Annotated in this window: 51 protein-coding genes and 2 pseudogenes (1 of these 53 only partly in view); 18 read left to right on the top strand and 35 right to left on the bottom strand. The window is 58.9% G+C overall.

What is annotated here, in order from left to right; translation table 11 throughout:
* The 3 genes in view from ACN0X0_RS15300 to ACN0X0_RS15290 are tightly spaced (at most 18 nt apart) and all read right to left on the bottom strand, a layout consistent with a single transcriptional unit that may run on beyond the window.
* Positions 1-571, bottom strand: partial view of a F0F1 ATP synthase subunit gamma gene (locus tag ACN0X0_RS15300; protein WP_417279854.1) — the 5' portion only. Its footprint begins 302 nt before the window's first position; the window shows 571 of its 873 coding nt (coding positions 1-571); the start codon lies at positions 569-571; its stop codon lies off the left edge, out of view.
* 18 nt (positions 572-589) lie between these two features.
* Positions 590-2,128: a F0F1 ATP synthase subunit alpha gene (gene atpA, locus ACN0X0_RS15295; RefSeq protein WP_417279853.1), complete on the bottom strand. Its 1,539-nt coding sequence runs from the start codon at positions 2,126-2,128 to the stop codon at positions 590-592.
* Positions 2,128-2,688 carry a F0F1 ATP synthase subunit delta gene (locus ACN0X0_RS15290; protein WP_417279852.1) on the bottom strand — a complete coding sequence of 187 codons (561 nt, stop codon included), beginning with the start codon at positions 2,686-2,688 and terminating at the stop codon, positions 2,128-2,130. Before ACN0X0_RS15290 ends, atpA begins: the two co-directional genes overlap by 1 nt.
* Before the next feature lie 646 nt (positions 2,689-3,334).
* Between ACN0X0_RS15290 and ACN0X0_RS15285 the strand changes: the two genes are divergently transcribed.
* The gene (locus tag ACN0X0_RS15285) at positions 3,335-4,570 is read left to right on the top strand and encodes a hypothetical protein (RefSeq protein WP_417279851.1); all 1,236 of its coding nucleotides are present in this window, start codon (positions 3,335-3,337) and stop codon (positions 4,568-4,570) included.
* Between the two features lie 14 nt (positions 4,571-4,584).
* Here ACN0X0_RS15285 and ACN0X0_RS15280 read toward each other — a convergent pair whose 3' ends face one another.
* Positions 4,585-5,340: a methyltransferase domain-containing protein gene (locus ACN0X0_RS15280; RefSeq protein ID WP_417279850.1), complete on the bottom strand. Its 756-nt coding sequence runs from the start codon at positions 5,338-5,340 to the stop codon at positions 4,585-4,587.
* An 84-nt stretch (positions 5,341-5,424) separates the two neighbouring features.
* Between ACN0X0_RS15280 and gloB the strand changes: the two genes are divergently transcribed.
* From gloB to ACN0X0_RS15265, 3 genes are all read left to right on the top strand, one after another.
* Positions 5,425-6,192 carry a hydroxyacylglutathione hydrolase gene (gene gloB / locus ACN0X0_RS15275; protein ID WP_417279932.1) on the top strand — a complete coding sequence of 256 codons (768 nt, stop codon included), beginning with the start codon at positions 5,425-5,427 and terminating at the stop codon, positions 6,190-6,192.
* A gap of 254 nt (positions 6,193-6,446) precedes the next feature.
* Positions 6,447-8,780: an ATP-dependent Clp protease ATP-binding subunit ClpA gene (gene clpA, locus ACN0X0_RS15270; RefSeq protein WP_226554085.1), complete on the top strand. Its 2,334-nt coding sequence runs from the start codon at positions 6,447-6,449 to the stop codon at positions 8,778-8,780.
* Positions 8,781-8,849: 69 nt separating this feature from the next.
* Complete coding sequence (locus ACN0X0_RS15265) at positions 8,850-9,830, top strand: peptidoglycan DD-metalloendopeptidase family protein (RefSeq protein ID WP_417279849.1); 981 nt, start codon at positions 8,850-8,852, stop codon at positions 9,828-9,830.
* Positions 9,831-9,882: 52 nt separating this feature from the next.
* On the opposite strand, the gene ACN0X0_RS15260 is transcribed toward ACN0X0_RS15265, so the two are convergent.
* The 3 genes from ACN0X0_RS15260 to ACN0X0_RS15250 form a co-directional block, all read right to left on the bottom strand.
* Positions 9,883-11,505 (bottom strand): peptidoglycan -binding protein, encoded by a 1,623-nt coding sequence (locus ACN0X0_RS15260; RefSeq protein WP_417279848.1) that lies wholly within the window; start codon positions 11,503-11,505, stop codon positions 9,883-9,885.
* A gap of 1 nt (position 11,506) precedes the next feature.
* Positions 11,507-12,706: a biopolymer transporter ExbB gene (locus ACN0X0_RS15255; protein ID WP_417279847.1), complete on the bottom strand. Its 1,200-nt coding sequence runs from the start codon at positions 12,704-12,706 to the stop codon at positions 11,507-11,509.
* 190 nt (positions 12,707-12,896) lie between these two features.
* On the bottom strand, positions 12,897-13,457 hold the full coding sequence (locus tag ACN0X0_RS15250) for a gamma-glutamylcyclotransferase (RefSeq protein WP_417279846.1): 561 nt from the start codon (positions 13,455-13,457) through the stop codon (positions 12,897-12,899).
* Positions 13,458-13,548: 91 nt separating this feature from the next.
* On the opposite strand from ACN0X0_RS15250, the gene ACN0X0_RS15245 reads away from it, so the two are divergent.
* Positions 13,549-14,550, top strand: coding sequence for a DUF2125 domain-containing protein (locus tag ACN0X0_RS15245; protein WP_417279845.1), 1,002 nt, complete (start codon positions 13,549-13,551; stop codon positions 14,548-14,550).
* 167 nt (positions 14,551-14,717) lie between these two features.
* Here ACN0X0_RS15245 and ACN0X0_RS15240 read toward each other — a convergent pair whose 3' ends face one another.
* The 7 genes from ACN0X0_RS15240 to ACN0X0_RS15210 all read right to left on the bottom strand — a co-directional run bounded on the left by ACN0X0_RS15240 (position 14,718) and on the right by ACN0X0_RS15210 (position 21,286).
* Positions 14,718-15,470, bottom strand: coding sequence for an extensin family protein (locus ACN0X0_RS15240; RefSeq protein ID WP_417279844.1), 753 nt, complete (start codon positions 15,468-15,470; stop codon positions 14,718-14,720).
* Entirely contained in the window at positions 15,467-16,402 is a 936-nt protein-coding gene (locus tag ACN0X0_RS15235) for a prephenate/arogenate dehydrogenase family protein (protein WP_417279843.1), read from the bottom strand. Before ACN0X0_RS15235 ends, ACN0X0_RS15240 begins: the two co-directional genes overlap by 4 nt.
* Entirely contained in the window at positions 16,395-17,489 is a 1,095-nt protein-coding gene (gene hisC, locus ACN0X0_RS15230) for a histidinol-phosphate transaminase (protein ID WP_417279842.1), read from the bottom strand. Before hisC ends, ACN0X0_RS15235 begins: the two co-directional genes overlap by 8 nt.
* A 145-nt stretch (positions 17,490-17,634) precedes the next feature.
* On the bottom strand, positions 17,635-18,666 hold the full coding sequence (locus ACN0X0_RS15225) for an endonuclease/exonuclease/phosphatase family protein (RefSeq protein ID WP_417279841.1): 1,032 nt from the start codon (positions 18,664-18,666) through the stop codon (positions 17,635-17,637).
* Positions 18,667-18,800: 134 nt separating this feature from the next.
* The gene (gene rpsD, locus ACN0X0_RS15220; RefSeq protein ID WP_417279840.1) at positions 18,801-19,421 is read right to left on the bottom strand and encodes a 30S ribosomal protein S4; all 621 of its coding nucleotides are present in this window, start codon (positions 19,419-19,421) and stop codon (positions 18,801-18,803) included.
* 183 nt (positions 19,422-19,604) lie between these two features.
* Positions 19,605-20,666: a Hint domain-containing protein gene (locus tag ACN0X0_RS15215; protein ID WP_417279839.1), complete on the bottom strand. Its 1,062-nt coding sequence runs from the start codon at positions 20,664-20,666 to the stop codon at positions 19,605-19,607.
* A gap of 140 nt (positions 20,667-20,806) precedes the next feature.
* On the bottom strand, positions 20,807-21,286 hold the full coding sequence (locus ACN0X0_RS15210) for an aminoacyl-tRNA deacylase (RefSeq protein WP_417279838.1): 480 nt from the start codon (positions 21,284-21,286) through the stop codon (positions 20,807-20,809).
* Positions 21,287-21,661: 375 nt separating this feature from the next.
* Between ACN0X0_RS15210 and ACN0X0_RS15205 the strand changes: the two genes are divergently transcribed.
* From ACN0X0_RS15205 to ACN0X0_RS15190, 4 genes are read left to right on the top strand one after another with little or no spacing between them, the layout of a single operon-like run.
* On the top strand, positions 21,662-22,705 hold the full coding sequence (locus tag ACN0X0_RS15205; RefSeq protein ID WP_417279837.1) for a hemin-degrading factor: 1,044 nt from the start codon (positions 21,662-21,664) through the stop codon (positions 22,703-22,705).
* Positions 22,706-23,593 carry a heme/hemin ABC transporter substrate-binding protein gene (locus tag ACN0X0_RS15200; RefSeq protein WP_417279836.1) on the top strand — a complete coding sequence of 296 codons (888 nt, stop codon included), beginning with the start codon at positions 22,706-22,708 and terminating at the stop codon, positions 23,591-23,593.
* A gap of 3 nt (positions 23,594-23,596) precedes the next feature.
* Positions 23,597-24,688 (top strand): FecCD family ABC transporter permease, encoded by a 1,092-nt coding sequence (locus tag ACN0X0_RS15195; protein WP_417279835.1) that lies wholly within the window; start codon positions 23,597-23,599, stop codon positions 24,686-24,688.
* Position 24,689: 1 nt separating this feature from the next.
* Positions 24,690-25,502 (top strand): heme ABC transporter ATP-binding protein, encoded by an 813-nt coding sequence (locus tag ACN0X0_RS15190; protein ID WP_417279834.1) that lies wholly within the window; start codon positions 24,690-24,692, stop codon positions 25,500-25,502.
* A 9-nt stretch (positions 25,503-25,511) separates the two neighbouring features.
* Here the strand turns inward: ACN0X0_RS15190 and ACN0X0_RS15185 are convergent, their stop codons facing one another.
* From ACN0X0_RS15185 to ACN0X0_RS15175, 3 genes are read right to left on the bottom strand one after another with little or no spacing between them, the layout of a single operon-like run.
* Entirely contained in the window at positions 25,512-26,810 is a 1,299-nt protein-coding gene (locus tag ACN0X0_RS15185) for a TRAP transporter large permease (protein ID WP_417279833.1), read from the bottom strand.
* A gap of 16 nt (positions 26,811-26,826) precedes the next feature.
* Positions 26,827-27,384 carry a TRAP transporter small permease gene (locus ACN0X0_RS15180; RefSeq protein WP_417279832.1) on the bottom strand — a complete coding sequence of 186 codons (558 nt, stop codon included), beginning with the start codon at positions 27,382-27,384 and terminating at the stop codon, positions 26,827-26,829.
* The gene (locus ACN0X0_RS15175) at positions 27,368-28,396 is read right to left on the bottom strand and encodes a TRAP transporter substrate-binding protein (RefSeq protein WP_417279831.1); all 1,029 of its coding nucleotides are present in this window, start codon (positions 28,394-28,396) and stop codon (positions 27,368-27,370) included. The genes ACN0X0_RS15180 and ACN0X0_RS15175 overlap by 17 nt, the downstream gene beginning before the upstream one ends.
* A 208-nt stretch (positions 28,397-28,604) precedes the next feature.
* Between ACN0X0_RS15175 and ACN0X0_RS15170 the strand changes: the two genes are divergently transcribed.
* On the top strand, positions 28,605-29,318 hold the full coding sequence (locus ACN0X0_RS15170; RefSeq protein ID WP_417279830.1) for a GntR family transcriptional regulator: 714 nt from the start codon (positions 28,605-28,607) through the stop codon (positions 29,316-29,318).
* Positions 29,319-29,417: 99 nt separating this feature from the next.
* Here ACN0X0_RS15170 and ACN0X0_RS15165 read toward each other — a convergent pair whose 3' ends face one another.
* The 8 genes and pseudogenes from ACN0X0_RS15165 to ACN0X0_RS15130 all read right to left on the bottom strand — a co-directional run.
* The gene (locus ACN0X0_RS15165; protein ID WP_417261921.1) at positions 29,418-29,609 is read right to left on the bottom strand and encodes a 2-hydroxymuconate tautomerase; all 192 of its coding nucleotides are present in this window, start codon (positions 29,607-29,609) and stop codon (positions 29,418-29,420) included.
* Positions 29,610-29,612: 3 nt separating this feature from the next.
* Positions 29,613-30,380, bottom strand: a complete 768-nt coding sequence (locus tag ACN0X0_RS15160) for a 2-keto-4-pentenoate hydratase (protein ID WP_417279829.1) — start codon at positions 30,378-30,380, stop codon at positions 29,613-29,615.
* The gene (gene dmpG / locus ACN0X0_RS15155; RefSeq protein WP_417279828.1) at positions 30,377-31,396 is read right to left on the bottom strand and encodes a 4-hydroxy-2-oxovalerate aldolase; all 1,020 of its coding nucleotides are present in this window, start codon (positions 31,394-31,396) and stop codon (positions 30,377-30,379) included. The genes ACN0X0_RS15160 and dmpG overlap by 4 nt, the downstream gene beginning before the upstream one ends.
* A gap of 1 nt (position 31,397) precedes the next feature.
* Positions 31,398-32,342, bottom strand: a complete 945-nt coding sequence (locus tag ACN0X0_RS15150; protein ID WP_417279827.1) for an acetaldehyde dehydrogenase (acetylating) — start codon at positions 32,340-32,342, stop codon at positions 31,398-31,400.
* Positions 32,343-32,346: 4 nt separating this feature from the next.
* Positions 32,347-33,141, bottom strand: coding sequence for a 2-keto-4-pentenoate hydratase (locus ACN0X0_RS15145; protein ID WP_417279826.1), 795 nt, complete (start codon positions 33,139-33,141; stop codon positions 32,347-32,349).
* An 11-nt stretch (positions 33,142-33,152) separates the two neighbouring features.
* A complete protein-coding gene (locus ACN0X0_RS15140; RefSeq protein WP_417279825.1) occupies positions 33,153-34,622 on the bottom strand; it encodes a 2-hydroxymuconic semialdehyde dehydrogenase in 1,470 nt (489 codons plus the stop codon).
* A gap of 245 nt (positions 34,623-34,867) precedes the next feature.
* Positions 34,868-36,313 (bottom strand): aldehyde dehydrogenase, encoded by a 1,446-nt coding sequence (locus tag ACN0X0_RS15135; protein WP_417279824.1) that lies wholly within the window; start codon positions 36,311-36,313, stop codon positions 34,868-34,870.
* 85 nt (positions 36,314-36,398) lie between these two features.
* Positions 36,399-36,550, bottom strand: a pseudogene (locus ACN0X0_RS15130) (integrase core domain-containing protein); the annotation flags it as partial.
* 40 nt (positions 36,551-36,590) lie between these two features.
* On the opposite strand from ACN0X0_RS15130, the pseudogene ACN0X0_RS15125 reads away from it, so the two are divergent.
* Both ACN0X0_RS15125 and ACN0X0_RS15120 read left to right on the top strand, forming a co-directional pair.
* A pseudogene (locus ACN0X0_RS15125) lies at positions 36,591-37,413 on the top strand (transposase).
* A gap of 167 nt (positions 37,414-37,580) precedes the next feature.
* Positions 37,581-38,054, top strand: a complete 474-nt coding sequence (locus ACN0X0_RS15120) for a hypothetical protein (RefSeq protein ID WP_417279823.1) — start codon at positions 37,581-37,583, stop codon at positions 38,052-38,054.
* Between the two features lie 34 nt (positions 38,055-38,088).
* On the opposite strand, the gene ACN0X0_RS15115 is transcribed toward ACN0X0_RS15120, so the two are convergent.
* On the bottom strand, positions 38,089-38,811 hold the full coding sequence (locus ACN0X0_RS15115) for a hypothetical protein (protein WP_417279822.1): 723 nt from the start codon (positions 38,809-38,811) through the stop codon (positions 38,089-38,091).
* A 403-nt stretch (positions 38,812-39,214) separates the two neighbouring features.
* Between ACN0X0_RS15115 and ACN0X0_RS15110 the strand changes: the two genes are divergently transcribed.
* From ACN0X0_RS15110 to ACN0X0_RS15090, 5 genes are all read left to right on the top strand, one after another.
* Entirely contained in the window at positions 39,215-39,553 is a 339-nt protein-coding gene (locus ACN0X0_RS15110; RefSeq protein ID WP_417279821.1) for a hypothetical protein, read from the top strand.
* A 132-nt stretch (positions 39,554-39,685) separates the two neighbouring features.
* Positions 39,686-40,018, top strand: a complete 333-nt coding sequence (locus ACN0X0_RS15105; protein WP_417279820.1) for a hypothetical protein — start codon at positions 39,686-39,688, stop codon at positions 40,016-40,018.
* A gap of 251 nt (positions 40,019-40,269) precedes the next feature.
* Entirely contained in the window at positions 40,270-41,625 is a 1,356-nt protein-coding gene (locus ACN0X0_RS15100; RefSeq protein ID WP_417279819.1) for an SIR2 family protein, read from the top strand.
* Complete coding sequence (locus tag ACN0X0_RS15095; protein WP_417279818.1) at positions 41,622-43,427, top strand: ATP-binding protein; 1,806 nt, start codon at positions 41,622-41,624, stop codon at positions 43,425-43,427. Before ACN0X0_RS15100 ends, ACN0X0_RS15095 begins: the two co-directional genes overlap by 4 nt.
* Positions 43,420-44,790: an MBL fold metallo-hydrolase gene (locus tag ACN0X0_RS15090; RefSeq protein WP_417279817.1), complete on the top strand. Its 1,371-nt coding sequence runs from the start codon at positions 43,420-43,422 to the stop codon at positions 44,788-44,790. Before ACN0X0_RS15095 ends, ACN0X0_RS15090 begins: the two co-directional genes overlap by 8 nt.
* Positions 44,791-45,166: 376 nt before the next feature.
* Here ACN0X0_RS15090 and ACN0X0_RS15085 read toward each other — a convergent pair whose 3' ends face one another.
* The 9 genes from ACN0X0_RS15085 to ACN0X0_RS15045 form a co-directional block, all read right to left on the bottom strand.
* The gene (locus ACN0X0_RS15085; RefSeq protein ID WP_417279816.1) at positions 45,167-45,418 is read right to left on the bottom strand and encodes a hypothetical protein; all 252 of its coding nucleotides are present in this window, start codon (positions 45,416-45,418) and stop codon (positions 45,167-45,169) included.
* Between the two features lies 1 nt (position 45,419).
* Positions 45,420-45,872 (bottom strand): DUF6634 family protein, encoded by a 453-nt coding sequence (locus ACN0X0_RS15080; RefSeq protein WP_417279815.1) that lies wholly within the window; start codon positions 45,870-45,872, stop codon positions 45,420-45,422.
* 81 nt (positions 45,873-45,953) lie between these two features.
* Positions 45,954-47,003 (bottom strand): AAA family ATPase, encoded by a 1,050-nt coding sequence (locus ACN0X0_RS15075; RefSeq protein WP_417279814.1) that lies wholly within the window; start codon positions 47,001-47,003, stop codon positions 45,954-45,956.
* Positions 47,004-47,509: 506 nt separating this feature from the next.
* Positions 47,510-49,060, bottom strand: a complete 1,551-nt coding sequence (locus ACN0X0_RS15070) for a TniQ family protein (RefSeq protein WP_417279813.1) — start codon at positions 49,058-49,060, stop codon at positions 47,510-47,512.
* A 5-nt stretch (positions 49,061-49,065) separates the two neighbouring features.
* Positions 49,066-50,028, bottom strand: coding sequence for a TniB family NTP-binding protein (locus ACN0X0_RS15065; RefSeq protein WP_417279812.1), 963 nt, complete (start codon positions 50,026-50,028; stop codon positions 49,066-49,068).
* Between the two features lie 2 nt (positions 50,029-50,030).
* Complete coding sequence (locus ACN0X0_RS15060; RefSeq protein ID WP_417279811.1) at positions 50,031-52,289, bottom strand: Mu transposase C-terminal domain-containing protein; 2,259 nt, start codon at positions 52,287-52,289, stop codon at positions 50,031-50,033.
* Between the two features lie 96 nt (positions 52,290-52,385).
* Positions 52,386-52,646, bottom strand: a complete 261-nt coding sequence (locus ACN0X0_RS15055) for a hypothetical protein (RefSeq protein WP_417279810.1) — start codon at positions 52,644-52,646, stop codon at positions 52,386-52,388.
* A gap of 2 nt (positions 52,647-52,648) precedes the next feature.
* Positions 52,649-53,326 (bottom strand): Tn7 transposase TnsA N-terminal domain-containing protein, encoded by a 678-nt coding sequence (locus ACN0X0_RS15050; RefSeq protein ID WP_417279809.1) that lies wholly within the window; start codon positions 53,324-53,326, stop codon positions 52,649-52,651.
* Positions 53,327-53,720: 394 nt separating this feature from the next.
* Positions 53,721-54,044 (bottom strand): hypothetical protein, encoded by a 324-nt coding sequence (locus ACN0X0_RS15045; RefSeq protein WP_417279808.1) that lies wholly within the window; start codon positions 54,042-54,044, stop codon positions 53,721-53,723.
* Positions 54,045-55,297: 1,253 nt separating this feature from the next.
* Here ACN0X0_RS15045 and ACN0X0_RS15040 point away from each other — a divergent pair.
* Positions 55,298-57,273: beta strand repeat-containing protein (locus tag ACN0X0_RS15040; protein WP_417279807.1), on the top strand; the 1,976-nt coding region annotated here is incomplete at its 3' end.

The raw sequence follows: 57,273 nt of genomic DNA, 5'->3' as shown, positions 1-57,273 counted from the left end.
GCGCAGTCGGGACTTGGGTCACGACGTTCAGGAATTTGGCATAGAAGATCGTCGCCACGTCAAACTCGTCGGCATCGAAACGGGCCAAAAGGTCCTTCGCGATGTCCTGCGCGTTGGCGTAACCGATTTTCTTCACCTCGGTCAGGTCCACGTGAGCGACGAAGAGATCCGCATAATCACGCTTGAGCTGTTCACGGCCTTTCTTGCCGACGGTGATGATTTTCACCGTCTTGCCTTGGCCTTTCAGCTCAGTGATCCGGGTTTTCGCCAATTTCACGATGTTGGTGTTAAAGCCACCACACAGACCCTTTTCAGAGGTCATGACAACGAGCAGATGCACATCGTCTTTTCCGGTCCCGGCAAGAAGCCGGGGCGCGGTATCGGAGCCACCAACCGAAGCCGACAGCGACCCGAGCACAGCGTTGAAACGCTCTGCATAGGGACGCGAGGCCTCAGCCGCATCCTGTGCCCGCCGCAGTTTCGCGGCGGCCACCATCTGCATGGCCTTGGTGATCTTGCGCGTGGATTTCACGCTCGCGATCCGGTTTTTGAGATCCTTGAGGTTGGGCATTAAAGCTGTCCTTCAGGATTAAGCGTAGGTTTTGGCGAATTCGTCCAGAACCGCTTTGAGCTTGTCAGCGGGCTCACCTTTGATCTTCGGATCCTCATTGGTGATCCACTGAAGAACGTCAGCTTTCTGGTTGCGCAGGAAGTCGAGCAGTTTCGCTTCGTATTCGCCCACTTTGGAGACCGGGATGCTGTCCAGGTAGCCGTTGGTGCCGGCGAAGATGACGCAGACGATCTCGGCGTTGGTCAGCGGCGCGTATTGCGGCTGTTTCATCAGCTCGGTCAGACGCGCACCACGGTTCAGAAGTTTCTGCGTTGCGGCGTCGAGGTCAGAACCAAACTGAGCGAACGCAGCCATCTCACGGTACTGAGCGAGCGACAGTTTCACCGGGCCAGCCACGGAGGACATGGCTTTGGTCTGAGCCGAGGAGCCCACGCGGGACACGGACAGACCGGTGTTCACAGCCGGACGGATACCTTGGTAGAACAGTTCGGTCTCCAAGAAGATCTGACCATCGGTGATGGAAATCACGTTGGTCGGAATAAACGCAGACACGTCACCGCCCTGGGTTTCGATGATCGGCAGAGCCGTCAAGGAGCCAGCGCCGAAATCTTCGTTCAGCTTCGCGGAACGTTCCAGCAGACGCGAGTGGAGGTAGAACACGTCACCCGGGTAAGCTTCGCGGCCCGGCGGACGACGCAGAAGCAGGGACATCTGACGATAGGACACAGCTTGTTTGGAGAGGTCATCGTAGATGATCAGGGCGTGTTTGCCGTTGTCGCGGTAGAACTCGGCCATCGCGGTTGCGGTGTACGGAGCAAGGTACTGCATCGGCGCCGGGTCAGACGCGGTTGCGGCGACAACGGTGGTGTATTCGATCGCACCGGTTTCCTCGAGCTTTTTGACGAGCTGAGCAACGGTGGAGCGTTTTTGACCGATGGCCACGTAGATACAGTAGAGTTTCTTGTTCTCGTCACCACCAGCAGCGTCGTTGTAGGACTTCTGGTTCAGGATGGCGTCGAGAGCAACAGCGGTTTTACCCGTTTGACGGTCGCCGATGATCAGCTCACGCTGGCCACGACCGATCGGGATCATCGCGTCAACGGACTTGAGGCCGGTGGCCATCGGTTCGTGCACGGATTTACGCGGGATGATGCCCGGGGCTTTGCTGTCGGCGATGCGACGCTCGGTGGCGGCGATGGCGCCTTTGCCGTCGATCGGGTTGCCCAGACCATCGACCACGCGGCCGAGAAGCGCGTCGCCAGCCGGCACGTCCACGATGGACTTGGTGCGTTTGACGGTGTCGCCCTCTTTAATGTCACGGTCGGAGCCGAAGATCACGACGCCGACGTTGTCGGATTCGAGGTTGAGGGCCATCCCGCGGATACCACCGGGGAATTCGACCATCTCACCGGCCTGAACGTTATCGAGGCCATACACACGCGCAATACCGTCACCGACGGAGAGCACGCGGCCCACTTCAGCAACTTCGGCGTCTTGACCGAAGTTTTTAATCTGCTCCTTTAGGATCGCAGAAATTTCAGCTGCCTGGATTCCCATTATCCGACCTCTTTCATTGCATTCTGGAGGGAGTTGAGCTTGGAGGCGATCGAGGTATCGATCATCTTCGAGCCCACCTTGACGACAAGACCGCCGATGAGGGAGTCATCCACGGTCGCATTGATGTTCACGTCTTTGCCAAATTTCTCGGAGAGGGACTTGGCAAGTTTGGTGGTCTGGGTCTTGGTCAGCGCTTTTGCGGACACGACCTCGGCGGTCACTTCGCCACGCTCTTCGGCAAGAAGGGCGCTCAGTGCAGCGACGAGCTGCGGCAAGGCAAAGAGACGGCGGTTTTGCGCCATCAGAGCCAGCGTGCTGGACACGAAGTCCGTCAGACCGGCCTTTTTGGCAATTGCGGTGATCGCGGTTTCCATCTCTTCACGCGAATACACGGGCGAAGTGATGAGAGCCTTGAGATCGTCACTCTCGGAGAGCGCTGTCGACAGCGTCGCCACGTCCCCTTCAAGTGCCGCGATGGCATTGCTTTCTTTGGCCAGTTCGAAAACGGCCTTTGCGTAGCGTGCGGCGATGCCGCTGGAGATCGAAGCTGGTTCGGACACGTCCACCCTTCCGATGTCTTAGGGCCCTCCCCCTTCTGCCCCGTTTTCGAGGTCATACATGGAGGTAGAGCAGCTTGATTGACCCGCACGCGAACCGCGCAGGCAACAAAATCAGCGTGGATGTAGCAGAGCCTCAACATTGCCGCAACCTTGTTGCGCCAGTTTAGCGCCAACAGATTGAAACTCTGCGGCCTGAGTTTTCAGGGCTTTAGGGGATTTCCGCTCTCCACCTCTGTGGCGGGGCGCAAAAAAGATGCTGTCGGGTTGCAGATTCGCCTCACGAAACCGTGTGATTCCTTTCGAATACCCTGAGAGGCAGCTCAACCGCATGCTCACGCTACAGACGTGACGGTAAGGTGAGTGGCGCTCTGAGCCAAAACCGCCGATCAGTCCCGCGCCCTTCGGAATTGCACCCGGAGATGGCAACAATCTCGGGGCCGCCACAAGCATTGATGCGCAAGACAAAACAATCTCGAAACCATCCCGAACCGTGACATCCCGCCCCATTGAAAACCCTTGAAATTTCGCGGTATCGTCACAAAGTCGTCCCGTTTTTTTAACCATGATCGTGACCGTTTACAGGGCCCGTTAGGGAGTTTTTTTTGAAATGATTTGGATGCTTTTAATGGGTTTGGCCGGACCTGCGATGGCCTGGGGACTGTACGAAGCTTTTACCGACGATGACGACGATCATGAGGATGATCACGACACCGACGACGAAACGCCGCCCCCAAGTGACAATGATGGCGACGATGACACTGATGAGGACGCAGATGACGACCTCGACGAGGACGATGGCGAGGAGCCGATCTGGGATTGGTCCGAAACCCATGTGATCACCGAAGACACCACGATCACCCTCTCGCAAGCTGACATTGATGCCATCGCGGAGTATCGCGCCTATCTCGACAGCCTGCCGGACACGCCGGACAACCCGGACCCCGGCCCTATTTTCGAGATTGTCGGAGATGCCCAGCTCACGATCAATTTTGCCGATGATCTTGAAGGCACGCTTTCGAACACGACGGAGTCAAGCAGCACGTCGGAGGGGGGCGAAGGTTGGGGAATCGAAACTGCCACCCTCTCCTCCAATATCTACTACACGTCGGATGATGCCGAGGAGGGAGATGAGCCACTCTTTGTGTTCGAGGCGACCAAGATCAGCCTTTCGACGCAAGAAAACGGATCGTGGGAAGATTCCTACCAAGTGGACGTCGATTTCGATCAGGTGATCCTCGACCCATCCGACTTCGAGAGCTTTGAAGCGCAGCCGACCTTGCCCGAGGGCATCGAAATGGGGGCTGATCACTATCTCATTTTGGACAAAGAAACGCTCGACGACACGCAGACGGATTATCTGCATGACGCGGAAGACCTCGAAGACGTGCTCAACACTCCGGAGGGCTACCACTGGACGTCGCCCGACGATCTCGTCGCGCCGGAGGGGCAAAATCTGTTCAGCACCTGGAATTTCGCGGACTCGACGCTGTCCAATGGTGAGGTCGTTACCTTCACACAAGACGACATCGATGCGCTGATCGAAGACCGGACGACCGCCGAGCTCTATTCCCTCGCGAATGGCGAGAATGTCACCTTGGACTTCCCGGACGATCTGGACGGCAATATCGTCGCGCTCGACTTCTCTATTGGCACAGAAGGGTACGATTATGCGGAATTCACCCTCTACGTGCTGACGGATCAAACCGACCTGAGCCCCGACGATGTCCTCTGTCTCATGACCAATGATTCCCTCGTTCATCTCGAGATTGCGGATGAGAGTATCACCCCCCTCGTCGTGGTCGGCACGCATAGTGAAATCTACGACACCGCTCTGAATGACTACGACTTCAACGACAACTACGGCACAGTGACGGTCACCTGAGGCACTCGCAAGGATTAGACCGGCTTCGCCTCTGGAACGGGGCGAAGCCCTTCCAGCACGCCCCCCTTGCGCCGCACCGCTTCGGGCGTGCCGGAGCCGGTTTTGGCATAGACCTGTTTCGACGCCTCAACCACCAGAACGCCTCCCGCAAGCGCCGTCGGCATCTGGCGCCCGATCCGCTCCCACACCGGCCCCCAGCGTTTCCAAAAGCGTTTATGGGACGGCGGTTGGAACAGCACGGCGGCGTGGCGTTCCGGCAGAAACCGCGAGCGTCGCAGTTGCAGTTGCAGTTCAAGCTGGCTGAGACTGTAGGGCCGCCCATAGCCAAACGGCGTGCTGTCGGAACGCGACCACAACCCGCCCCGGTTCGGCACCACGAAAAGCGCTTTCCCCCCCGGCCCCAGCACCCGCCAGCATTCCTCCAACAAGGCATCCGGCGCGTCCGAGGTCTCAAGCCCGTGCATCACCACCAGCTTATCAACGAATCCGGTCTGAAGCGGCCAGCGCGTCTCGGGGCAAAGCGCCGAGACATTCGGCATCCCCGCCGGCCAATGCATCACACCTTGTTGCTCGGGCATCAAACCGATCACCCGGCGCGCATCCGAGAGATAGGGCCTGAGCAAAGGCACGGCAAAGCCAAAGCCCGCCACGGTCTGACGTTCCGCATCGGGCCAAAAGGCCACGACCTGATCCCGGATCGCGCGCTGCGCGGCGCGGCCCAATCCGGTCCGGTAGTAGAAATTTCTCAGCTCAACGACGTCGAGATGCATTGCAATCCGCCGGCCTTCCCCAAATGTTAGGACCACCATAGACGCAAGATGCGGGAGAATGCCATGCCAGAGATCAAGCCAGAGATGAGTCCAGAGATCGTCACCCTTGCCGCCCTGTCTGACAATTACGATTTTCTCGTCCATGATCCGGTCAGCGGCCGCACCGCTCTGGTCGATGCCGCCGATCCGGCGCCGGTGCTCGATGCGTTGTCCGCGCGTGGCTGGACCCTCGATGAGATCTGGCTCACCCATCACCATTGGGATCATGTCGATGGCACGGCCGGGCTGGTCGAGGCGACCGGGGCCACGGTGACCGGCGCCAAAGCCGATCAACACCGCCTGCCGCCGCTCACCCGCGTTGTGGAACCTGGGCAAAGCTTTGATTTTGCGGGCCACGAGGTACAGGTTCTCGCCGCCGATGGTCACACCCTCGGCCACATCGCCTATCACATCCCCTCCGCCAAAGCGCTGTTCTCCGCCGACAGCCTCATGGCGCTGGGTTGCGGACGCCTGTTCGAGGGCACTCCTGCGCAGATGTGGGAGACGCTCTCGCGCTTCGCCGCCCTGCCCGAAGACACCATGGTCTATTCCGGCCACGAATACACCGCCTCGAATGCCCGTTTCGCGCTCACTATCGAGCCCGAGAACACGGCGCTCATCAAGCGTGCCAAAGCCATCGAAGCGGCGCGCGAAAAAGGCGAGGCCACAGTGCCCTCGCCGCTGTCTCTGGAACTTGCGACCAACCCCTTCCTGCGCGCTGGCCTCACCACCGTGAAGCAGGTTTTGGGCATGAAAGACGCCACAGATGCCGAGGTGTTCGCCGAAATTCGCGCCCGCAAGGACTCGTTTTAATGCAAGCACAGAGGTCCGTTTACCCCCTTGCTTTCCTGTCAAGTAAACTTACATAGTTTCATGGAAAACAGGGGTTCCCCCCAAATAAAGCGCTCAAAACTTGACGCCTCACAAAAATTTACCCCCGTTAACCATTTTTTTGCTTGAAGCGCGCGCGTTTCAATCGAACTTTAAGAGTATCAGGCCAAAACTTAGGGGGCGGGCCGCAAAACATGCCCCCTTAGAGACCCCGAATGCGAAGGAGCACCCCCAACGTGCCGTCATTTTCGAACACCCTTGAGCAAGCCATCCATGCAGCCCTGGCGCTGGCCAATGCCCGCCGCCACGAACTTGCAACCCTGGAACACCTGTTGCTGGCCCTGATCGACGAGCCCGACGCGGCCCGCGTGATGCAGGCCTGCAATGTCGAGCTTGAGGAGCTGCGAAAAACCCTTCTGGATTATATCGAGGACGATCTTTCGACGCTCGTCACCGATGTCGAAGGCTCCGAGGCCGTGCCCACCGCCTCGTTCCAGCGCGTGATCCAGCGCGCCGCGATCCATGTCCAATCCTCGGGCCGCACCGAGGTGACCGGAGCCAACGTGTTGGTCGCGATCTTTGCCGAACGCGAATCCAACGCCGCCTATTTCCTGCAGGAACAGGATATGACGCGCTATGATGCGGTGAATTTCATCGCGCATGGTGTGGCGAAAGACCCGGCCTTTGGCGAACAACGCCCGATCACCGGTTCCGACGAACATCAGGAAGAGACCCAAAGCGCGCAACCGCAATCCTCTGGCGAAGACAAAGAGTCGGCACTCGCGAAATACTGTGTCGATCTCAACAAAAAGGCCGCCGAGGGCGATGTCGATCCTCTGATCGGCCGCGCCCATGAGGTCGAGCGCTGCATCCAAGTGCTCTGCCGCCGCCGCAAGAACAACCCGCTTTTGGTGGGCGATCCGGGCGTGGGCAAAACCGCCATCGCCGAAGGTCTCGCCAAAAAAATCGTCGACGGCGAAACGCCGGAGGTTCTGTCCAAATCCACCATCTTCTCGCTCGACATGGGCGCCCTTTTGGCGGGCACCCGCTATCGTGGCGACTTTGAGGAACGCCTGAAAGCGGTCGTCAAAGAGCTCGAAGATCACCCTGACGCCGTCCTGTTCATCGACGAGATTCACACTGTGATCGGCGCAGGCGCCACCTCCGGCGGCGCGATGGATGCCTCCAACCTTCTGAAGCCTGCGCTTCAGGGCGGCAAACTGCGCTGCATGGGCTCCACGACCTATAAGGAATTCCGCCAGCATTTCGAAAAAGACCGCGCGCTGTCGCGTCGTTTCCAGAAAATCGACGTCAACGAACCGTCGGTCGATGATGCGGTGAAAATCCTTCAGGGTCTCAAACCCTATTTCGAAGAGCACCACGACATCCGCTACACGGCCGATGCGATCAAAACCGCTGTGGAACTTTCCGCGCGCTATATCCACGACCGCAAACTGCCCGACAAGGCGATCGACGTGATCGACGAAGCGGGCGCCGCGCAACATCTCGTGGCTGAAAGCAAACGCCGCAAAACGATCTCCCCGAAAGAGATCGAAGCGGTGGTGGCCAAAATCGCACGCATTCCGCCGAAGAACGTCTCCAAAGACGATGCCGAGGTGCTGAAAGATCTCGAAAACACGCTGAAACGCGTTGTTTTCGGTCAAGACAAGGCCATCGAGACGCTCAGTTCCGCGATCAAGCTGTCCCGTGCAGGCCTGCGCGAGCCGGAGAAACCCATCGGCAACTACCTCTTCGCCGGTCCGACCGGTGTGGGGAAAACCGAGGTCGCGAAACAGCTTGCAGATAGCCTTGGCGTGGAACTGCTGCGCTTCGACATGTCGGAATACATGGAGAAACACGCGGTGTCCCGTCTGATCGGCGCGCCTCCGGGCTATGTCGGTTTCGATCAGGGCGGTCTTTTGACCGATGGCGTGGACCAGCATCCGCATTGCGTGCTTTTGCTCGACGAGATCGAAAAGGCGCACCCGGATGTCTACAACATCCTTTTGCAGGTGATGGACAACGGCAAGCTGACCGATCACAACGGCCGCACCGTCGATTTCCGCAATGTGATCCTGATCATGACCTCCAACGCCGGTGCGTCTGAGCAGGCGAAAGAGGCCATCGGCTTTGGTCGCGACCGTCGCGAAGGCGAAGACACCGCCGCGATCGAACGCACCTTTACGCCGGAATTCCGCAACCGTCTGGATGCGGTGGTCTCCTTCGGCCCGCTGCCGAAAGAGGTCATCTTGCAGGTCGTCGAGAAATTCGTGCTGCAACTTGAGGCCCAACTTATGGACCGCAACGTGCACATCGAATTGACCCGCCCGGCCGCCGAATGGCTCGCCGACAAGGGCTACGACGACAAGATGGGCGCGCGTCCGCTGGGCCGCGTCATTCAGGAGCACATCAAGAAACCACTCGCCGAAGAGCTTTTGTTCGGCAAGCTGTCGAAAGGCGGCGTGGTCAAGGTGGGCGTCAAGGATGGCGACATCGAGCTGCGCATCGAAGAACCCGGTGCCCCGCGCATCGGACGGTCGAAAAAGCCGCCACTTCTGACCGCAGAGTGATTTGAAAACAAAAAAGCCCCGTCTTGAGATGTCTTGACGGGGCTTTTTATTGCCGTCAGCTTGGCCCTCATGACGAAACCGCTTTTCCTTCTTGGCCTTATCGCCCCCCTGTTCGCCGCGCCCGCGCTCGCGCGCGATCCGGTCCTGTCACCGCCCATCGACTGCACGCTGGGCGACACATGCTACATTCAAAGCTATGTCGACACCGACCCCGGTCCAGGGGCCGCTGATTTCACCTGTGGCACGCTCTCCTATGACGGTCACAAAGGTACGGATTTCGCCCTGCCCGCCGTGGTGGACCTCTGGAATGGCGTCAACGTTCTGGCCTCCGCCCCCGGCACCGTCACCGGCACCCGCGATGGCATGGAGGATTTCCCGCAAGGCCTTGAAGGCGCGCCAGACATCACCGGCAAGGAATGTGGCAACGGCGTTGTGGTAGACCATGGCGACGGCTGGGTCACGCAATATTGCCACATGATGAACGGGAGCATCGCGGTCAAGGAGGGCGACCGGGTGTCCTCCGCCACGGTCCTCGGCCAGGTTGGCCTGTCGGGCCTGACGCAATTCCCGCATGTGCATCTTTCCGTGCGCCACAACGGCGAAATCGTCGACCCGTTCAATCCCACAGGCACCGTCGCCTGCGGGCCGGACGCGATCATGAGCGGCACACTTTGGGACCGCGATATGGTCTATCAGGCAGGCGGCCTTCTGGACGTCGGCATCGACACGAAAGTCCCCGAATATGAGGCGATCAAAGCGGGCACGGCGGGCGCCACCGCGCTCACCGCCCAAAGCCCCGCGCTTGTCGTCTATGGCTTTGCCTACGGCAGCCGCGCGGGCGATGTGCTGCGCCTGTCGATCTTTGGCCCCGAGGGCGAGGTGATCAGCCAGGACGCCGCATTGGACAAATCTCAGGCCCAGTTGTTCCGCGCCGTCGGCAAACGCAATCCCGGCAGCTGGCCCGTGGGCGGCTATAGCGCGACGGTGCAGATGCTCCGCGACGGCACCGTCATCGACCAGCGCGAAACCCGGTTTCAGATCGCGCCTTAAAGCGTTTCGACTTTATGTGATAGATCAAGTTAAAGTCGAAACGCTTTAGGGCTTATTTCTCCGTGAGCTTCAACTCGATACGCCGGTTCTGCGCCAGAGCCTCCGGACTGTCGCCCTCCGCCACCGGTTGATATTCGCCAAAGCCCGCCGCGACCAGACGCGAGGGATCAAAGCCCAAATCCTCGGACATATAGCGCACCACGGAAAGTGCGCGCGCCTGCGACAGCTCCCAGTTATCGCGGTATTCGCCGGTGCCGGACAAGGCCGTCTTGTCGGTGTGCCCATCGACGCGAATGACCCAATCAATTTCCGGCGGAATCTCCGCTGCCACCTCCGACAGAATCCGTGCCACACGCGCGATCTGCGTCTTGCCCAAAGGTCCGAGTTCCGCAGAAGCCGGTTGGAACAACACCTCAGAAGAAAACACGAACCGGTCGCCGACGATGCGCACGCCCTCACGGTCACCCAGAATTTCGCGCATCCGACCGAAGAATTCGGAACGGTAATTCTGCAGCGACCGGGCCTCTTCCTCCAAACGCTTGCGCTCCGCCTCTTCCAAGGCCGCCCGCGCCCGTTCTTCGGCGGCGACCTGCGCCAGAGCTGCGTTCAACCGCTGCGTCAGACTGTCGATTTGAACCTCGTTCTCCGCATCCGTCGCCGTGCGGACATCGAGCGTCGATTGCAGCGCCGCCAATTGTTCCCGCATCTGCGCCACCTGCGCATTCAAAAGCGCCAGTTTGCGCTCCGCTTCGGCTGATTTCGCCTCTTCCTCCGAGAGCGCCGCCTGCGCCGTTGCCAACAAAGCAGCCTGTTTTTCGCGCTCAGAAATGTCCTGATCGAGCTGCGCCTGCATGTCGTCGCGCGCGGTGCGGCTGGCCGCCAAAAGCGTCAGGGTCTCCTCGGCCTCCTTGCGCGCCTCTTCCAGGGCGAGGCTCATCGCCGTCAGCTCCTCATCCGCACCGGAAAACCGGTCCCTGAGCGCCTGCATCGCCGCAGCATCGGCCAGACGGTCTTGTTCCGCCTGCGTCACCTCGGTCTGCGCGGCCTCCAAAGCGGCCTGACGATCCGCCGCCTGCGCCCGCAAATCTGCAACCAAAGCGTCCAGCGCTTCACGCCGCGCCGCCGCAAGTCGGGCCTCCTCGGTTGCCGCGTCGATTTCATCGCGGGCTTTCGCAAGCGCCAACTGCGCCGCTTCTTGCTCCGTGATCAACTGCGCCTTTGCGGCTTCCAGATCGTCGATTTGCGCGGCCAGTTGCGCACCCTCGGTCAGCGCCGCGTCGCGCTCCGCGATCAGGCTGGCGACCTGATCTTCGAAGGACGCGATCCGCCCGGTCAGCGTTGCATTTTCGGCCTGAAGCCCCGCGATGGTCTCCGCCTGTGCCTCCGCCCGACCGCGCAAGTCGGACAGTGTCGCGCTCAGCGTGCCGATCTGGGTCTCGAGGCCAAGGTTTTTCTGTTGCTCCATGCCGAGCGCATCGGCCAGTGCGTTCAGCTCCGCGCTCAAGGCGTCGAGTTCATGTTCCTGACCGGAAATCTGGTCGCGCAGCATCGATTGCACGACCATAAAAATCGTCAGAACGAACATCAGAACCAGCAAAAGCGCCGTCATCGCGTCGACAAACCCTGGCCAGATCGAGCCAGACATACGATGAGAGGAGCGGCGCAAAACGGCCATGTCAGGCGCCTCGGTCGTCTTGGCCCAGCTCGCGGAGCGTCCGCGTCAGACCGGCAATCTCGGCACGCAACTCGGCGAGGCTTTCCTGGCGCCCGGCGGAAAGTTCCTCGAGAATGCGCAACAATTGCACGTCGATGGAGCGCAACCGCATCCGGGATTCGGCGTCGAGCCCGTCCTGATCCGGATCGCGTTTGCTCAGAGCCTCGACCAACCGCTCCTGCCCATCGGCGACACGCGCCAGAACATCGACGGTGTCGTCTTCCCGACTTTGCCGCAGGTTCATCTGATCGATGGACTCGGTGAGCCGCGAAAGACGCCCGTCGGTCTCCATCCGTCCCGCTTCCGCACGCGCAAAGAGCGTCTGCAACTCATCCATTTGACGCCCCATATGATCGAGCACCGCGACCGCCCCCGACAGATCATCCCCGCCGTCGCTATCCCCCGCCACGCCAAGGCGCGTGATGGTCGAGAGCCATTCTTCAAGCTCGCGGAAAAATCGGTTTTGACCATGTGAAGCAAAGAGTTCGAGCATCCCCACGACCAGCGAGCCCGCAAGCCCCAAAAGCGAGGAGGCAAAGGCCGTGCCCATGCCGCCCAACTGGCTCTCAAGCCCGCTCATGAGCTGGGTCAACACGTCACCCGCACCTTCGCCTTCGGACGGCGAGAGCGAGCGAATGGTGTCCACAAGCGCGGGAACCGTGGTGGCGAGGCCGTAGAAGGTCCCCAGAAGTCCGAGGAAAATCAAAAGGTTGGAGATGTATCGCGTGATGTCGCGGGCTTCATCGATCCGAGTGGCTACAGAGTCTAAAATGGAACGCGCCGAGGTCGAGGAAATCTGTGTCCGAGAATTTCGGTCCCGCAGCAAAGCGGCCAAAGGCGCCAAAAGACGCGGCGCGGTTTTGCCGGGCACCTTTGGACGTTGACCTGTGAAGCGTTCGATCCAGTTCACGGAGGCGACCAGTTGCACCACCTGCAAGAAGCAGGCGAGGATACCGATGATAAAGACGACGGCGATGAACCCGTTGAGATAGGGGTTGGCCAAAAACACCGGCCCGACCCGCGGCAAGGCCATGACCAGACCGGCCACGACCAGCCCAAGCACGATGATCATCAAGGTGATCTGGCGCACGGGTTGGGAAAAGAATTTTAGCTCGGCCTCACGCTCGGATCGGGGCACGGGTTGGGGCGCTGGGTGATGCATGGACCCTGACCTTTTTGTCCTGTTACGGCCACGATAGGGGCAAGCCCCCGCTCTGCCAACACGCGATTTCGTGTGGTTAAAGCGTTTTGCGAAAAACACGGGAGACATGTTTGTCGCGAAACGCCGTGTTACGCCGATTTGCCGTTAATCTTTCGCGTCCGATGTCTGTCTCAGGTCAGTTCCAGAAGGTTTACGGATTTAGGCGATGACGGACCATCTCTGACAGCTCAGTCAGTTCTATATCTTCCATGCCAAGCTCCGCGAGATGCAAGGCGGTCGAAAAAAGATACTCGCTGTTGGGGCCCCGCCCGCCGACCGCCGTCGCAATCACATCGGCCTGACGCTCAAGGCTAAGCGCGCCGGTATATTGGGCGTGAGCGGCATCGACAACATAGGCCAGTGCCGGTTCTTCGCGACCGTCCTCCAGCCGCAAAGTCACCTCGCGTTCAAGGTAGGCCGACGACACCAATTCCCGCTCCCGCAGATAAGCCAGCGTTTCCACCGCCGCATCAGGGGCAACGCGGAACGCCAACCCGCGGCACTGCGCAGAGGGGTCTTCATCCAGCGCCAAAACCAGACCCGGGTCTTCGGGCGTGCCCCGATGGTGGATCGACCACATGCAAAACGTGCGCGCATAGCCCGACAGCGTCGCGGGGTGGCGCTCAATAAAGGCAAAGCCCGGATTCCACATCAAAGACCCATAGCCAAAGACCCAAAATCCGTCTCGCACCAACGCGTGATCGCCTGTCATCACCTTTTCCTCATTGCCGCCTTTTCACCCGCCCGCCCCGCAGGTAAACACGGGGGACGGACTGACCCGATCCTTTTCACAAGAGGTGATGATGCGCAAACTGTTCTGGCTCGTTTTGGCCGCCGTCGTGATTTACACGGGCTATTGGATGATCGGCGCGAAGGGCACGGAAAGCGCCATCGCGGCTTGGGTCAACGCGCGCGGCGCCGAAGGCTGGCAGGCCGAGGTGTCCGACATCAAGACCAGCGGCTTTCCGACCCGGTTCGACACGGAAATTCGCGATCCACATCTCGCCGATCCGCGCAGTGGCGTGGCGCTGTCCTCGCCCAAGATCGAGATTTTGAGCCAAAGCCACCGCCCCACACGATTTACCCTGCGTATGGCGCCGGAGGTCACGCTGGCTTCGCCCTATCAGCGCCTCGACATCACGCAGGAGCTGGCCGAAGCACAATTGTTCGTCGATGCAGGGCCGAATTTGACACTCGATCATGCGGCTTTGACGCTCAAGGACCTGCGCATGGCCTCGACGGCCACTTGGGGCCTGTCTTTGGACACGGGCGAGATCACGACGCAGCGTCAAGATAACGATCCGCTTACCCATGACATCAAGATGCATGTCGCAGGCTTTGCACCCACAGGTGGATTGATCGAAGAGATTGATCCCAAAGGACTTTTGTCCGATGAATTCGAGACGCTCGACCTCGATATGAGTGCCACCTTTGACGGGCCGTGGAACATCCACGCCCTCGAAGGCCCGCGCCCGCAACCGACAAAGATAGAATTGACCACGCTTGCGGCGCATTGGGGCGAACTTGATCTGAAACTTGCAGGCAGCTTTGACATTGACGCACGTGGTTATCCGGTGGGCACGTTGGCCGTGAAAGCAGAGAACTGGCGCGAGATGATCGAGCTCGCGATTTCCATCGGCGCGATCCCGGAGAATATGAGCAAGCTGTCGCTGCGTGCAGGCGAAATGTTGGCGGGACTGTCGGGGCGCAAGGATACGATTGATGCGGAATTGACGCTGAAAGACGGCATGATTTCTTTGGGTTTTATCCCCTTGGGACCCGCGCCGCGCATTGTCATTCGCTAAGAGAGTCAGATCTCTGACATTCGTCAGCTTTAACTTCAGATTAATCTGACTTTAGTCAGGCAAATTACACCTCTGCCTCATGCGTTAACCTTAATCTGATTAACCTTAACGCATGAAAATAGGGGATCGGAGGACCCAACCCCCATCGAGGAACACACTGTAAAGCCTTAACGACAATAGCTGCCAGAGCGATAGCGCGCCGTGTCGAAATGGAAGTGATCGCGATGGTAGACATCGCTTTCCGGCCCCAAGACCGTTCCAAACGGCCCACAGCCCGCACGATGCAATTTGCGCATGAGCGGCCCATGCAGAGGGTCATTCCAGCCATTCAGAACAGAGATATGCGTCCCGTTTTTCAACCGCACGGCCGAAATATCAATGGCGCGCCCCCGGCCATGTTCTGAGATTTTCCCACCGGCCTGATTGTTGCGCGGACGACAGGCGTAGCTCGCGGCCACGTCCAGTTGCACAAGCCCACCGCCCAGTCGCCCAACACTTGGTTTGACGCCTTTTTCGATCCAGGAGTGCAAGGCTTTTGCGGTCGTGCAATCCACCACCGCAGGCGTCGACAGGGTGACACCCGCAACCTCGGTGATTTGCACAGGTTCCTTGAGGCCACAGCCGGAAATGCGTCCGGGAATGGGCTTCAGGCTTTGCCCCCGGATCGCATTGACACCACAGACCGACCCTTTGCGCGGGTAGCGGACCTGCGTCACAGCGGGGGCTTTGGGGCGCGGTTTCGGGACAGGAGAGGCCAAGGCTGTCGCAACAGACGACGTTTCAGTGGTCACCACGGACACAGGTGCAACCGTGCCCGGACGCGGCAGAGGGATCGGGGAGCTGTCGAGCGCAAGAGACGGCGCGGCGGACAGGCTGAGGGCACTCAGAGCAAGGGCGCATATGACCGCCCGCCGTCTCATCCGCCCTTTTTCACACGGCCGAAATCCGGCGCATCCGTGTCCTGACCCGCCTCGATGATGCCGCGACGAATGGCGCGGGTTCGGGTGAAATAATCGTGCAACGTGTCGCCATCGCCGGTGCGGATCGCGCGTTGCAGGGCGAACAACTCTTCGGTGAAACGTCCGAGAATTTCCAGCGCCGCGTCTTTATTTGTCAAAAACACATCACGCCACATGGTCGGATCAGAAGCCGCGATCCGGGTGAAATCCCGAAAGCCCGCGGCAGAGAATTTGATCACCTCTTGATCGGTCACCCGGCGCAGATCGTCGGCGACGCCCACCATCGTGTAGGCGATCAGGTGCGGCACGTGGGAGACCACGGCGCAGACCGTGTCGTGATGCTCGGGGTCCATGCGTTCGGTGGTGGCGCCAAGCTCGGCCCAGAAATCTTCAAGCTTTTTCACCTCGCCCTCATCCGCCCCCTCGGGCGGCACGATCAGGCACCAGCGGTTGTCGAACAGTTCGGCAAAACCCGAGCGCGGCCCGGAATGTTCGGTCCCCGCCATCGGGTGGGTGCCGATAAACTGCGCCCCCTCGGGGATATGCGGCATCACGGCGTCGAGCACGGATTTCTTGACCGAGCCCACATCGGTGACCACCGCGCCGGGTTTCAGCACGCTCTCGATCTCTTCCATCACCGGTCCCATCGCGCCAACCGGCACGGCCAGCACAATGAGATCGGCATCCGCCACCGCCTCAGCGGCTGTGTCACAGACCCGATCCACAAGGCCGATTTCGCGCGCGGTCTCACGCGTTGCCTGAGAGCGGGCATAGCCGGTGATTTCCCCCGCAACGCCGGCCCGGCGCATGGCCAAAGACATCGATCCCGCGATCAGGCCCAGCCCGATCAGAGCGACGCGATTGTAGATCACCTTTGATCCCGTCTCAGACACCGGCCTGTTCCCCGCGGAATTGGCCGATCACATGGGCGACCCGGCGGCAGGACGCCTCATCCCCCACGGTGATCCGCAGACAATTCGGAAGGCCATAGCCCGCCACACGGCGCACGATGATGCCATTTTGCTTGAGGAACTCGTCGCAGGCCTCGGCCTCGTCCTGATCCTGGAACCGGGCGAGGATGAAGTTGGCGCAGGAGGTGTCAGACGGCACCCCCAGCTCCATCAGCGCCTCAGCCAACCAAGCGCGCAGACGGGTGTTGTCCTCGCGGCACTTCTCGACCCAATCACGGTCTTTGACGGCGGCTTCGGCGGCGGCCATTTGCGCCTCCGACAGGTTGAAGGGACCGCGCACGCGGTTCAGCACGTCGATGATTTCCTGCGGACCATAGCCCCAGCCGACGCGCACGCCACCCAGACCGTAAATCTTCGAGAACGTCCGCGTCATCACCACATTGTCACGCGCCTCGACCAGAGCCGCGCCGCCATCGAAGCCTTCGACGAATTCGGCATAGGCGCCATCGAGCACAAGGATCGTCTGCGACGGAATTTCCGAGGCCAGACGCGCGATGTCGCGTTGACCGATCATCGTGCCGGTCGGGTTCGCCGGGTTGGCGATGAAGATCAGCTTGGTCTTCTCATTGCAGGCGGCGAGGATGGCATCCACATCGACCACGCGCTCGCGTTCCGGCACACAAACCGGCTGCGCGCCCGCGGCACGGGCGGAGATTTTATACATGGAAAAACCATGCTCGGTGTAGATCACCTCATCGCCAACGCCCGCATAGGCCTGACAGAGAAAGGTGATGATCTCATCCGAGCCGACACCGCAAATGATGCGCCCGGCGTCCAGACCGTGCACCTCGGCAATGGCTTTGCGCAGGCCGGTGTGATCGGTGTTCGGGTAGCGATGGAGGGTGTGAACAGCCTTGGCAAAAGCTGTCTTGGCACTTTCAGGCGCACCGAACGGGTTCTCGTTCGAAGACAGCTTGATCACGTTGTCAACGCCCTGCACATGGCTGGCGCCACCCTGATAGAGGGTGATGTCGAGAATGCCGGGTTGCGGTTCGATCAAACGGGTCATGAGTCCACTCGCTTAGAATTGTCCGCCTCTCTTAGCGCCGCGCGTCCGACATTGCCAGACAGATGAGCAACCTCTGTGCAGTTGTTGCTTTGTCGTATCGGTGTGTGCCCCCATCGCCACGCATTGGACCTACGCAGATGCCAGCTCACCCAACAGCCCCCGCCGCAGGTTTCCATTTGAACCCGGCGCGGATGATGCCGTGATCGTTGGTGCCAGTTGCCTTGTGGTCGTCAATGTTGAGATGGTCATTGTCCACCGTCATCTCGTCAAAGGCCCAGAGGCGACGCTTGGAGTGGTCGTAAAATTCCTGCGAAAACAGGATGTGGTCGAGGCTCTCGCGCTCCTTTTTATAGACATGCGTGTAATAGACATCGCGGGTCGAGCGGTATTCCTGAAGCGTCTGCGCGGTGTAAAGCGCATTGTCGCCGCCGCCCTCGGACAGCCCCGTCAGATATTGCGGCTGTTCAGACAAGATATTGAGCGTGTTGGACAATTTGCTGTCATTCATATCGCCGATCACCACCACGGGCGTGTTCGTGCCCTTGGTCAGATTGGTGATGATCATCCGCAAAGCCGTCGCCTCCGCCGTGCGGCGGATGGTCGAAACGGCATAACCCAGCGCCGTCAGGTGGTCTTTGTGGGTGTCGCGGTCATACCACTCCTCACGCCAAAGCTCGGCCGGGCGGCGGGATTTAAAATGACAAACGAAGACATGAATGACCGGCGTGTCCGGGTGCGGTTGCACGGTGAGATGCAGGACAGGGCGAGAAAAGCTGGTCAGCGCCACCGCGATGCGATCCTGTTGCGGATCGTCCCCGCCGGAGGCCAGCATCATCTCATCGGGGAATGCGGTGATCCACTCGGGGTCATCGACCAGAATATCCTTGCGCACCAACCCGGCACAGACGATGCGCGATCCGGGATGCTCGGGCGGGACAAGCGCCTGATGCGAGGCATCAAGCCCAGCCATTTGCATCGCCTCTTGCAGGGCCTCTTCGGCCCAAAGCTCCTGAAACCCGACCACATCCGCCGCGATCCGTTTCAGCACCGCCGCGGTGTAGAAAATCTTCGCGTCGTATTGCTCGTCGGTCCAAGTGGAGCCGGAATACATGGCCGCGCCGGGGGATTGCAGATTGTAGAGATTGAATGACGCGAAAGAAATGTCACGTGCCGCCATACCCAAGGCCCTCCTGAAAAAACACGAGAGCAAGCATAGCGCAAAACGGGATTCGGATCAGGTGTGGTATTGGCAAAGAAAAAGGCCGCCCCAAAGGGACGGCCTTTCGCAACTTTTCGAAGATCGGCTCAGAATTAGTTCTGAGCGTAGTATTCGATGACGAGGTTCGGTTCCATCTGCACAGCGAAGGGCACATCGGAGAGGCCCGGCTTGCGCACGAAGGTCGCGGTCATTTTGGAGTGATCGGCGTCGATGTAATCCGGCACGTCACGCTCGGCGAGACCCGCAGCTTCGAGCACGATGGCGAGCTGTTTGGATTTGTCACGCACTTCGATCACGTCACCCTCTTTCACACGGTAGGAGGGGATGTTCACGCGCTTGCCGTTCACGAGCACGTGGCCGTGGTTCACGAACTGACGGGCGGCGAAGACGGTCGGCACGAATTTCGCGCGGTAGACGACGGCATCGAGACGGGATTCCAGCAGGCCGATGAGGTTTTCACCGGTGTCGCCCTTGATCCGCTCGGCGTCGGCAAAGATGCGACGGAATTGTTTCTCGGTCAGGTCGCCGTAGTGACCTTTGAGTTTTTGCTTGGCGCGGAGCTGCAGACCGAAGTCGGACAGTTTGCCCTTGCGGCGCTGACCGTGCTGGCCCGGGCCGTATTCACGACGGTTGACCGGAGACTTCGGACGGCCCCAGATGTTTTCGCCCATGCGGCGGTCGAGTTTGTACTTGGCAGACGTGCGTTTGGTCACGATCTGGATCCTTTCAGTTTGTTTGAAAGGTGCTGTCCTTTCCGTCGGGCTATTCCCCTCGGGCGACAGGTCATCCCCTTGCGGGGGCCACCAACACCAAATAGTCAACCGGCGCACATCGCTGCACACCGGATGGCGGGCTTATACAGCCGCATTCGGGGGTGTCAAGCCAAAGCCGGCACCTCACGCCACCTTATGCAAAAGGATCGCCGTTTCCGCCGCAGACAATGTCCGGCGCGCCGCCGGGCCGTAGCCTTCGGCCTGATCCAGCAGATGCGGGAAGCGTTCCAAAAGACTGGCGCGCTGATCTTCGGCCACCTCGCCCAGATCGGCAAACCCGGGATGAAAGCTTTCGGTCTCCAAGCCGTTGGCAAAGATCACCTGATGCGCATCGAACAAGAGGTGGATGTATTCAAGCGCCTTGAGATGCCGCTCCGTCGTGATCGAGCGATCATTTACCAAATCCTTGGCACAGACCAGAACCTCGTCGGCATTATAGAGATCGCGCGCCGCCTGCCCTCGGATCACCATCCGGTGTTGCGGCGAGACAATCAGATCCTCATCCGGCTCGCCCATCCCCAAAGCATCGGCGCGAAACCGCACCGGGCGCAGTTCGGGCATAGCGTAAAGCCGCGCGCCCGTGATGTGACGCCGCCCGATCCAGCGCAGCTTTTGCACGCCATCGTCCTTGGTCTGAACCGCGTCGCCTTCGCACAGCTCTTCGACGGGCCGCGCCCCAACGGGCGTCAGGATTTTCGTGCCGGGCGTGAAGCAGATCACGCCACCGGGGGTGGCCTCTTTCGCCTCACGCGTGGCGGCAAGATGGGCCGAGACCACCCAAAGGTCCGTGTCCACAGGCGGCATGTCGCCCAGAAACATCAACAAAGGCGTGCCCAATTCGGGCAGATCGATCAGTGTAATTTCATAGCGCTTGATGCCATCGGTGACATCAAATCCGCCATCGAACAGCCGCGTGCGGGTCTCAAGGTCGTGGTAAGCGGGCGCGCCCGCCAAAGCCGACCCGATCAACCTGCGCACCGATTGCGCCGCCCGCTGATGCAACTCAGCCTGCCCAATTGCGTTCTCTAAGACGTAGACATCGCGTGCCCCATCGACGCAAACAGCCTCGCCGGTCCAGCGCCACGCAGCGCCGACCGTCAATGCCGAAAGCGGTGCAGATCGAAGCCCGTCGAGCTCCCCCTGCGTCCACGCGATGACAAACGTGCCGGAAAAGCCCGTTCTCATTGCCTGTATGCCTGCCATAGTTCTTTTTTATTAGAGCCAAGCTAACACAGGCGATTCGCCGTGTTAATGTTTTTTTGACGCCTTTTCGCAGATTGAGAAGCGGCAGAGGGACGCATCGCCCTCTTTAAACCGCCTTGATGCTACTCGACCGAAATCGACGCCACGCTCGCCCGCAGAGCTTCAATCGCCGGAGCCGGGTCGAGACAGACCATCAAGCCCCGTTTGCCGCCATTGATCACCACGGGGGCCTCAACCGTCAGGATCGTGTCGTCGAACACTGTCGGCACCGCTTTTTTCTGACCGAAAGGACTGATGCCGCCGGTGTGAAACCCGGTCAGACGTTCGGCCTTCACCGGCGCCATCATGACGGCGGATTTTCCCTTGAGGGCCTTGGCGATTTGCTTCATCGACAGCGAGCGATCCGAGGGGATCACCGCACAGGCGGGCTTGCCGTCCAGTTCGACCATCAAGGTCTTGAACACCCGCTCCGGCGCCCAACCGATGGCCTCCGCCGCCTGCAACCCGATCGGCCCATCGCCGCCACCATAATCATATTCGAAGACCTCATAGCTGAGGGCCTGGCGGTCCAAAAATCCGGTCGCGGGCGTAGCAGTACTCATAACGGCCCTCTTAGCCATTGTAATCACCGTCCTTTATACCGCCGCCTCCGCGCAGAGAAAGAGCGAAGCTGACGCAAGGGCGGCGCGTGAAACGCACAGAGTCAATCTTGACAAAATAACTCAACAATTATACCCAACGCCAAACCGCAAGCGCTCCGGCAGCCAGCTCATCGTCCTGACATCTGACTTTGGGAGCCCGGCCTTGCCACGACACCCCGCATATTTGCCGTACCGCCGCCACCTCTCGGTCGCGCGTGCGCGCCGCAAATCCTGCCTCCCTTCGAATGCCAAGGTCCTCTGACCCAAGCCTGAGCGCGCGGGGTTTTCCTTCGTGTCCCGCGCGCCTTTTTCATCTCTTTTCATGAGGCCTACACCATGAACAAGCCCCTAACAGCGGCCGACATCCGCGCCGCAAAATCCGAAAACACCCAAAAGCGCGACCGCGATCTGGCCGATAGCCTCGGCATTTCCGAGGCCGAATTGGTCGCAGCCCACGTTGGTACATCAGATGACATCCGCGTCACCCGCATCTCGGCCAGCCCCGACGATGTGATGCCGCGCCTGACCGCTTTGGGCGAGGTGATGTCGCTGACCCGCAATGTCTCCTGCGTCCATGAGCGCGTCGGCACCTTTGAAGAGTATAAATCCGGGCCGCATGCCTCGATGGTACTGGGCAAGGAAATCGACACGCGGATTTTCCCGAAACATTGGGCGTTCGGCTTTGCCATCGAGAATGAAACGGAAAAAGGCCTGCGCCGCACTTTGCAGTTTTTCGATCACGCGGGCGATGCGCTTCAGAAAATCTTTCTGCGCGACAGCTCCAACCATGACGCCTGGCAGCCTCTGATCGACGTGCTGCGCCTTGAGGATCAAGGCCCCGAGATCGCGGTCGAACCGCGCCAGCCCACCGAAGGCGCCAAGATCAACGCCGACAAGCGCGACATCCTGGTCGAAGAATGGGCGCGCATGACCGACACGCATCAGTTCAACCGGCTGGCCGCAAAACTCGGCATGAACCGCCTCGGCGCCTATCGCCTCGCGGGGGAACCTTTCGTGCGCAAGGTTGCGCCCTCCTCTGTCGAGACCTTCCTGAATGCCACCTCTAAGGCGCATCAAAAGGTGATCCTCTTTGTCGGCAACCGCGGCAACATTCAGATTCACTGGGGCACGCTCGACACTGTCAAACCGATGGGGCCGTGGCTCAATGTGCTGGACCCGCGCTTCAACTTGCATCTGCGCGGCGATCATCTGGCCGAGGTTTATGTGGTCGAGAAACCGACCAAACGCGGCCCTGCGATTTCGCTGGAGGCCTTCGACGCCGAAGGCGGGCTGATCTTCCAATGTTTCGGCCAGCGTGACGGGGACAGTGACGATCTCGCGCAATGGCATCAGATTCTCGCCGATCTGCCGGGGGCGTGAATGAAACATCTTCTGCTGAGCGCTGCGCTTCTCCTTCCCCTCTCGGCTCATGCTGAATCTGTTTCGGCTGCAAGCTATCCGGAGGCCACATCCATCGTCTCCATCGGCGGGCCGGTGACGGAGATCATCTACGCTTTGGGCCAAGGCGCGCGCATTGTCGCCCGCGACACCACCTCGCTTTACCCCGAAGAGGTCAACGACCTGCCCGACGTCGGCTACATGCGGCAATTGTCGGCGGAGGGCGTGCTCTCCGTTGGCCCCGACCTGATCGTCACCCGCGACACCGCCGGGCCGCCCGAGGTGCTGGACCAGTTGCGCAAGGCCGCCATTCCGATGGTGGCGGTGAAGGATGGGTTTTCCGAAAGCGCCGTGATCGATGCGATCCACACCGTGGGTGCGGCCTTGGGCGTCCCCGAACGTTCCGACACCTTCGCCGCCGAGGTCCAAGAGCAATTCGACAGCCTGCATCAGTCCATCGAGAGCGCAGGCACCCCGCCCCGCGTGCTCTTCATCCTGTCCAATCAGGGCGGCCGTTTGAATGTGGCGGGCGCGGCCACCGGGGCCGATGGCATCATCACGCTCGCAGGCGCCGAGAACGTCATGGCCTCCGAGTATCAGGGCTACAAGATCATGAGCGACGAGGCGATCATCGCCACCGCGCCCGATGTGGTGTTGATGATGGAGCCGACAGGCGAGGCCGAACATGACGGCAACCGCGCCGACATTCTCGACTTGCCTGCCTTGTCCCACACACCCGCCGGTCAAAACGGCGCTTTTGTCGAGGTCTCGCCGGCTGCTTTGGGCTTTGGCCCCCGCACGGCGCTTTTTGCCCAAGAACTGCATGACGCGCTTTGGTCCGCCACAGGAACAGACGCGGGGACGGAATAAGCCATGGCCATCGCCGAAACCCGCCCTGCGCCTCCCCCTGTGACCCTGCCTCTCGCCGGAGACCGCCGTGCCAAGGCGCGTCTCTTGCGCCTCGGGCTCATCGCGCTTTTGGCGCTCACCATGCTCGTGGGGCTGGGCTGGGGCGCGGCGGGCGACACGGATGTGATCGCCGCTCTTCTGGCCAAATTCGGCATCGGCGAGGCGCGTCTGGTCGATATGACCGTGGTCTGGGACATCCGCATGCCGCGCGTGTTGACCGGCGCTTTGGTGGGCGCGGCTCTGGCCGTCGCGGGCGCGGTGATGCAGGGGTTGTTTCGCAACCCTCTGGCCGATCCGGGCCTTGTCGGCGTCTCGGCGGGCGCAGGCTTTGGCGCGGTGGCGGCAATTGTTTTGGGTGGGCTTTTGCCCTTTGCTTTGCAAAACCTTGTCGGCGCTTATCTCGTGCCCCTTGCGGCATTCTTCGGCGGCTGGGTCTCCACTTTGGCGCTCTACAAGATCGCCACGCGGGGCGGGCGAACCTCTGTCGCCACCATGTTGCTGGCGGGCATCGCTTTGGGCGCGCTCACCGGCGCGCTCACCGGCTTCATCGTTTACAAAGCCACCGACGACCAGCTTCGCGATCTGACGTTTTGGGGCATGGGATCGGTGGCGGGTGCCACTTGGGCGAAACTTTTGACCGCAGGTCCGATCATCGCGCTGGCCCTGATCACCGCGCCCTTTCTGGCCCGTGCTTTGGACGCTTTGGCTTTGGGCGAAGCCGTCGCCTCGCATATGGGCATCGACACACAACGCATGAAACGCATCGCGATCCTGTCGGTCGCGGGCTCTGTCGGGGCGTCGGTCGCGATCACCGGCGGGATCGGCTTTATCGGCATCGTTGTGCCGCATCTTTTACGGCTGATCCAAGGCCCCGAACATCGCAACCTTTTGCCCAACGCAGCACTTCTGGGCGCGATCATGTTGTTGCTTGCCGACATGGTCAGCCGTCTGGCGGTCTCCCCCGCCGAGTTGCCCATCGGGATCGTCACCGCCTGTCTCGGTGGACCGTTCTTCCTTTGGATCCTCTTGAAAAACCGCGCCCTTTTGGAGAGTTGAGATGATTGTAGCCTCAGACATCAGCGTGCATTTCGGGGCGCGCAAAGTGCTCGATGCGGTCGATTTTTCTGCCCGCGCGGGCGAAGTGACCGCCATCGTTGGCCCCAACGGGTCCGGCAAAACCACGCTTTTGCGCGCCATGACCGGGGAACAGGAGTTCACCGGCGAGGTCAGCCTCGATGGCACATCTTTGTCACAGCTTTCGGCCCTCGATCTCGCCCAGCGCCGGGCGGTTCTGCCGCAATCGGGCAACATCGCCTTTCCCTTCACTGTGCTGGAGCTTGTCAGGCTCGGCCTGACCGCCGGGCTGTCGACCGGACGCGCGAGCGGCTTGGAGCACCTGCCCCATGCGGCCCTTGCCCGTGTCGGGCTTGACGGTTTCGAAGGCCGGATGGTGCAGGAGCTCTCAGGTGGTGAACGGCAACGCGCACAGCTGGCGCGCGTCTTGGTGCAAATCTGGGAGCCGGTTCTGGAGGGGCATCCGCGCTGGCTCATTCTCGACGAACCGGTTTCCGCGCTCGACATCGGGCATCAGCTCACCGTCATGGAGATCGCCCGCGACTACGCCCGGCGTGGCGGCGGGGTCATCGCCGTGATGCACGACCTGAACCTGACCTCAATGTTCGCGGATCGGGTGACGCTTTTGAGCGAAGGGAAACTCCGCGCAGAGGGCACGCCACGCGAGGTGCTGACCGATCATGCGCTCTCGGCCTGCTACGGCTGCGCGCTCAGGACCAACACGCCGCCGCCCTGTGGCGGGCCTTGGATTTTGCCTCAGGCCACTGCCGTGACGAGCGCTGCCCTGCCCGCCTGAGGGCACAACCTACATCAAACTTGGCAGGAACAGCGCGATGGAGGGGAAGACCAACAGCACCGCGATCCGCACCACGTCGATGGCGATAAAGGGCAAGAGGCCTTTGTAAATCGTCGTCAGCCCGATGTTGCGTTCGACCGAATTGATGACGAAGACATTCATCCCGATGGGCGGAGTGATCAGGCCCAGCTCGATCGCCATGACGACCATAACACCGAACCAGATCGGATCGAAGCCGAGGCTGGTCACGACCGGAAACAGGATCGGCACGGTCAGCACCACCATCGCCATCGAGTCCAGCACACAGCCCAGCACCAGATAGAGGATCAGGATCAGGACCATGATGCCCATCGGACTGATCGGCAGAGCGGTGAGATATTCCGCCACCTGCTGCGGTGCGCGGGTGATGGCGAGGAAATAGGAAAACAACAGAGCGCCGATGAAAACGAAAAAGATCGAGATCGAGATGCGCAGGCTGTCAACGAGGCAGAATTTAATGTCCGCCCAAGACAGACGCCGACGCGCCACCCCGATCACCAAAGCCCCCACGGCGCCCAACGATGCAGCCTCGGTCGGGGTCACGACACCGGCGTAGATGCCGCCGACCACCAGAAGAAACAGCAAGGCGATGGCCCAGACATCGCGCAGGGATTTGAACCGCTCGCCCCAGCCCCGACGCGGCCCCACCGGCATGTCGTCTGGCCGCATGTAGGCGAGGATCGACACCGTCAGCATGTAAAGCGCGACCGCCAGAAGGCCCGGCACGAGACCAGCGATAAAGAGCTTGCCGATGTCCTGTTCGGTGATGATGCCGTAGACCGCGAGCACGATGGAGGGCGGGATCAGGATGCCGACCGTGCCCCCCGCGGCGATCACGCCGGAGGAGACGGAATCGGAATAGCCCGCCCGGCGCATTTCCGGCAAGGCCACCTTGGTCAGCGTCGCAGCCGTCGCGATGGAGGAGCCGGAAATCGCGGCAAACCCAGCGCAAGACGCAATCGTCGAGAGCGCAAGCCCGCCGCGCCGATGCCCGAGCCAAGCCCCGGCCGCCCGGAACAATTCGTGGCTCATGCCGGATCGGGTCGCGAAGGCCCCCATGAGGATGAACATGGGGATCATCCCCAGATGATAGGTGGTTGCCGTCGACAATGGCGAGAGCGATACAAGGCGAAGCGCCTGCGACGGGCCGACCACAGCGGCAAAGCCCCCAATGCCGACAAGGCTCATCGCGATTGCAATCGGCACGCGAATGGCCATCATGAGGAACAGGGCGACGAAGCCCACGATCATAACCGTTTCCCGGTCCATTTCAGCCTCTTTATGTTTATTCTTCGATCATGGGGACCGGCTGGTCCTCATGCATATGCGGTGTGTCATCCGTGAGAATGAGCCAAAGCCGCACCGCCGTGGTGAGCGTCGCAAGGCCAGCGCCGATGACCATCAGCCAATAGGCCGGCCAGATCTGGAACCGCAGGTCATAGGAATGCTCGCCGGTGGCAAACACGTCCTGCGCATTCTTCGACATCATCACGGTCAACACAGCGAAGGACACCAGCACCAGTGTGGTGGAGATGAAATCCATCACCCGACGCCAGGTCTTGCCCAACATCTCGTAGAGCAGATCGACGGAGATATGCGTGCCCGTGTAATTCACCGTCGCCACGCCCCAGAATATCGCCACGCCAAGCGCCAGCCGCCCGATGTCGTGGCTGTCGGGGATCGGCGCGGAAAACGCATAGCGCATCACGGCAGAGCCAAAGGCCAAAAGCGTCACCAGCCCCATGAGAAAAGCGGCCGCGAATTCGACCCAAGCGGTGAAACGACGGAGCCCGAAGGCCCCGCCGGATGAGACATCACGGGGCGGGTCAGAATTTTGCGTCATGGGCTTCGAGCCGCTCCACGAACGCATTGTAGATCGCATCCGCATCGAGCCCCTTGGCCGTGACATTGGCTTTCCAATCGTCCAACAGGAAGGCCGACGCGTCTTTCCATTGCGTCAGTTCCTCATCGGTCAACTCAAGCACATTGTGCTCCGGGTTCTCCTGAAACAGGCGCTTGCCCTCATTGTCGAATTCGACCCAGCCAGACGCAATCTTTGCGCCCCATTCCGGCGAGCAGTGGTCGTCGATCACACCCTGCTGGCTCTCGGAGAGAGAGGCATAGCGATCCTTGTTCATCGCGATGATGAAATTGGTCACATAGAGCGGCATGTCGGGGTGATATTTGACCACGTCATCCATGCCGAAAATCGAAACAGAGCGCCACGGGAAGGTGATGCCATCTGCCGCACCGCGTTCGATCACTTCGCGCGCCTCCGAGGGGCCAACCTGAACGGAGGACCCGCCCATGCTTTGGATCAGACGCCCGATGGTGCCATTGGCCGGACGAATGGTTTTGCCCTTCATGTCGGCGGGAACGCGGATTTCCGACGAGCTGTGCAAGGTGCCCGGATCGTGCAGGTGCACGACACAGAATTTCACGTCCCCCATCTCCTGTTCTTTATACTCCGCGTACCATTCGTTCATCGCCTCGGTGCCCCCCAGACCCGATTTGATGAAAAACGGCAGCTCGCCCAATGCGATGATCGGGAAACGCCCCGGCGTATGCCCCGGATTGGCCCAGACGAAATCGGCGATGCCGAATTTCGCGATGTCATATTCGTCCTCGGCCTTGCCAAGCTGACCGGCGGGGAAAAAGCTGATGTCCAGCGTGCCGTTCGAGGCCTCGCGGATGCTATCGGCCCAGACCTGAAAACCTTGGGAATGCAGCGGATGTTGGGTCGGCAGGTCGTGCGAAAAACTCATCTCCACCACCTTCTCCTCCGCCAGCGCACCGCCCGCAAAGCCGCCAGCCAAGATCGCGGCGCACACTGCGCCGGTCAGCTTATATTTCATGATGTCTCTCCTCCATTTGCGGCCGCGCGTGCCAGCCTCCCCGGCGCCCGCGACTCCTCCTCTGCAAAAGAGATTAACGGTCAAAATCGTTGCGTCAAATAAAAAACGATTATTTTTAACAAACCTGCAATGTTAGCAAATCCTCGACATTTGAGCGACGCGGTGCCATTGCTAAGGAAAGACACGCACACCTTAAAGCCAAAGCGATATGAACGAGCCACATCCCCTTGCCTCCGGCGACAAATCCCAAGGCACCAGCAAGAAAACCGCCATCGAAACGGTCCAGCAACAAATCCGCGAACGGGTGATCTCGGGCGCGTTGGGGCCGGGCGAGCGATTGCATGTCGATAAATTACGTTTGGAATTCGGCGTCTCGACCTCGACCATGCGCGAGGCGATCTCGCGCCTGTTGATCGACGGGCTGGTGACCTCGGAACAGCAACGCGGCTTTCGCGTCGCCCCACTGACGCTCAAAGACTTCCGCGACATCACGGATGCCCGCAAAATGATCGAGGCGCAGGCCCTCCGCATTTCCCTGAGCAACCGGTCCGACGTCTGGGAGGCCGATCTGGTCGCCGCCTATCACCGCCTGTCGCGGATCGAAGAGCGGCTGATCGGCGAAGGCAAACCCGAATTCGCCCATGACTGGGACACGTGGAACTCCAATTTTCACGATTGCCTCGTGCAGAACTGCGACAACGCCTGGCTGAAACGGTTCCGCCGGACCCTGCACCAACATTCCTATCGCTACCACCGCCGCCTGATCGGCGACCGCTCCCTGCCCCGCGATGTGCGGATCGAGCATAAGGCGATTTTCGACACTGCGATTGCGGGCGACATCGACGCCTGTGTTGCGGCCATCGAGGCGCATATCGAGAAGTCCTACACGGATCTCACGCAGCAGCATGATCTGAGCGAGTAAGCCCCGAAACGGAAACGGCAGCGCTTTGAAAAACGCTGCCGTCCTAACACGTTTCGACCTGCAAGTTTCGACCGGCCTAGACGCCTCCGCCTTGCTCCGTCAGTCCGGGCTGACGAATTTCTGCTGGCCCGCCACGCCCCAATTCTCTTTGGGTACTTCGCGGATACAGACCCGGATCGCCTCAATCGGCGCGCCGATGGCCTCGACGGTTGCCTCCGTCACCTTCTCAATCAGCTTGGCTTTCATTTCCGGCGTGCGGCCTTCGACCAATGTCACTTCGATGAATGGCATGGCTTACTCCCCAATATTGAACCCGATCTGACCGAGGCTTTCGACCTCAAGCAGCACGGATTGCCCCACTTCCATCGAGATCGCCGCCGTCGCGCCGCCCGCGAGAACGATGTCGCCGGGTTTCAACTCTTCGCCCGCCGAGGCCACCATCCGCGCCGCCGACACAAGCGAGCGCACCGGATGGCCGAGGATCGCAGCCGTTGACCCGATTTCTCGCGGGCGACCGTTGATCGACAGCACCATGCCCAAATTCGAGATGTCCGTCTCCGGGCTGTGCCATGTGCCGAGCACGAAACCGGACGACGACGAATTGTCCGCAATCACGTCACCGACATCGAATTTGAACGCCTTGTAGCGGCTGTCGATGATCTCAAGCGCGGGCGCCACGGCCTCCACCGCCGACATGGCCTCCAATGCGGAGACTTTGCCCGAGAGCGGTGTCTTGATTAAAAACGCGATCTCCGGCTCGACGCGCGGGTGGACATAGTTCGCCATCGAGACCACGCCGCCTTCCTCCTCGCGCATCGCGTCGGTCAGTCGCCCCCAAGTGACGTCAGAGACGCCGACCTGGATCATCTTGGCCCGCGATGTCAGCCCCATTTTGATGCCGATGCGCTTTTCCCCGCGCGCGTAGCGGCGCTGCATCGACAGGGCCTGAACCGCATATGCGTCCTCGACACTCAGCACCCGCGTGTCGGAAATTTGCGGGATTTCCATAGCTGTGCGGGCCGCTTCGTCCACGTAGTCTGCCAGCTCTGCGAGGCTTTTCATGCTGCGGCCTCCTTGGCTTTGACCATGTCGAGGGCGACATCGACGATCATGTCTTCCTGACCGCCAACCATATGGCGTTTGCCCAGTTCGACGAGAATATCGCGCGTGTCGAGGCCGTACATCTCGGCGGCGCGTTCGGCGTGGCGCAGGAAGCTGGAATAAACCCCGGCATAGCCCAGCGTCAGCGTCTCGCGGTCCACCCGCACCGGACGGTCCTGTAGCGGGCGCACCAAGTCCTCGGCGGCGTCCTGCAATTTGAACACGTCACAGCCATGTTCCCAACCATAGAGATTGGCGACGGCGGCGAAGGCCTCGATCGGCGTATTGCCTGCGCCCGCGCCCATACCGGCAAGCGAGGCATCGACGCGGTAAGCACCATGTTCGACCGCCACAACCGAGTTCGCCACCGAGAGCGACAGGTTCTCATGCATATGCGCGCCGATCTGGGTTTCGGGTTTGAGGGCGGCCTTGTAGGCCTCCATCCGCGCGGAGACGTCTTTCATCGTCAAACGCCCGCCGGAGTCGGTGCAATAGACGCAATCCGCGCCATAGCTTTCCATCAGCTTGGCCTGTTCGGCGAGGTTCTCGGGCGGGTTCATATGGGCCATCATCAGAAAGCCTGAGACATCCATGCCCATCTCTTTCGCCGCCCGGATATGCTGCGCGGCGACGTCCGCCTCGGTGCAATGGGTCGCCACGCGCACGGAGACGACACCCGCGTCATGCGCCTTTTTCAGGTCTTCCAAAGTGCCAATCCCCGGCACCAAAAGACAGGTCAGCTTGGCATTTTTCACCACCTTCGCCGCCTCGGAAATCCATGCCACATCGGTCTGGCGCCCGAAGCCGTAGTTAAAGGTCGACCCCGCCACCCCGTCGCCATGGGTCACCTCGATGGCGTCCACACCGGCCTCATCGAGCGCCTCAGCAATCGCGCGCACATGGCCAAGATCGTATTGGTGGCGCATCGCATGCATGCCGTCGCGGAGCGTCACGTCCTGAATGTAAACCTTGGTCATTTCACGCGGCCTCCTTGACCCAATTGCGTTTGTGAACGAGCGCTTCTGCGGTCTTCATCGCCGCAGAGGTCATGATGTCGAGGTTCCCCGCATAGGCCGGCAAGTAATGCGCAGCCCCTTCGACCTCTAAGAAGACCGAGACCTTGAGGCCGGTGAACGTGCCCCCGCTTTCCGGGATGGTCAGCGGAGTGTTGTCACCGAAATGTTCGAACTGGATCTCTTGCTTGAGGCGATAGCCCGGCACATAGGTCTTCACCTCTTCAACCATGTCGAGAATGGATTGACGGATCGCGTCTTGATCGGCCTCTTCGCAGAGACAATAGACCGTGTCGCGCATGATCACCGGCGGCTCAGCCGGGTTCAGAATGACAATCGCCTTGCCGCGTTTCGCACCACCCACTTGTTCGATGGCCTGCGCGGTGGTTTGGGTGAACTCGTCGATATTGGCACGCGTCCCCGGCCCTGCGGATTTCGAGGACACAGAGGCGACGATTTCGCCGTAGATCACCGGCGAAATCCGGTTGATCGCTGCAACCATCGGAATCGTCGCCTGGCCCCCGCAGGTCACCATATTGACGTTCATCTGGTCGAGATTGGCATCCAGATTGACCGGCGGAATGGTGAAGGGGCCGATGGCGGCAGGCGTCAGGTCGATCACCTGTTTGCCGTCCTTTTGAAGCACCTCATTGTGCCGCCGATGCGCCCCCGCAGACGTGGCATCGAACACGATGCGGATGTCTTTATATTCGGGCAATGTCACAAGCCCCTCGATGCCCTCATGCGTGGTTGCCACATTGAGACGCGCCGCGCGGGCCAGACCATCGGACGCGGGGTCGATCCCGACCATCGCGGCCATGTCCAACACCTTGGAATTGCGCATGATCTTGATCATCAGGTCGGTGCCGATGTTGCCCGAGCCGATGATGGCACATTTGATCTTTTCCATAGTCTTATTCCTTTGCAAAAGCGGCACGGACGGAGCCCAGACCGTTGATCCGAGCTTCGAACACATCGCCGGGCTCAGCCGAGACAAAGGGGCCCAGCGCCCCGGAGAGAATGACATCGCCAGGGCCGAGCGGACGGCCTGCCTTGGCCATGGTGCGCGCCAACCACAGCGACGCGTTGAGCGGGCTGCCCATACAGGCCGCACCCGCGCCGACAGAAACAGGCTCGTTGTTCTTGGTCATCACCATGCCGCAGAGACGCGGATCAAACCCGCCCAGAGGCCTCGGAGTCTGGCCCAAAACGTAAATTCCAGACGAGGCGTTGTCCGCGATGGTGTCAGTGATGCGAATGTCCCAATCCTTGACCCGCGAGCCAACGATTTCGAGCGCAGGCACCGCGTAGCCGATGGAGGCCATCAGATCGACCATAGTCAGATGCGCGCCGTCTAAAGGCGCGGAGACCACATAGGCGATCTCGGCCTCGACCTTAGGCTGTTGCACCGCCGAGACCGGGATTTCCTCGCCGTCCATAAATTCCATATCGGCAAAGAGCATGCCGTAATCCGGCTGATCCACACCGAGCTGTTTTTGCACGGCGATGGAGGTCAGACCGATCTTGCGGCCAGACAGAACCCGTTCTTCGCCGCCCAGCCAGCGCTTGGTGTTGATCTCTTGCACGGCATAGGCCGCGTCAACGTCGCCCGCGTCGAGAAGCCCCCGGATCGGATCTCCGGGCGTGCCACTCTCCCAAGCCTGCCAAAGCTGATCGGCGGCCTTTTGGATATTTGTTTCACTTGTCATCAATCTGTCCTTCAGAGTTTAACGCAGACGTTGGTCAGCTCGGAGTAAAACTCCAGACCATGCACCCCGCCCTCGCGCCCGATGCCAGACTGTTTCGCGCCGCCAAAGGCCGTGCGCAGATCGCGCAGGAACCACGAATTGACCCAAGCCAGCCCCACGTCGATCTGACGCGCCACGCGATGCGCGCGGGTCAGGTTTTCGGTCCAGATCGCAGTGGCCAGACCGTAAGTCGTATCGTTCGCAAGCCGGATCACCTCGTCTTCGCTGTCGAAGGGCGCGATGTGACAGACAGGGCCAAAAATCTCTTCCTTGATGCAGCGGGCATCTTCCGCAAGCCCGGTCCAAATCGTCGGCTGAACCCAAGCGCCGCCTTTCAGATCGTCCGGCATCTCGGGCGCGCCGCCGCCGGTCACCACGGTGGCACCCTCTTCCACGGCAAGCTTGTAGTAGGACATCACCTTGTCCTTATGCTCCTGCGAAATCAGCGGCCCCATGGAGGTTTCCGGGTCCTCAGAGGGCCCGAGTTTCATCATCTCGACGCCGTCTTTCAGGCGAGAGACAAATTCGTCAAAGATCGGCCTTTCAACATAAACGCGTTCGGTGCCGAGACAGACCTGACCACAGTTCGAGAAGGCCGAGCGCAGCGTGCCCTCGATCGCCTTGTCCATGTCCGCATCCGCAAAGACGATCCCGGCGTTCTTGCCGCCGCATTCCATCGACACCTGACGCAGCCCCTTGGCGGCCGATTGCATGATCGCCTCGCCGGTGCGCGTCTCGCCCGTAAAAGTGATCGCATCGACACCCGGGTGCGCGGTGAGATAGGCGCCTGCGCTGTCCGGGCCAAAGCCGTGCACCACGTTGAACACACCCTTCGGCACGCCGACCGTGTTCATCACCTCGCCCAAAAGCGTGGTCGTGAGCGGCGTTTCCTCCGAGGGTTTCACGATCACCGTATTACCGCAGGCGAGCGCCGGGCCGACTTTCCACGTCATCAGCAAGAGCGGCAGGTTCCACGGGCTAATCACCGCGATCACGCCTTTGGGTTTGCGCACGCCATAATTCACCGCGCCAAAACCGTCAGGCGTGTCGAGCATGAAGCTCTCCGTCGGGACGTTTTTCACGAGATCGGCAAAGATTTTGAAATTCGCCGCGCCCCGCGGGATGTCGACGTGAGAGGCCAGCCCCTTGGGCTTGCCCGTGTCCAAAATCTCCGCCTCCAGAAAGTCGTCGAACCGGCGATTGATCTCATCGGCCACGGCATGAAGCATCTCCGCCCGCGCCGCCAAGGGCATATATCCCCAGTCTCCACGAAGCGCCGCGCGTGCTGCCGCCACCGCCGCGTCCACCTCAGGCTGACGCCCCTCATGCACGATGCCGATCCTCTTGCCTGTCACCGGCGAGATATTGTCGAAGGTCTTTCCCGAGGTGCCCGGGGTGAACTCCCCATTGATGAAATGCATCGCGTCGCGTGTGGAGGTCATGAACCCGTCTCTCATTTTTGCTCTCAATCTTTGCTCGGGCGCATCCGCCCCCTGTGGGGGATCATGGCGAAAATTTATCGTTCATGTCAAATAAAAACGATTTTTAATTCGGATTTGAGTTTTAAACGATTTTATATCAAAGGTCCCAAAGAGAATTTTGCGAACCAGGTCAGGCGGTGGCGCAGAGCAGCGCGCATAAAAAAGACCCGCCGAAGCGGGTCTTACGTGTTCGAAATATCAAGACCTCAGAACGGATAATGCTGTTTCGGGTCCTCAATCGTGATCCAGCGTGTGACCGTAAATTCATGGATGCCTAGCTTGCCGCCAAACCGTCCGAAGCCCGAGTCCTTCACACCGCCAAAGGGCATTTGCGGTTCGTCGGAGACGGTCGGTCCGTTGATGTGGCAAATCCCGCTTTGAATGCGGTTCGCCGCGTCCATCGCCTTGGTGATGTCCTGTGAGAACACCGCAGACGACAAGCCGTATTCCGTATCATTGGCCACGGCGATGGCCGCGTCGGCGTCTTTCACGCGGATGATCGATTTCACCGGACCAAAGCTTTCCTCGGCATAAATCCGCATCTCAGGCGTCACACCGTCGAGCAAGGTGGCCGAATGGATCGCCCCCTCGCGGGTCCCGCCAGCCACGAGTGTCGCGCCTTTGGCGGTGGCATCCGCAACCAATGCGTCCATTTTCTCGGCGGCTTTTTCCGTCACCAGCGAGCCCAAAACGACCTTGTCACGCGGGTTGCCATAGGGCAGGCCCGCAGCCTTGGCTGCGAGTTTTTCGACGAAGGCATCGGCCACCGCATCCACCACGATGATGCGCTCGGTGGACATGCAAATCTGACCCTGATTCATGAAGGACCCGAAAATAGCGGCATTCACAGCACCGTCGAGATCGGCATCTTCGAGCACCACAAAAGGCGCCTTACCACCCAGCTCCAAAAGCGCTGGCTTGAGGTTTTCGCCCGCCAAACGGCCGATGATTTTGCCCACAGCCGTCGAGCCGGTGAAATTGACATGCCGCACTTCAGGCGCCTCAATGAGGGCCTTCACAACCTCGGCGGCATCTTCGGGCGCATTGGAAATCACGTTGATCGCCCCTGCGGGAAGCCCCGCCTCAACGAGGCATTCGCCGATCAGACGATGCACCTTCGGGCACATCTCGGAAGATTTCAGAACCACCGTATTGCCACAGGCCAGCGCCGTCGCCACGGCGCGTGTGCCCAAGATCACCGGCGCGTTCCACGGCGCGATCCCGAGGCACACGCCCCGCGGTTTTGCCACCGCCATCGCCAGACTGCCGGGTTTGTTCGAAGGGATCACCTCGCCGCCGATCTGCGTCGTCATCGCGCCCGCTTCGCGCAGCATGCCGGAGGCGAGATGGACATTGAACCCGGCCCAGATCTCGGTCGCGCCGGTCTCTGTGACCATGGCCTCGACAAACTCGCCCGCGCGGGCCTCCATGATGTCGCCCGCTTTGAGCAAAACCTTGCGCCGTGCCTCAGGCCCGGTGGCGGACCAAGCGGCGAATGCGGCCTCAGCGCTGGCCACGGCCGTAAGCGCATCCGCGACAGAGGCCGCAGCGGCCCGTGTCGCCACATCGCCCGTCACCGGGTCGATACGATCATAGGTTTTTGCCCCTTCGGCGGCCACATTCGCACCGCCGATCAACAGATCCAAGCTCATTGACATCTCCTCCTGCTCTTTCGCGTCGACAGCCATCATATGAAGCGGCAATCCCCCCATTTTGAGAGAGGCGTATCAGTAGAATCTAAGCTGCTGTCAGTTTCTGCATCGGGGTCATCCCGCCGATCCCATGTTTGGTCTTTCGTTGTTGTAAGTCCAGAGCCATTTCGTTGCGTGATCCTGCACGTCTTCAATGCTTTCGAAGTGGTATCGCCCGAGCCATGTGAACCGCGCGGTGTTTGCCGGAGGCTCCAGCTTTTGAGTAGGATGGAGCATCATGAGCAAGACAACGAACAAATATTCCGCTGAAGTGCACGAGCGAGCGGTTCGCATGGTTTTGGACAACGCCGGTCAGCATGAGAGCCGCTGGCACGCGATCGTATCGATCTCGGCGAAGATCGGTTGTTCGACGAACACTCTGAATGACTGGGTTAAAAAGGCGGAGGTTGATCGGGGCGACCGTGCCCGGGTACGCAAGGTTTGGCGCCAGATGCGACGAGAAGGTTTGATGTGGCCCGATGCACGATAGCCCGGTTGATGAAGGATCTGGGGCTTCAGGGCGCCATTCGGGGCAAGCCGCACAAGACGACGGTGCCAGACAGATCAGTGCTTTCACCTATGTCGCGATTTGGCAGGGATTTGTCTACGTGGCTTTCGTCATCGACACATTTGCGCGCCGGATCGTTGGCCCCCTCTCGGCAGATTTGGCTGTGCCAAATCGCCTGCCGGTCAAGGGGACGCGTCAGCCGCACAGCTCACACGGGCTTCGTTCTCGACGCTTTGGAACAGGCTGTTCATCAGCGGCAGCCTGGTGTAGGACTGATCCATCACTCAGACCGCGGGTCGCAATACCTGGTGATAAAATACACCGAACGCTTGACCGAGACAATCAATGGTCTCTTCAAGGCGGAGGTCATCCACCGCCGTGGCCCCTGGCGTCGTCTGGACGCCGTGGAATACGCTACTCTGGAATGGGTCGACGGGTTCACCAAACGCGTCGATGCAATGCATCAACCCTCGAACCGATCGGAAACATCCCCCCGGTGGAAGCAGAAGCTAACTTCTACGCAGCTCTCGAAACTGAGGCCATGGCCGCATAACTTAAACTAAACAGCCTCAGGAAAACCCGGCGCGGTTCAGTCCAGTTTCTTCTGAGCATCTTCATCCCGTTGGACGACCTCAAAAAAGAAGCCACCGCAATCCCAGGATGTCTGATCCTGTACGTCTTCAACATCGTCCAGCTGTACTTCTTGGCAGCAGAATATATTTGACCAAGCTTGAGGATCGCATCATGGTCCACGCTCCCCTAAATCTGCTGCTGAACTTAATAGGCCGGACTGCGTTCACAATCCTGGCCCACGGAGAACTACAGAAACACCTCGACGTGTGGGCGCCTTTGCACGTCCTTATTGCGGCATTCCTCGGCTATCATGCATTCAACATCATAGTCATGGTTGCGCAGATCCCCGCCACATTGACCTACAACGCTATCCAAAACCACATTCAGCATCGCATCGAAGATCAAGTTGAGCGTTTTCTGCAATCAGAGGAATGGCTTCCGTCTATCACCGCCGAAGGGGAGACCCGTTCACTTGACACATATGCGGCAGACGAAGCGGTTTCTTCCACTCAAAATTACGCAAAAGCATTTGAACGACTCCTTTATGTGCGAATTACGATCGACACACTGACGGCCATCGCCGTCATCGGAGCAGCACTTTACCTATTACTCAGGGCTTAAATGGGCCGACATCGTTCCGGCAGCCAATCAGGCTTCAATGCCGGACTATGTTGAGCGCGTCATCACCTGTGTCCAGCCGAAGCGCTTCCCTCCAAATCGCCGTCTTGAAGCACATCCAGTCCCGCCGACTGCCACCGTCAACCTCATAGACCGAGATCAGCCCGGCCCATTCCAAGGGCTTCAGAACGTAGCTGGAGAACGCCGCAAGTTCTCGCCACCCGGCATTATCCCAATTCGGCCCATCCCCATAGAACAGACCATACAGCTGTCTTTCCGTTAGCCCCTGCTCCAGTTCGACATTCATCACGTTCAGCCAGACATCCCATGTCCCGAAAGGGCGCTCATCCAGACGGCCATATGAAGTGTGGTCAACCTCCAGCAGGAAGAACGGGATCAACTGGTCGAACAGCGCCCCTGGGGAATTCGGCAGGTCCTTCCCCTTCTTCGTCAAAAGAAATTTCCCCTTGTAGTGACGCCCGAGTTTCAGCTGCAGAAGTAAGAAATGCACGACCTGGATCGGCGGAAACTCGTACTCGTTGACTACCTTGCTGACGCTGAACGCCTCCTCGGGCCCGTACCTTGGCCAGTCAACGTGCTCGACGGCCCAGTGAACGAACTTGCGTTGAAATGCCTTCGTCGCGGTCAGGCCGATGCCACTGTTCTCGTCGGCATACTGCATGGTGCGGTGCGCAGCCCGGAGCAACGGAGACAGCTGCAGGGTGGGCTGGTCGTCAGAGAGTTTGCGAAAACCAATCATGGATCGCTTCTCGCATCCTCGACAGAAGCTGACGAGGCACATTCCCATGTAGATCTACCACTCCCGAAGGCGACGCACTGCCCTGTCGACAGTTCAGCATTCATACCGCTCTTCACACCAAGGTTTTGTTTTTTCGATATTTTACGCATCCTCACTCCCCGTTCCCCTCCGATGGCCACAAGCGTCAACCGCATGACGGAGTGACACGAAGGAACCATGCGGCCTTTAAAGACATTCCCACTTTTCGCAACAAATACAGATACTTAAATGACAATATCTTCGGATTATCACTTGCTACAGGGCACGTCCTATACATACCTTCGAACGTGAGTCGACAGACGATCAGCTCATACCACACATCCAAACGACCACACCCACATCTTAAGAATGTTAGGCTACCCCCATGAACCTTTCCGATTTCGCCAAGCAACTTCCCAAGAACTTCACCGAGCAGGAGTTCGTCGATTTGATGAACCAGGTGATTGACCTTAAGACAATCGTTGACCTTCCCGTGGAAGAGCGCAGCGCCTTGTTCGATGGCGTTCAGTACCTCCTCGACTACATCATGTTGGCACAGGAAGCGAATGGGGAGCTGCGTACCCATCAAGGCCAACCCGTGATGGACTACAACGGTCCGTTCATCCCGCATGTGTTGGTTCGGCCGGAAGGCATGGAACTGGACCGCAAAGCACTGGAGACCTTCGGGGTCGGGGAGGCCGACAAGTATTTCGGGGATGAATAGGCCCATGCTCCTAACCTGCCATGGGACACCCGCTTAGCACGACTGACAACATTGACCTGGTCGCCAATACCAAGATCATCGCCGTGATGGCATTGGCGGCAAGGCTTGCCAGGGAGAAGCGACAGACAGCCCATGAGTGACCGCCCCACCTTTGATGACATCCGGCGCGAGCAAGAGAGCTTCATCGGCCCTCCTGAGCCCCCAAAGGGGGCAAAGATGCCACAGAAGCTGACCAAGGCCGACGAAGTTAATGCGGACACCCTGGTTACTTTGTCGATTATCCGCAGAGCGCTCAGGGCTGGACAGCCTATCGATCCAAAGCACCTCCCTGAGAGGATTGTCGAGATCATTGAGGCGAAATCCGCAGGCTCGAACATGCCCGTTATGGATGGCCGATCGCACTATCAAATTGATGATGTCGTCCAGGCGCTGGACCTTCTTAAAGGTGAGGCAACCGGTGAATAGCTCGATGAGCTTAGTAAAGCAGTAGGGCGGCTGATGCTTCTAGGGCTATCGAATGGGCATGCCCTACTCGAAGGGCGGGAAGCGGCCGTTCCCTGCAGATGCAAACCGAAAGAGTTTCACGCCTAAAGCTGCCATTGACGAGCCAGAAGCGCGATCCCTAAACGCCTAGGCGGTTTTCGATTTTTGCTTGGTTTACTCGGCGGATTAACCAACCTAGTTTCGTTCCAGAGTTGTATTTTGAGGTATTTGACGTGGCAAACTTCTGGGATGAAGAGCCAGTAGGCAAGAAAGAGCTGCTGCGTCTCTTAAAACGCGACGCTAAGTGGCTTCGCTGGGAGGGAGAGAAGGAAGACCCGAACGATCCCAACAGGAAACCCAAGGCCGGATGCAAGGATCAGGCTGAAGAGGCTCTGCTGTCGGCGCTGCACTCCACCAATGTTGTTGTGCTGCTGGGGTCCGGGGCGTCTTTCTCCGCCAAGAACGATGGCGGGCCGAATGCGCCGAGCATGGGTGACCTTTGGCATGCCGTCCGTGATGCTGTTTCAAAAGACAATTTGTTTGACCATAAAGAGTTCGATGATCTGGCGAAGAGAATAATGGGCGGCCTGCCGCCGAATGACGGCGACGGGAGGCAGAAGGCCGGAGATATCGAGAGCCTTTTGAGCCTCTGCAAAATGCAAATCGAGCTGCTTAACATTCGGTCAAAGAACGATCCTGATTTCGCTGATCAGCTTTGGTTGGACGAGCTGATCGAGTTCGTTCGGGTAGCTGAGAATACAATATTGGGTAAAGTGGGTTTCGTTGGTGCCGAAACTGATTTGCCAGCACATTGGGCGTTTTTGAAAAAGTTCGCCCGCCGGTCACCAGAAAAACCAAGAGTGAAGCTGTTCACCACGAATTACGATCTTTGCATCGAAACGGCGGGGTTGCGCCTCGGCGTCGTGCTGATAGACGGGTTTTCCCACAGCGCCGAGCAGCGGTTCAACCGTGATCATTTCGACCATGATATCGTGAGGCGGGCCGCTTCCAGCACGAAGGCCGACTACCTCGACGGTGTGTTCCACCTCTACAAGCTGCACGGTTCGGTGGATTGGCGGCGACGGTCGGATGAAGTCGTTATTCGAAGCGTCGATGCCCCCGGCGAAGACCGCAAGCCAGTCTTGATCTATCCTCGTTCATCGAAATATCAGGAGGCGTTCGAAAGCCCCTATCTCGACATGTTCGCGGCGTTGCAGGCAGCGTTGCGAGAACCCGATACAACGTTGATCGTCTCCGGATTCGGTTTTGCAGACGATCATATCAGCGCCCCGATCTGGTCAGCCATCGAAACGAACCTTTCGCTGCGCCTTGTCCTTTGTGATCGCGGGTTCGTGGATCATCAAAAGCTCTTCGACGAAGACGCGCAGGAAATCGACCTCGATCTGGCTTCACAGCGTCCCTACCAGAGCAAGATCGCGCGGCTTGTGCAACAGGGTGATACGCGCATCACAATGTTGAATGGCCGCTTCGAAGACCTTGCCGACGCCTTGCCGATGATATCGGGTAAGACGGATCGTCAGCTCTTGCAGGATCGGCTTGAAAAGTTGCGCGAGGGCGACGGCGCATGAGCGAACTTGCCTCTCTGATCGACCCGTCCAAGCGCATCGGAACGGTTACAAGGGTGACGGCAAGTGCTGTGGAACTCACCTTGCCTAGTGCTCTTGCAGCCCTGGGTAGGCGAGGACTGGCCAAAGGCTCCGTCGGTGATTTCGTGTTTGTCGATTGTGACCGCTCAGCGATCTTGGGGCGCGTGACGGAAGTTGGCATTCCTGACCGGCAGCGAAATGTCCTTGAGCACCAGATTGAAACCGATCCCACGGTAGAGCCGCAGGGGCGCGTCCAGCTCTTGGCCACCGTTAGCAAGACCACTCGGAAAGTGACGCGCGGTATCAACACGCAGCCGAGGGTCGGTGATGGGGTTTACCTCGCAGAGGGCGGAGCGCTGTCCAATTCCATCAAGGATGCCTTGGAAGGCGACGTGAAGGGTGACAGTGCGCCGTTACTCGTCGAGCTGGGGCACCTATCCGGCTTGGATGATGCCGCGCTCAGCATTCCGCCGGAGAAGCTGTTCGGTCGTCATTGCGGAGTATTTGGCGCGACAGGCGGGGGCAAGAGTTGGACGGTTTCCCGCCTCGTCAATGAGATCGTGCGTATCGGTGGGAAATGTATCCTGTTCGATCCGACAGGAGAGTTCACAGGAAAGGTGGCTGGCGCACGGGAGTTTGAGTTCTCAAATGACCAAGCCGCCGAAGGACGCTTGGTGCGGTTTCCGAGTGAGAAGCTGTCCGAACTTGACCTGAATGCCCTGCTCAGACCAACCGGACAAAGCCAAGGCCCCACACTTCGGAGTGCGATTATCAGCTTGAGACTGGCCCGACTGCTGTTGGCAGACCCAGTGCGGTTTCCGCAACATGCCGTCGAAGGCAGCGATGCACTTCGCATAGAAGTTCAACACAATCATCAAACGGTGGGGTTCATCCACCTTGATGAGAACAGAACTGTCTCTAAAGCAAGCCAACACAGGAAACCGCTCGGTCGCGCTCAACTGATGCTAGCCGATCAGTTGGCGGCAGACGACTGCGACTTCGATCTCCGAGTGCTTTCCAACCAAATTGGCAAAGAGTGCCTGTTTCCTGCCAATACGGACGGCACATTCGGCGCTGTGGACCCAAGGCAAGTTGGTTACAACAATACCTTAGTCATTCGGATCGAGACGCTTTTGAACTCACCGGATATGTCTTGCTTCTTTTCAAAGGACGGCTTGGACATATGCGCCGAAATCGAGGCGTTTCTCGAAGATCAACATGCGAGAGCTTTGGTGCTTTCATTCGAAAACGTGAGCTTTAAGAACAATACGCGTGAGTTGCTCCTGAATGCTCTTGGTCGCTATCTGCTCGGCATCGCGCGGCAAGGGCGCTTCCGGAAAAAACCGCTCGTTTGCCTCCTTGATGAAGCTCATCAGTTCATTGGGCGATCTGTTGGCGATGACCAGAATAGCGTCAACCTCGATGCTTTTGGCCTCATCGCCAAAGAAGGTAGGAAGTACGGTCTGTCCACCGTCGTCGCCACCCAGCGTCCCAGAGATGTGCCGCAGGATGTTCTCAGTCAGCTTGGAACCTTGTTTGTCCACAGGCTCACGAATGACCGAGACCGAGAGACCATTGAAAGAGCTTGCGGGGATCTGGATCGCAACGCAGCTGCTTTCATTCCATCCCTATCACAGGGCGAAGCGATCATCGTTGGCCCCGACCTACCCGCTCCCTTGCCAATCAAGATGAGCAAACCTGAAAAAGGGCAGCGACCAGAAAGCCACGGCCCGAACTATCAGGTGTATTGGGGTCGTGAGCAGGCCGGCGATGTGATTGATTAATAAATCAAATGTCGCAAGGCATCAGGGTGCGAAAGCCCTGAACGGGCTACTCGAACCGACGAAGCATGGAGGGGCCAAGTTGACCCAGGTAGGTGTGATACACAATTTCTTTCCAGTGGGCCAAGGCCTCTTCGTAGCAGGTTCGATAGAGTTCTGGCCACACCCGCCAAGGCGGCGCCGCCGAATTGCGATCGATGGTTATGAAAAGCCGCCCGCACAACCACCCTACCGGTGGGTCTATGACTGCGGCAGCTCAACCGCAAAACGCCTCGTCACCAACGCAATCGCTGATCTGAAAGGTGACTGCGGTGGTTCTAGGATCGACCTTCTGACGATATCGCATTTCCACAACGACCACATCAGCGGCGTGGTTGACCTGCTGAAAGCCGTCGGCGCTAAGACGGTCATGTTACCATGGGCTCCACTCTGGCATCGCCTGCTGATTGGTTTTGACCAAGGCCTGCGCGCAGATGACCCCGAGATACTTTTCTTCGTCGACCCGGTACAATATTTGATCCAAGAGGCCGGTGACGGCTTTGAGCAGGTCTTATTCGTCATGCCCTCAGACGGAGAAGGCCCACCATTTTCCACCGAACCGCCTTTTGATCCTGAACCACCAGAAGACCTTGATGAAGCCGACAAAGTGTCTGGACCGGGCGACTCTGTTCCATATGGCGATCTGGACCTGACATACGATCACGGTGAGCGCCGCGTGCGCATGCTGCGGCCCGGTCAGGCAATTCGCGTCTTACGCGTTTGGGAGTTCATTCCCTACAACGATCCTGACACACGTCCGTCTGACCCAACAGACTTTGAAGCGAAAGTTGTTCGCCACCGACAGGCGTTGTTGAGCGGGACCGAAAAGGAACGCGCAGCTGCGTTGAAAAGTCTGCGGGGCCTTTATGAGGCAACATTTGGTCGGACAGCGATGAATGATGTCAGCCTGACGCTCTATGGCGGCGCGATCGGCACGTGGCGCGGGCATAGCTATTGCGATTGTCGTCTCCACCACTTTCTTGGCAATTGCGATTGTTGGCAAGAGCACGAAACAAAGGCTGCGATCTTGCTTACCGGAGATGGCAATCTGAGCAGCGTTTCGAAGTGGGGCGCATTAGAACAATACCTTGATTGTCGCAGGGCAGTTCGAACGAGTGTCTTTCAGGTGCCCCATCACGGTGCGCGTGCAAATTGGTATGATGGTCTGGCTGCGGCTGCGTCACCAGCTCTTAGCATATTTAGTTCTGATCCCAATCACAGTTATGGACACCCACACGCAGAAGTACTTCGCGATTTCTGGAATCACCGTGCTATTCAAGTAGACCAGCATTCCAATTTCTCATTGAGCATGCTCCTGGAACGTTGAAGGCACAAGAGGTACTATTTGCAGCTAAGGGGCACGAGCGATCACGAATACAAACTGGTTTTTCCGTACCAGTTTGTGAAGGGTCAGCGAACGGTCGGGTACGACAGATGCGAATGACCGGTTTGGGGAAGCTGCGCCGCAGCGAGGTCCAACCTGGCGAAGGTCCGGTCTGGGCCGGTCGCGTTGTACCGACAGGATAGGTGGACAGTTGAAACTCTCTGAACGATCAGGGGCCCGGCAGAAAACCATCCTCCCTCAACCCTCTATCCAAGGCACCGCCGCACACGAGAATCCTCGCGTGCAACAGCGCGCTCTCACACCAAGAGAACGAAGACCCTTCACACGCCAACTGACGGCCAGGCCCTCCAGTGCAACGTCAATCCTCACTGCCATCTTCGGCCCCCCGTTTCCGCTCAAAGGACATCCATACAAACTCGCCGGTCTTCTTGTTTCTATAGATCGCCACCCGGTCGCGCCTGAGTTTTCGAAACGGCATGTTCTCCTCCTGCAGTTCCCGCGGTGAGATCTCCCCACGTTCCAGCCGCTCCTCGTCGCGTTGCCGAGCGCGCGCTTTCTGCCGTTGCCGTTCCGCAAAGTTGAAGTGTTTGGGGCCTTCTTCATCGGACATGTCATCCCTCCCCATTGTCGTTGAACACCATACGTTCTCGCCAGGCCCCCAACAGTTCATCAAGCAGCGACAAGTCATCCAGCGGCCGATACCCAGGCACGTCGATCTGCACGAATCCGGCAGGTGCCTCTTCCACCCCGAGCCCCATGGCGATGGACCTCTCATAGTCGGAGAATTGGCGACCAAGCACATACCACCGGGATGCCGTGCGTGCCCAAGCCCGGTTGGCGTCAATCGTGACGAGCTGTGAGGTCGTGATCCAACCGCCCGCAAGTCTCGGGTGCCCCGACACCATGCCCCAAAGGATTGGTGCGCCGTGGCGAGACACATGGGGACGCCAGTAGTTCAGCACAGGTGCCTCGGCGAGGTCAGTTTCGGAAGGGCCACCATCGGCGGCTTTGATGGCGGCACGTATCTTTTTGGCCCAGTGGGGCTGAGCAGGTTTCTTGTTCATGGCGAACTCCAAAATTGAAAAAGGCATGATTGATGGACGACGGCGGTCGGGGAGGTCATTGCCATCCCCTCGCGACAATTCTCAGTGCAACACAGGGCGGTTCACTGCATGCTCGACGGCATCCAGCATCCGAGCGACCGATCTCAGGCTGACGTGGTGCGGGGTCCGGATGGCCTCGATGACCTCCTTGACCGCATCAACGGCATCCTCGGGAAGATCGCGACGCGCCCCTTCCCGGTCCGCAAAGTCGGTCAGATGCTCCTGTGTGAGGGCCGTCAATTCGGTGGGAGGGCAACGGCTCAGAAACGGCTCAGACAGACCGCGGAGGGTGTTGGCTGTGAGCACCCACGTGACCCAGGACATGTCGAAAGCAATGCGGAAGTACGGACATGCCCAACGATGCGCGGTAGACCTTTCGAGGAGCGGCAGCAGCCCCTCATCCAGAGAATAGCGCTGACCGCCAGTCGTCTGGACACTCCCAGCCTTCTCGATCTCGTCGATCACGATCACAGGATTGGCAATTTGAGACGCCATGATCCCTTCCAGAACCTTACCCGGGCTCGCCGATCCCCAGCCTCGCTGAGACCCCGTCACAGCAAATGGCGCAGGCTCCCCTGTGGCTTCGATGATTGTCGTTGGCACGGAGAGCAGATCCCCAAGCAGGCGCGCCCAGTGGCTCTTCCCGATCCCTGGCGGGCCGACGAGGAGCATCGGCCGGACAAGGGGCGCAGGATCGCCGTTGCGGACCGAAGCGCGCATGTCTTGCCAGAGGCGCTCTGTTGCAGGAGCCATCCAAGGCATCTCCGTGTGGAGGGCGCTGGCGATCTCGTCGACACGATGCTCGGTCTCGACCGGCATAAGCATTGCACCATTCCGGAAGACCTCGAGCCGCCCACGATCTTTTCTGTCGAGGTGCGCCAACCCGGAATGGTTCGCGACCGTGCGGAGATATTTTTGCGTCCGACGCTCAATCTTTGCGCGGTCCTCTTCCGACAAGCCCCACTCATCGGGAGGATTCTCCATGTTCTCCCTGTACCACCGCAGGAAACGTTTCAGGCGCGTATTGATCTCGAATTCAGACTGCAGGTTTTCGGGAGGGAACCTGACATCGGCAAACGATATTCGGGGCATTGGATGTCCTCTCTGAGCCGGCGCGCCATTCGATTGGCGACCAACATTCGGCAGCGCGGGGCTGCCAGGGGTTTCAGTCAGAGGATCCGGATCCTTGAGAACGTTATGAGAACATGGCGCGGGCCGGGTCAACCTGGGCGCCAAGGAGACCGCCCGGAACGCAAGAATGCCGGACCTCTCGAACCGGCATCCTTCAGATCAAGCAAATTCAATAACTTAGCTTCCAGTGGTCATTTTATACCCAGCAAGAGTCCGTTTTTCTGGCCGGAATGTCCCTCAATTGCCCGCCGAAACAACACACATGTGGAAACCACCAATAAATGTCCACCACCTGACTTCATCCGAAAATATGTTGTTGTTATTAAACAATAATATTTACACGCAATCACGCTGAGGCGGCCATTTTGACCACTACACCCACATCAAATGACCATCGAAAGTTCACAAAAAATGCCGCCCGAAGGCGGCATTGCAGACTTTCATCAAGAAAGCTTGGGGGGACGAGGTCAGTGGATCAGGAAATATGCGTCTTCAGATACCCCAACCGGCGGCGATTCCAAAACGGACTTTATCTCCTCTGGATCCAGATGAATGGCAGCAAAGCCTACCTGACCACCGAGACGCACCACGTTGGACAAGTGCCCCTTGAAGAGGAGTTCCAGGATCACCTTCAGCTTCGCTCGGGATTTCTCCGCACACCTGGCCAAGGGCTCCATGCCGGCAGGCAGCTCCTCCACTTCGTCGAACCTGTCTCGCAGGACATCGAGCACTTTATTGATGCTGCGGCCATCGACAGCTTTGCCGACCTTGCTTTGCAGATTCCGATGATCATGGATACGGCTCAGCAATCCCAGTTCGATCAACGCGCTTACGACCGGCCGTGAACAGGTCAAGACATACGGAACCTGGGTCGTCGGCACAGCAAACTTCGCATCCCCGAGCAGCTCGACAACCTTCGCATAGTCAACGACAAGGCGCCCAGCCCCTGTTGCCTCCCCCTCTCCGGGCGACATGCCTGCAGCCTTGAGAAGGTTGTGAAGTGTCGAGGGATGAACGTTCTCGGATTTGGAGATCGAACTCAGGGTACAGTATTTCGGACGGGCCACCGGCTGACCCAGAACATTCCGCCCAGGGACCAGAGGCGTATTCTCGATGATCACGTGACGCAAGAGAGCACGGATCGGCCCAGGGTCCTTTGACAGGTGCCCAGAGTTGAGCCACGCATAGAGCATCCCGAAAGCACTCCGAGGGCTCGCAAATCCCTCACTGCGCGTTGAGGCCTTCAGTGTATCTTCAAGAAAAGTCACCACTTCGGCTTCGCCCCCTGCTGCGAGGCCCCAACCTGCACGTCCGGCGTCGTCCCACATGCGCTGAGACAGCTCAGCGGCCTGCTGCTTTGGGCCGAAGGCGATCAACCCGCCCACCATCTCGACTGCCCGGCTCGCCTGATCAATGCCTTGCCCATCCAACCAGATCGGACCGGAATGTCCTTCCAGACGGTTCTCCACGTAGGTCTGGAGTGGCGAGGGTGCCCGCGGTTCGCATGGCTCCGGCACGGCCAATTCCGCTGCAATGATATCCTGCATGGCCTGCAGCTCATGCAGTTGATCATCCCACGCGCTCTTTCGAACATCGCGCAGCAGTGTCCCATGGCGGCGGCACGTACGAACAGGCGCAAGGCGCCATGCAAGGCGATGACGCATCGCAACGTCAGGGCGCCGCTGGTCATATTGGTCCTCAGCGAGGCAATAGGGGCAAATTCTGGTCTCGACCCCGGTCGTGAACTCAGCCGAAAATTCGTGCTGGCGCAGGCTGAAGCGGCGTGCGCCAATCGAGCTGATCGTGTTCCGAACCACCGGCGCCGGGTCCTGGCCGGCGATCTCACAGAGGCGATGAACCGCCGCCGGAAGCCCCCGCGCGAGATCGATGGCAGGAATACGCAGATCATTGAGAAACGGGACGAGGCGACCTCCCTTGTGGAAGGCCGCCTGACGTGCTGCCCAAGACAAGGGCGTCTCATCGTGAACAAAGCATACTTTGGGAAAGAGCTTGGCCATGGCAATCACCGCTTCCGCTTGCCCGTGGACCGACGGGGCTTCTGATCCTCTTCTGGGTCCGTCTCGATCAACCAGTAATGCTCGACAAAGAAGACATTCTCCGACGCCGAACAGGATTCCTGCATCGCGTAGGCCGAGGCGAAGTGCCCGATTTCGAGATGACTATCTTCGTTCTCGATCGCGAACTCGAGCGCCAGCAACAGCAGCTCTACCGCCCGTCCAAAACAATACCGGGCACCGTGGAACACCCGTCCGACCAAGTCGGTCTCCATCGGAGCGTGAATCCCGACACGCTGGCAATAATGCTCCATGATCTGGCAGAAATTATCGCCGTCGGATTGTTCGGTGAGTTCGGGTAGGACAATAGACGTAAAGCGCCGCTTTACCTGCTGGTCACTCCGGATCACGGTCGCGAGGTCTTTCGTGCCGGACACGATGATCGTGATGGCATGCTCACCCTGCATCAACGATTTCAGTGCCCGCAGGATCAGGTTGCGATCGGCACAGAACAAGTCCTGAGCCTCGTCGATCCAGATCACGCTGATCTCCAGCTCGGCCAAGCGATAGCGCAAATCCTGGAACAGCGACCAGGCCTCCTGCCGTTTACTCTCCACAGGGTACCCAGATACCTTCAGCAACTCGCCCATCATGCTCTTGAAGGTCGCGGGGCTGGGCACCACGCAACCAATGTAACGCGGAGTGCCATCTTCCTGCGGCCGCAACATCGGCAGTTTCTCGAGCGTGCGGTTAACGAGATGGGATTTTCCGCTCCCGGGCTCACCAATCACCATCACGCCACGCGTTTCACGAGTCTTGGTGAACCGTTTTGCGACAGGCGTCCGATGACCCGCAGCGTCCTTCTCGAAAAGCCGCTCGATGTGGGACGCGGCTTCCGCGTCCCGGTCGGTTCCGATATGCAGCTTACGCAGAGCCTCGAGAGCCTGCTCGGCAGTGTGTTGATCCATCATGATCACTCCTCCTCGAAGGTCATGGACGACCCCGGCGAGGTGCCGTTCCGGCCTTTGCGGCCAGCCTGCGCGTCGGTGCTTTCGCAGACTTCACCGTTCAAATCGTCAAGCGAAGGCAGCTCACTCCCAAGCTCGCCTTTCGCCTTGGATGGCGCTTTCGGCTCGTAGAATTTCACACCTGCAAGGATGTTCTTTTCCTCACGCTTGAACCGATCTTCGGACCAATCCTCCAGGTTCAGCCCTGCCTTCGCCATCGCCACCTCGTTCCGAGCCTTGATCGCCAAAATAGCTTCCCGGACGACTGCATTGTTCAGATGATCCGCCTTCGGGTTGCCGGCGCGCACATGCCGCACAGCAGTCAGCCAGGTTTGTGCCGCGACGCCTTGGAGGGACGCGTCTTGGGAGGGGACGTTGCACCACTCTTCCCCCATCAGCACCGAAATCGCGCCTACATCTTTGGGATGCCAGCGAACCTTGACGGTCCCAGGGTCATTCCGACGAAAATGGTTCTGGAGAATTTCAGATTGGTAAGTCACACCGAGAACGGTGATGCCTTCTTTGTCCAAGCGGTACTCGCGCTCCTGCCCGAAACAAATCCGCATCATTTCGGAGTCTGGCGGCGGGGTGACGCCATGCAGCTTGTTCAAGCGCCGCCAGGCCTGAACCGGCGTCTCGTTGTCAAGACCGGAGTGCGGCGTGTTGTGGTAGATCTCGACAACCCAGCGGATCAGCGCAAACGTCAGATCATCCAAGGTCAATGCTGCGCGCTTTTCCGGGTCCGCATCACCTTTTTCCATGATGCCACGGAAGGTATGCCCCGAAAGGCGGGAGGCAAAGTCACCGGAGCACGTTCCGAAAAATCGCTCGATGGTGCCACGGTTCTCAGGGACGCCGTTCATCGCCATTTCCCACATCACGCCGAGATCTTCGGCGGCCATCCGAAACCGCAAAGATTTGTACGCCGAACCACCATCAAAGACGATCAACTCCGGGGTGCCGTGCATGTCCCAGGGCGTATGGGCACCTACAGCGTCTGCCCAGGCTCCCTTGTCCGTCGTGATCATCTGCAACAACTGGACTGCGGCCTCTGCTTTCGGCGCGCGACTGAGCACCAACCCGACAATACACCGGGTGGCACAACAGATCGCGGCAGTCAGGGTCCACCGAGCCATCTTTTTCTGCTTGATCTTTCCGGTCTTCGGATCTTCGTACTCTTCAAAATACAAGCCGAGAGAATGCTTCTCCTCATCGGTGAAGAGCCCATAGATTTCGGTGCTCTCCAACAAAGTCTGCGCATCGACTGTCCATTCGTCGATCTCCACCCGCTCCAGAGGACGCGTCACGGAAAGACCGGTTGTGACGGGGCGAAACTTCTTGCGTGCAGCTGCAGCGCCGTTGCGCTTCAATTCCACCAGGAACGGGTCCAGGCCCCGCACAGCAAGCCGAATGGTCTCTCGGCTTGGCACCTTCATCTTGAGTTTACCTTGCGCTTCGCGTTCCGCGTTTTCTTTTGCAAAGGAAAGCTTCACGTCCTCGACGATCGCATGAATGGTGGGCTTATCCGGCGACATGTAGCCGCGGACCCCTTTCATCATCAGCGCGTACTCGCTTGGTGAGAGACGAGACCCGCGGTTTCCGCGTGCGGACACCCGATCGAGATGTCCAATCAGCCCAAACTTGTTGAGTTCGGCGAGCCATCGGCGCAGCGATCGTGGCGAGGGAACCTTGGCGAAGTTTTCGGACTTCCGAAACTTCTTGCCAGGCTCGGGCAAGTCATCGGGTGCAATGTCCATAACGCGGTCGAGAAGGAGAGCCTTGTTGGCTTTGATCGACGCGTCCGTGAACGTCATCAGGCCCTCGGCATGGAGCTCCAGGGCAACCTGACAGTACAAATCCTTCTTGGTGAGACGACGCCCGGGACGCCCGGTCAAAGCCGAAATCGATGTCTGGCTAGACATCAGCCGCTTATGTGCTGCAGACGGATTAAAGCAATCTCGCTCGACCCGAATACGGCCCTGCTGACCGAAACGGGCGAGATCTTCGTGCGTGAATTGCTGACAAAGCCCGTTCGCGTCGTCCCGGCGGAGAAGGTAGCCGGTTTCGGTTTCCATTTCGACTTGGAAGGGGAGACTATCGATCGACACACGGTCGAACTGTCCAAAGGCATATCGGGCGTTGGCAGTGCTGAACGAGAGATCCATGGTGTATCCTTTCACGGGTTCTGGGCTGCGCGATGCAGCAATGATGAGTGCGATGGCCATTGGGCCTCGCCATTGGGGAAGTTTCTGGAGGTGGGGTGCGGCCTCAGGTTTCCGGCTTCACGCATTGAAAACCTGAGGCTTCGCGATCGGCGGGACCTACAAGACGCTGTGGAACGGATTGTTCATGGAGGGCTCGCGATCGCTCAAGACATAGCCGACACCGATGGGCATACGTGTCGTGACGGCAAACTCGGCAACAATGTCGAGGCGCTGCGAAAGCGGTCGTTTGGCGGGCAATTCATCTCGTCCGACACCAAATTCCGCGAGAAGCTTGGCATGATCAAGCTGCTGGATGCTGATTTCGACATCTGCGCCAGCCTTGCCACGAAGCGTGAGCTCACCAGTATGCTTGGACATCTTCAGACCTCCTTCGCCTTGAAAACCATCACATCATGGGAGAGGCGCTCATAGCCGAGCGTCTTCAGATGCCCGGAACGGATCAGACGCACCAAGGCCCGAAACCCCATGCCGTCCAGACGGGTTTTCTCGACGAGATCACCCATACGGACGACCCCGGTCATGGACCGCACCACGTCCTGGGCAACAGGGTCACCAAAGCAGTCCGGGCGTCGCGCCGAGTGAAAGAGACCTGCGTTGTAACGCTCGACGGGGCAGATGTCGTCCTCCGTGAACAGACGGAAGTCATCGAGAACGCCCTGGGAGATCGCCTGAGCTTTGATCCGGGCCAGCTTGGTCAGGTACTTCCGGCCGGCACGCTCAACAGGGCGCACTGCGTATCCCGTCACAGTTTTATCCTGGCGGATTACGACAAAGTCGATGAAGTGGTTGTGGACCTCCCCAAACTCATCGAACCACTCAAAGCGAACCTGTTCGATAACTTCCTTGGTGTCAGGGCGATACGCCAAGACCATCGCGCAATCCGCTTCGAGATGGCTTTCAACGCCATGGCGGACCCCATGTCCCTCACCAAAAACAATGCCTCCGGTGAAGTGCTGCGTGGAGCCAACTTGGGTCTTGCGGTCACCACGACTGGGTTCGGGAAGGCGGATACCGCCGGATCGAGAAAGGTCAGACATCTTTGTATTCCAATACTCATCAGGTGCCACTTCCCGATCAGCCGGAAAGCGTGTGACCTTCTGGATCTGCCTTCCAAAGCCAGCCTCTATGTCCCCTCTCGGGTTTCAGCTTGGTCGGCGTTGGGCAGACCTTTCCCGTCGCGACAAATGCGTCGGGGAAAAGCAGGTCGTCATGTTCTGGAAGCATCCGAGTCCTTGAAACCGACCCGATTGGGTGATAGGTTTCTGGGTGAAAGCGGTTGACTTCGGTCTTCCAAATGAGAGAGCGGTCTGTTGGCGCAGATCGCTTTTTCGTTTCTTGCTACATCGTCAGTGCCTCCTCAGTTGCGGCGATGAGTATTTGGTAGCCACCGATTTTGGCCGCCAAAAGACTTTTTCTTTTTCGGGCATGCGGTTAGTCTTCAACATCACCCGCCGTCAGATTGCGAAAAAGCAAGCCGTGGGCGTTTTCGATTTTTCGCAGACACATCACCTTGTGCGAACCAGCGCTCCCTAACCCGCAGATCACCGAGGTCTTGCGATTCCTGCTGACGATTTCGCAAGGAGACATGCCCTGGAAAGAACCTTCACACGCGGCACTTCGCGGAAACACCATGGCGTTCACCCGGCTGGGCGCGCCCACTTTCGGAGAATCACTCCGCAATTTTGGACAGATGCTTCCATGCGAAAGGAGTGCAAAATCCTGCGCAGGCAATTTGGGGGTGAGTTCGATGGGCATCGATACGCTCTTCATTCTCAAGTCTCGGATCCAACCGCCCAAGGTGCGGTTGGGTGGGTTCACATCATATGAACCGTATGAGCCGAGGCGAGATATGAATCTTGTTTTGCGTCATGACCCAAACATAGAAATCCCATCCACTCCTCGACAAGATTTCATAAGGGCGGAAAGCACAGCGCGCCCGCAGTGCGTGGCCCCAGCGCCACAGTTTTAAAAAGTCCGCACCGGGATGCTTGCGGCCTCTTGTCGAGATCGGGCATGGATTCCCTATCAGAGCAGAGCTGCCAAACCCGTGGGTGATAGGGAAGTTTGCCGCGACGCGCGGCGGGGACCTAATCACGTGGCAGACACCGTCTAATTCCCTCGATTTTTATTTTTGCGACAGCTTGAAAAGACCAAAGGGGCTTCCCAAAAGAGAGCGTTTTCCGCCTCCTGTATTCAGCAAAAAGCTTCGGGCCCACCACACACTTCCCCATATTATGTAACGAAGAGCACTGTCGAACATCTGACCGAATTGAAACTCCATAGTTGTTGGCGGACCGTCAAAATCCCAATGCAGAGGCCAGTCTTCGCCACCATCCGCCTTCACCCGTCGAATATCGACCTAAAAAATTTCGGCGGCGCAAGCTGTTCAGGGTAGTGGCGTTAGCCACTGGCGGACGTGACGTCCCCTTTACGGCAATCGAAAACCACGCAAACGCCGACATTTCCTCCGTGTTCCAGCGTCATCTAAACCGTCAGCTACTGCATTTTTCACCTGTAGGCGGCAGTGCCCTGTCTATGGGGGCCATGCCGAGAAATTGGACAGTCAGCGAGTGTTGTAGCAAAGCCTCGACACGCACCTTCAGCGTCTCGTAACGCTGGCTGTTCGCACCGAACGGCTCGGGCGATACCAATTCTCAGATCTCAAGGAGGCGCAGCAGGATGCGATACGCTTGCTCTGAATTAATCGTAACGAACGAGAAAAATTGATATCGCCCCCCATACAGCAGCTAAAGGCAACTCAAATTCTCGCATGACGTCGCATTTGAACTGAGAGTGAAGTGTCCGAGTGGAGCGTGGGCTATTTCCAAAATTACTTAAGTGCTCCCTCACAGCAGCCACGCACTGTAAATTGGCCTATTTAACGCCTCCCCGAAGTGTCAGGAAGTGTCGTTGTTATGCAGAGAAAATCCAGTAACTTCTCCCTTCGTATACGTCGGATCGACTTATCCCTTCTGGCGTTTTTTGTTTGGGTTAGGAAACGGTTCTCAATGCGCACACAACACTCTACCTCTCACTCGAACCGCATGGCGTGGCTTTACCGCCGTCGTGGCGGGATTTTGACCAAATTTAAAGGCGTGGCCTGCGGTGTTGCGCCCGAACAGACCTCCTTGAGCGCGATTGTCATGCTCTCTGCGGTGACAGCATTTGGCGGTTTTATCGCCTCTACCCACGACGCAAGTGCAGGGAGCTGTATTCAGAGCGGCACCGACTTTACCTGTTCTGGCGCGGCAGATGTCAACACCGACACGGCAGACTATATCGGCCTTTCTACACGGGCCGATGTAACCACAGAGGCAGGCTTTGGGATCGAAGTGGATGGCGGTCCGGGATTATACTTCTATGTTGACGGGGGGTTCACCTTCACCGATGTGAACGCGTCCGATATCACCTCTGTGAGTGGTGGTCCTGGTTTGCTGGTCGTAAATTATGGCATCGGTGACATTGTGGTCGAGTCAAATGGTTCGCTCGCGGGGTCAACCGAACCGGGTCTGTATATCGCCAGCCAAAACACAGGATCTGGTTCTGTCATCGCCAATGTGAATGACGTGAGTTCAGTCGGCGGCGATGCGATCACAATTGGGAACGCTGGGACTGGCGGCATTGACTTTACGGCCACAGGTACGATCTCCGCCAGGTATAATGGCGTATATCTGCAAAATATCGGCTCGGGCGACACATCGATTACAGCAAACATCATTGATGCTGGCGATAATGGCATTGTGCTCTACACTGAAGCATCTGCGGGAAATGTCACCGTCGACGTGAACGAAATGACTACTGGCGATTATGGCATTGTGCTCTACACAGATGCATCTGCGGAAAATGTCACCGTCGACGTGAACGAAATCACTGCTGGCAATAATGGCATTGCTATCTTCCATAGTGGTACCGGCGACGTGAACGTGACCGCGTCAGGCCTCATCGAAAGTGAGTCGGATGGTATCACTACCCACAACGAAGCCGGGGAAAACGTCACCTTTAACGTAAACGATATCACCGCTGACGACAATGGCATTGAAATCACGCATACTGGTGTCGGCGACGCGAACGTAACCGCGTCGGGCCTTGTCGAGGCTGGGCGTATTGGTATCCGTCTCCTCACGCGCGCGGAAAACATCACCGTTGACGTGAACGACATCACTGCTGACGAAGAAGGCATTAGTATCGAGCATTATGGTGCCGGCGACACGAACGTAACCGCGTCAGGCCTTGTCGAGGCTGGAAATGATGGTATCTACATCAATTCAAACGGGGAAAACATCACCGTTGACGTGAACGACATCACTGCTGGCCGCACTGGCATTGATGTCAGCCATTTTGGTACCGGCGACATTTCGATCTCGGCAAACGTTGTCAATGCCGTCGATGCTGGTCTTAGCATCGACGCAACCTCATCTACAGAAAATGTCACCATTGACATTGGCGAAATCACGACTGACGGCTATGGCATGTATGTAGTGAATGGTGGTACCGGCGATACATCGATTACAGCAAACATCATTGACGCAGGCTTTTATGGTATTGAGCTCCAGACCGGAGCATCTACGGAAGGCCTCACCGTCGACGTGGACGAAATCACTGCTGGTTTCTCTGGCATCTATCTCAGCCATGGTGGCACTGGCGACACATCGATTACAGCAAACATCATTGATGCTGGCGAGGATGGGCTTCAGTTCCGGACTGGAGCATCTACGGGAAATGTAACCGTTGACGTGGACGAAATCACGGCTGGCAACTACGGAATCTCATTCAGCCACGAGGGCACCGGCGACACGTCGATCACGGCAAACTCTATCGAGGCTGGTGGTGACGGCGTCTACGCGATCAACAATGGCACCGGCACGGTCGACATCAATGTAACTGGCACCATTACCGCAGGCGACGACGGTATCGAGTTCTATGCCGACAATGCCGATGTCGGTCAGATCAATATCGATGTTAACAATGTGACGGCAGGCGATCA

The sequence above is a fragment of the Celeribacter sp. genome, assembly GCF_048270365.1.
In the GTDB taxonomy this organism is placed as follows: Bacteria; Pseudomonadota; Alphaproteobacteria; order Rhodobacterales; family Rhodobacteraceae; genus Celeribacter.
The sequence above is the reverse complement of the archived record's forward strand: the minus strand, read 5'-3'. Positions and strand labels throughout refer to the sequence as shown.

Coding starts and splice junctions, on each gene's coding strand:
- ACN0X0_RS15110 (WP_417279821.1), top strand. CDS start 39,215: ATGAACCTTTCCGATTTCGCCAAGCAACTTCCCAAGAACTTCACCGAG.
- atpA (WP_417279853.1), bottom strand. CDS start 2,128: ATGGGAATCCAGGCAGCTGAAATTTCTGCGATCCTAAAGGAGCAGATT.
- ACN0X0_RS15210 (WP_417279838.1), bottom strand. CDS start 21,286: ATGAGTACTGCTACGCCCGCGACCGGATTTTTGGACCGCCAGGCCCTC.
- ACN0X0_RS15080 (WP_417279815.1), bottom strand. CDS start 45,872: ATGAACAAGAAACCTGCTCAGCCCCACTGGGCCAAAAAGATACGTGCC.
- ACN0X0_RS15115 (WP_417279822.1), bottom strand. CDS start 38,811: ATGATTGGTTTTCGCAAACTCTCTGACGACCAGCCCACCCTGCAGCTG.
- ACN0X0_RS15065 (WP_417279812.1), bottom strand. CDS start 50,028: ATGATGGATCAACACACTGCCGAGCAGGCTCTCGAGGCTCTGCGTAAG.
- ACN0X0_RS15260 (WP_417279848.1), bottom strand. CDS start 11,505: ATGGCCGTTTTGCGCCGCTCCTCTCATCGTATGTCTGGCTCGATCTGG.
- ACN0X0_RS15095 (WP_417279818.1), top strand. CDS start 41,622: ATGAGCGAACTTGCCTCTCTGATCGACCCGTCCAAGCGCATCGGAACG.
- ACN0X0_RS15135 (WP_417279824.1), bottom strand. CDS start 36,313: ATGAGCTTGGATCTGTTGATCGGCGGTGCGAATGTGGCCGCCGAAGGG.
- ACN0X0_RS15255 (WP_417279847.1), bottom strand. CDS start 12,706: ATGCATCACCCAGCGCCCCAACCCGTGCCCCGATCCGAGCGTGAGGCC.
- ACN0X0_RS15050 (WP_417279809.1), bottom strand. CDS start 53,326: ATGTCTGACCTTTCTCGATCCGGCGGTATCCGCCTTCCCGAACCCAGT.
- ACN0X0_RS15085 (WP_417279816.1), bottom strand. CDS start 45,418: ATGTCCGATGAAGAAGGCCCCAAACACTTCAACTTTGCGGAACGGCAA.
- ACN0X0_RS15200 (WP_417279836.1), top strand. CDS start 22,706: ATGAAACATCTTCTGCTGAGCGCTGCGCTTCTCCTTCCCCTCTCGGCT.
- ACN0X0_RS15280 (WP_417279850.1), bottom strand. CDS start 5,340: ATGCATCTCGACGTCGTTGAGCTGAGAAATTTCTACTACCGGACCGGA.
- ACN0X0_RS15055 (WP_417279810.1), bottom strand. CDS start 52,646: ATGTCCAAGCATACTGGTGAGCTCACGCTTCGTGGCAAGGCTGGCGCA.
- ACN0X0_RS15285 (WP_417279851.1), top strand. CDS start 3,335: ATGGCCTGGGGACTGTACGAAGCTTTTACCGACGATGACGACGATCAT.
- gloB (WP_417279932.1), top strand. CDS start 5,425: ATGAGTCCAGAGATCGTCACCCTTGCCGCCCTGTCTGACAATTACGAT.
- ACN0X0_RS15145 (WP_417279826.1), bottom strand. CDS start 33,141: ATGACAAGTGAAACAAATATCCAAAAGGCCGCCGATCAGCTTTGGCAG.
- ACN0X0_RS15205 (WP_417279837.1), top strand. CDS start 21,662: ATGAACAAGCCCCTAACAGCGGCCGACATCCGCGCCGCAAAATCCGAA.
- ACN0X0_RS15195 (WP_417279835.1), top strand. CDS start 23,597: ATGGCCATCGCCGAAACCCGCCCTGCGCCTCCCCCTGTGACCCTGCCT.
- ACN0X0_RS15245 (WP_417279845.1), top strand. CDS start 13,549: ATGCGCAAACTGTTCTGGCTCGTTTTGGCCGCCGTCGTGATTTACACG.
- ACN0X0_RS15160 (WP_417279829.1), bottom strand. CDS start 30,380: ATGAAAAGCCTCGCAGAGCTGGCAGACTACGTGGACGAAGCGGCCCGC.
- dmpG (WP_417279828.1), bottom strand. CDS start 31,396: ATGACCAAGGTTTACATTCAGGACGTGACGCTCCGCGACGGCATGCAT.
- ACN0X0_RS15165 (WP_417261921.1), bottom strand. CDS start 29,609: ATGCCATTCATCGAAGTGACATTGGTCGAAGGCCGCACGCCGGAAATG.
- hisC (WP_417279842.1), bottom strand. CDS start 17,489: ATGACCCGTTTGATCGAACCGCAACCCGGCATTCTCGACATCACCCTC.
- ACN0X0_RS15190 (WP_417279834.1), top strand. CDS start 24,690: ATGATTGTAGCCTCAGACATCAGCGTGCATTTCGGGGCGCGCAAAGTG.
- ACN0X0_RS15075 (WP_417279814.1), bottom strand. CDS start 47,003: ATGCCCCGAATATCGTTTGCCGATGTCAGGTTCCCTCCCGAAAACCTG.
- ACN0X0_RS15185 (WP_417279833.1), bottom strand. CDS start 26,810: ATGGACCGGGAAACGGTTATGATCGTGGGCTTCGTCGCCCTGTTCCTC.
- ACN0X0_RS15070 (WP_417279813.1), bottom strand. CDS start 49,060: ATGGCCAAGCTCTTTCCCAAAGTATGCTTTGTTCACGATGAGACGCCC.
- ACN0X0_RS15250 (WP_417279846.1), bottom strand. CDS start 13,457: ATGACAGGCGATCACGCGTTGGTGCGAGACGGATTTTGGGTCTTTGGC.
- ACN0X0_RS15105 (WP_417279820.1), top strand. CDS start 39,686: ATGAGTGACCGCCCCACCTTTGATGACATCCGGCGCGAGCAAGAGAGC.
- ACN0X0_RS15225 (WP_417279841.1), bottom strand. CDS start 18,666: ATGGCGGCACGTGACATTTCTTTCGCGTCATTCAATCTCTACAATCTG.
- ACN0X0_RS15060 (WP_417279811.1), bottom strand. CDS start 52,289: ATGGCCATCGCACTCATCATTGCTGCATCGCGCAGCCCAGAACCCGTG.
- ACN0X0_RS15140 (WP_417279825.1), bottom strand. CDS start 34,622: ATGACCTCCACACGCGACGCGATGCATTTCATCAATGGGGAGTTCACC.
- ACN0X0_RS15150 (WP_417279827.1), bottom strand. CDS start 32,342: ATGGAAAAGATCAAATGTGCCATCATCGGCTCGGGCAACATCGGCACC.
- ACN0X0_RS15265 (WP_417279849.1), top strand. CDS start 8,850: ATGACGAAACCGCTTTTCCTTCTTGGCCTTATCGCCCCCCTGTTCGCC.
- ACN0X0_RS15170 (WP_417279830.1), top strand. CDS start 28,605: ATGAACGAGCCACATCCCCTTGCCTCCGGCGACAAATCCCAAGGCACC.
- ACN0X0_RS15180 (WP_417279832.1), bottom strand. CDS start 27,384: ATGACGCAAAATTCTGACCCGCCCCGTGATGTCTCATCCGGCGGGGCC.
- ACN0X0_RS15240 (WP_417279844.1), bottom strand. CDS start 15,470: ATGAGACGGCGGGCGGTCATATGCGCCCTTGCTCTGAGTGCCCTCAGC.
- ACN0X0_RS15045 (WP_417279808.1), bottom strand. CDS start 54,044: ATGCCCATCGAACTCACCCCCAAATTGCCTGCGCAGGATTTTGCACTC.
- ACN0X0_RS15175 (WP_417279831.1), bottom strand. CDS start 28,396: ATGAAATATAAGCTGACCGGCGCAGTGTGCGCCGCGATCTTGGCTGGC.
- ACN0X0_RS15215 (WP_417279839.1), bottom strand. CDS start 20,666: ATGAGAACGGGCTTTTCCGGCACGTTTGTCATCGCGTGGACGCAGGGG.